A 57,151-nucleotide genomic window follows, 5' to 3' on the forward strand; every position below is an offset into this window, starting at 1 on the left:
CTAGAACGCCGCTTAGACAACGTTGTTTATAAGATGGGCTTTGGCTCAACTCGTGCTGAAGCACGTCAGTTGGTCAGTCACCGTTCAGTTATGATCAAGAAAGCCGGTCGTGACGAGTTTGTACGTGTGAACATTCCTTCTATTCAAGTTCAAGATGGTGATGTCATCGCTATCCACGAAAAAGCCAAAGAGCAACTACGTATTTCGAACGCTATCGAACTAGCTACGCAACGTGGTATCCCTGAATGGTTAGACGTGGATCACAGCAAAAAAGAAGGCACGTTTAAAAATGCTCCAGATCGTATTGATCTGCCAGCAGAAATTAACGAAAGCTTAATTGTTGAGCTGTACTCTAAATAATTGACGTTCATATTATTATTTAACTATATCGAGGTGACATCATGATGCTAAATGCAACTGAGTTTCTAACGCCGAATGCCATTAACGTGGACACGGTTAATGAAACGATTGCGAAAGTCACGCTCGAACCGTTAGAACGCGGCTTTGGGCATACCCTCGGGAATGCTCTTCGTCGTATTTTATTGTCTTCATTACCTGGTGCGGCAGTCATTGAAGCTGAGATTGATGGTGTAAACCATGAGTACTCAACTTTAGAAGGCCTGCAAGAAGATGTGCTTGATCTGCTTCTTAATTTGAAGGGATTGGCCATCACCTTGCATGATCAGAATGAAGTATTTTTGACCTTGGATAAACAAGGTCCAGGTATCATTACTGCAGCAGATATTGAGCTACCTCATAATGTCGAAATTATCAACCCTGAGTTGGTATTGGGTACTTTGAGTGATCGTGGCCATCTTAAGATGCGCCTGCGTGTGGTTATGGGTCGTGGCTATGAGCCAGCCAATCAACGTCGTGAAGATGGCGACACCAAAGCTATTGGTCGTCTAAAGCTGGATGCCAGCTTTAGCCCAGTACTTCGGGTAGCTTATCAAGTTGAAAATGCGCGTGTCGAACAGCGTACGGATCTTGATAAACTGATTGTTGAGCTTGAGACTAACGGCACTATCGATCCAGAAGAAGCAATTCGTAAAGCGGCCACTATCCTGCAACAACAGATTTCTATCTTTGTTGACTTAGAAGCCGAAGAAGCGCCTGAGCCTGTAAAAGAAAAAGAAGAGGTTGACCCTGTGCTTCTACGCCCAGTGGACGATCTTGAACTAACGGTTCGCTCAGCCAACTGTTTAAAAGCTGAAAACATTTACTACATCGGTGATTTGGTACAACGTTCAGAGACTGAACTGCTTAAAACCCCAAATCTTGGTAAGAAATCATTAACAGAAATCAAGGACGTATTAGCGTCTAAAGATTTAGAGCTGGGAATGCGCCTTGATAACTGGCCACCAGCTGACTTACGTGTTGATGATCGTTTCTCTTATCGTAGCCGTTAAACTTTAAGGATATTTGACCATGCGACATCGTAAGAGTGGAGTCAAGCTGGGTCGTACCGGCAGTCATCGCAAAGCTATGTTCCAGAACATGACCAATTCACTATTTGAGCATGAACTGATTAAGACCACAGTACCAAAAGCTAAAGAGCTTCGCCGTGTTGCTGAGCCATTAATCACGCTAGCGAAAGAAGACTCAGTGGCTAACCGCCGTTTAGCCTTCAGCCGTATGCGTAGTAAAGCAATGGTTGGCAAACTGTTCAGTACTTTAGCTCCGCGCTATCAGAACCGTCCAGGCGGTTACATCCGCATCATCAAATGCGGTAACCGCGATGGTGATAATGCGCCGATGGCTTATGTAGAACTAGTTGATCGTGACTAATTTTACCGCTTAATGTATTTGTTCCATAAAAAATCCCCAATTCTGATATTGGGGATTTTTTGTTTCCTATTTAAATCCCCCTCTTGCGAAGCAGTGCTTTTCACCTTTGCGAAAGTGGGACTTGCTCCCTCCCTTTTCTAAAGGGAGGGCTGGGGTGGGATTTGCTTCTTTCCTTCTCTAAAAGGAAGGCTGAGGTAGGATTTATCGTATTTTATTTTGAATTTATACCAATTCGCTAACATCGGCAGCACCCTGACGGATAATCTCCGCACGGCTGCTAGTCATATCGACAATGGTAGTGAGCTTAGTCGTTTTAATACCGGCATTAATCAGGCCATCGACTAGGCTGCCGAGACGCTCTTCAATCTCGAAGGGGTCGTCCATGACGATATCTTCGCCCGGCAGCATTAATGAGCTGGTCAAGATGGGCTCTCCCATGGCTTCTAATAAAGCTTGCGCGATAGGGTTACTCGGTACGCGGATACCAATGGTTTTTTTCTTAGGATGCGCCAGTTTTTTCGGCACGTCTTTGGTCGCGGGTAAAATGAAGGTGATCGGGGCTGGGGTGTGGGCTTTTAATTGTTTAAACTGCATGTTATCTACCGTGGCATAGTTAGCGATTTCGCTTAAGTCGCGGCACAGTAGGGTAAATTGGTGCTTATCATCGAGCTGACGCACTAGTTTGAGTTGTGCTAAGGCATCTTTAGCGCCCAAGCGGCAGCCAAAAGCATAGCTGGTGTCGGTAGGGTAGATGAGTAATTTATCGTTGGCTAGCAGTTGGGCAGCTTGCTCGATAAGACGAGGTTGGGGGTTTTCCGGGTGAATATACAAAACTTGCATAACGGCTCCTTAATAGTGGCTCACTTTACTTATTACTATTTTTAGTCATAACGCTTATTATTGTCCTAGCTTGCTTTTTAACTGGCTGGGTACCTATTTAGCTAGCTTGCTACTGTCCTTATAGGCTTCTAGCATAGCACTCTGCTGCGCCTATAACGTTAGTAGAGTCGTTAATATAGCCACTAATTTTGTACTGAGATAAAAGTGGTTTTACCCACAGACTGTTAGTAAGACAGCGAGTAAACGTTGGGCATCGCGAGGTAGGGTAGCGGATTGATCAATATAGTGTTGGGCTTGTTCGTAGACATCTTGAGCAAAGGTACTTTGACTGGTATCAAAGTCCGCGAATAGATTGTCCTGTGACACCCTAAAGGGCCGCTGACAGGCTAGGGTAAATAAGCACTCTAAGGCTTGCGGTTTAATTTCTACCTGCTCAAAAGCCTGCTGTTGGGCCTCATTGCGGCCATCGGCAGCATACCAGTAACCGTAATCGACTAAGGTGCGCCGCTGCTGCCCTGCGATACACCAATGGCTGATTTCATGCAGCGCACTGGCAAAAAATCCATGGGCGAAGACGATTTGCGCAGGGGTGTTGGTAGTGGCAGGAAAGTATTCAGGCTCATGGTCTCCGCGTACTAACACTGTATTCTGTTGAGCGAAAGTCGTGTTAAAGAGCTCGATAAGCCAATCGGTTAACTGCTGCTCTTTTATAGCATGGTCCTGTAGAGTACCGTTAGATAGCGTAGTCTCTGAATAGACGGTGCTATTACTAGGAGCGTTTACAGCTTGCCACTGTGCAGTCATCTTAGCAATCCAGGTGTCAGCTAAGCGTGAGTGGCGAGTTGCGCCGACAGCTTGTTCAGAAACAGGTTGCTCAGTAGCCGTTTGCTCAGTAGTGGCAAGGACTCGCTCATTAAGCTGCTCACGTAGCGCGTGTCTGATTGGGCTGGTTAGTAAGCGTTCGTAGGCTATGGTAGGGTCGTGCAGGAGGTGGGTAGACATACCGGATAGACATCTCTAAAAGGGTCGAAAACAACGGTTAGGAACTAAGGCGTAGCGTATCACTAGAGCGCGTAAATAAGCCCTCATTAATGAGTACTTATCAATGAGTATCCATCAATCAGTACTCGTAAATAAGCGCTCATACCCCAATAGTAACAAGGTACTGCTAGAGGCCGCATGAATAGTTCGGTAGTATAGCAAAATTACAATTTATTAGTTAAGTGTGCAGATAAGGGGCAAATTATGCCAGAGCAAGATAAAACAGTAGCAGCGACACCGCCAGCAGCCGTCACGGCAAAAGACGGTATTTCTACCCAATTACCCAAGCGCGTCTCGTTAGATAAATGGGCAGATATTGGCTTTAGTTGGGAAGGTCAGATGATGCCCGAGGAGTTCGAGCGTCTACAAACTATGCTCACAGATGAGCATGAGCAAGCGCCTATTAAGATTACCACCACGCTATCTCGCAGCAGTAATGTTTTAGCGCTGTACTTTGAGTTGACCGGTTCAGTTTGGTTGACCTGTCAGCGTTGCCTACAACCTGTGAATGTAGATCTCTCAGGCACGCATAACATCGCTTTGTTAGAAGATGAGGCACAAGCAAATCTATTAGATGAAGAAGATGATCATTTACTGTTAGAAGAAGTGGCTTTTAAAGACGGTCACGATACTTATCTGCCGCTTGAGCGTTTGATTGAAGACGAGATTCTATTGAAGACCCCGTTGTCGCCAAAGCACGATGATTGCGAAATGGAAGTTGAGCAAGTGGGCGAAATTGAAGAGTTTGAGGAAGAGAGCCCTTTTGCCGCTTTAGCCGCCCTTAAAGGCAAGCTGTCCTCTTAAGTTGGCTTGCGATAATAAGCGAATACATTTATTATCGCTCGTGGGTAAACTGGCGGTTAAGATTAGACTTTATTAATTAGATAAACATGCGTATAATGGCGGGTTTATTGCATTCAGGTAAGCGCATTGTCGTGATATTCAGCGCGTGATACCACCTATTTATTTTATTTTTTAGTGATGCGCTGGCGGTAGGAGGTTTGTCCTATTTGCCCAAATTCAGTAGCTTTATCGCCTTGAGCGAAGGACTACATCGCATTACTTATCGTACAGGAGCTATCTCATGGCTGTTCAAAAAAGTCGTAAAAGCCGTTCACGTCGTGACATGCGTCGTTCACATCACCACATGGAAGTTGCTGAATTAAGCATCGACAGCACCACTGGTGAAAAGCATCGTCGTCACCACATGACTAAAGATGGTTTTTATCGTGGTCGTCAGTTGTTTAAAGTTAGCCAAGACGACTAATCTAGCATTTAGCTAGTAGTTATTATTGTTTGTGATAGTCCTAGCATCTATAGGGTGACAATTATGTCATCCATATTAACTATATACAGTTAATCGATTAGATGCCAGGTTATATCAGGGAAGAGGGTATCGATACTTTGTCGGTATCTGCTGTTGGTAAGGTAGTATCAAGTTGTGGTTTTAGATTGGTTTAGGCCAATTTTCATATATTTCGCCCAAAGGTTTTTATAATTTTTCTATAAGCTATTTCTATAAATAGTAGAGTTTTATAACTGCCTTTATCTTAGCGAGTTTATTATGACGATCCTCGTATCGGCCCGGTTGGTAGCTAGCTTGCCCTGAGACCTTCCCATAGAGCCAAGTTATTGAGTTATCACTTTATAGGATACTCAATAGCTTGGCTTTTTTATTAGCTCAGCCCTGAACAAATAGATAGGGTAAAAATAGATAGATGCTATAAATAGCAGTATAATAGTACACTTGTAGGCTCACTTTATAGCGATAAGCGGCGTTTATTCATAGGGCTGTCATAAGTGCGGTCGACAGATAGGGATATCTAATATTTGACCACGATTGTCCTGTGGTGATACCCTCATTAGTCTTCTAGCACTCGCAATTATCTCAATAACTACTGTTTTACCTATCCAGTGCTGACCTTAACTCTAAAGACTTGCCCCTATGTAATTTCTAGAGGGTAGTAGTTCAATGACCAATCTTTAATTACAGATATTTAGTATTTATTCTATTGCGCGATAGGTCACTTGATCTATGGCGCAGTTATTCATCTAATTAAGCGTATTAAGAGAGACAGGATTATGGCGTCTGCAGCAGATATGACCTCGCATCCCCGCACGGCAGTTATTTTCCCAGGCCAAGGCTCCCAAGTATTAGGGATGCTCCAAGAGTTGGCGGAGCAATATCCAGAGATTTTGGAGACCTTTACTGAGGCCAGTAAGACTATCGATGTGGATCTGTGGGAGGTATGCCAAGACGAAGAGCGCCTGGCGATGACTCAATATACCCAACCCGCCTTATTGACCGCTAGTATTGCTATTTGGCGAATCCTCCAACCAAAAATTGCTACGCCTTGCTACCTTGCGGGACACTCGCTAGGGGAATATAGTGCGTTATGTGCAGCGGGTGTGATACAGTTTACAGATGCAGTTCCGCTCGTCTATCAGCGCGGTCAATTGATGCAAGCTGCGGTCGAAGGCATCCCGACGGCTATGGCGGCAGTACTAGGGTTAGAAGACCAGTGTGTGGTGACCTTATGTGAGCAGGCCAATGAAATCGTCGAGGGCGCTGTGGTGAATGCGGCTAACTTTAACAGCCCAGGCCAAGTGGTGATCTCTGGTAACCAGTCTGGGGTTGAAAAGGTTATTGATAATGTCCAAAGTACGGGCAAAAAAGCCATTCCACTAAAGGTTAGCGTGCCTTCGCATTGCGATTTAATGCAGCCAGCCAGCAACGAGTTGGCGAAGTCATTGGATAAAATCAGCTTTTCCATGCCCACCATTCCTGTGATTCAAAACCGTCATGCTCGCGTTGAGCAGACGAGTGCCGATATTAAAACGGCATTAACAGAGCAATTGTGTGAGCCTGTATTGTGGTCAAAGACCATGAAAGTCATGTCAGACAAGCAAATTACCCGCTTGATTGAGTGTGGTAGCGGCAACGTTTTGAGTAATTTGGCCAAGCGTCAAGCGACGCCTATTCCTAGCTACCCAACGGATAAGCCGGTACGCTTAGATAAATTATTAGAGGAACTGCTATGAGTCGTAATATTACCTTAGTCACTGGCGCTAGCCGTGGTATCGGTAAAGCCATTGCTAAACGCTTTGCGAAAGAAGGTCATTTCGTTATCGGTACCGCGACGACTGAAAAGGGCGCGACGGCTATTGATGAATACTTACATGATACCGGCGGGATTGGCCGAGTATTAGATGTGCGTGACCAAGAGCAAATCGACAAATTATTTGAAGAAATAGAAAGTGTCTACGGCGCCGTACAAGTCCTGGTAAATAATGCCGGTATGACGCAAGATGGTCTGCTTATGCGGATGAAAGATGAAGATTGGGATAGTGTTATTCAGACTAACCTAACCGCAATTTATCGTATGAGTAAGCGTGCTGTTCGCGGTATGATGAAGGCGCGTCGCGGTCGTATTATTAATATTACCTCGGTCGTAGCACAAATGGGCAATGCGGGTCAGTCAAACTATGCGGCCAGTAAAGCGGGCGTGGAAGGCTTTAGTCGTACGCTAGCGCGTGAAATTGGCTCGCGTCAGGTCACTATTAACTGTGTGGCGCCTGGTCTTATCGAAACAGATATGACGGATGAGCTGGACGAACGCCTACTAAACTCTATGCTAGACGCTGTACCTATCGGACGTTTGGGCCAGCCTGAAGATGTGGCGGCTGCCGTAACCTTTTTGGCCAGTGATGAAGCCAGCTATATTACAGGAGCCGTTATTCCTGTTAACGGTGGCATGTATATGTAAAGTTATATATAATTCCTGCGTGCACAAGTGTAAACTATATAATTTAGTGCTATAATTTCCACATAGAAACACAGAATATTAGACGTTATATTTCATAAACTTGAGATTATTTACCAGCTAGCGTTTTTTATTTCTCCCTACATTTTTATTTATCCGAAGTTTTATTACCATAAATTGGAGTGGTCCCTATGAGCAATGATATCGAACTAAGAGTAAAAACTGCCGTTGCTGAGCAGCTAGGCGTAAATGTTGAAGACATCAAGAACGAAGCGTCTTTCATGGAAGATTTAGGAGCAGATTCACTAGATCTAGTGGAACTTGTTATGTCTTTTGAGAGCGATTTTGGTATCACTATCCCTGATGAAGACTCAGCGGAATTGACTACTGTACAGAAAGCAGTTGATTACGTACAAAAGCACGTATAATTGCTATTTAGTCTAGCTGGCTAAGTTAAATCGTCAGCTCTTGTACTAAATGAAAGCCGCCATCATTTGATAGGCGGTTTTTTTTGCTCTATAAAAACTGATTATAGTTACGCGCAGTAGCGTTATCATTACAGGGCTGCCCTTAAAAGAGCTTTTGACTACGAAAATAGGGAAATGGCTACGAAAATAGGAAACTGTGCAAAAACAAGTAACAATATTCAACATTGCACGGGTATTCAAAGCAAACAACTTTGCTATACTAAATCGCAGTTAGGTTGATGACCTAAGTAGTGGAGCTAATCAAAGGAAGCAAAAATTAGGTCACTGTTTAAGTCGCTGCAAGTCAGTTACGAGTGAGGGTATTCTGTATAAAAGAAGACGTCGCTAATAATTGATAACTAAGACATAACGCACTTCAGTAGCTCATTGCTTGCTGCTGTTTACTTCCAAAAATCAAAAATAATGTTAACTTCAGGAGAAATTCATGGGAATTTTTAGTTTTGCAAAAGATATCGGTGATAAAATTTTTAACCGTGACGATGACAAGCATCAAGCCAACGTAGAAACCAAAGCTGATGCCGCCACACCAGCAGCAACGACTGAGCCTTCAGCTCAATCAGTAGCGAACCTATTATTACGTCGTATTCAGCAACAAAACCTGAATATCACTGACCTTAAAGTAAAATATAACGGCAGCTCAGATACTGCTGAAATCAGTGGTAAAGCGAAGACTCAAGCGGATCGTGAAAAAGCCATTATCGCTATTGGTAATGTACAAAACGTCGCTAAAGTTATCGATAACATCTCAATTGAAGAAGATGCTCCAGAATCTACTATGTACACAGTTAAATCTGGCGATTCATTGTCTAAAATTGCTAAAGAAGTATATGGTGATTCAGGCGATTACAACAAAATCTTTGAAGCTAATAAGCCTATGCTATCTGATCCAAACAAAATCTATCCTGGCCAAGTTTTACGTATTCCTAAGCCATAAGACTGATTTTTCTGCTAGCTCTTTTAAGGCAACTTATTCAAATTAAGTTAGTTTGTTAAAGAGACTGCTCAGTGAAATCAATTAGCATGATAAAAAAGACCTCTTACTTTAAGAGGTCTTTTTTTGTGCCTGTTGTTTAACAGCTAGCAGATAAATCTAATAGATTACCCATTAATGATTACGCTAGCTTAGCTTGCTGCTCCGCTATCGCCCAATCGATATGCTCATCTAGCATCTCACCGTGCTGGCCTCGGCGTGCGTTTAAAGCAGTGATAACTAGGGTGTTAGGGGTAGCATTGCCCAAACCAATCGCGATATTACGTAAGAAATTAAGATAGCCACTACGTCTTAGTGGGCTACCTTGAGTAGCCTCTAAGAAGCTCGACTCCTCCCACTGCCAAAGCTCCATTAAAGTAATCTGATCGAGGCGATGGCGCGGTTGGAAATCGTCAATTTTGCTCAGATTGGCATAACGGTTCCAGGGACAAATCAGCTGGCAATCATCACAACCGAACACACGATTACCAATGGCGCGGCGGTACTTTATATCGATGCTGCCTTTGTGCTCAATGGTCAGATAAGAGATACAGGCGGCCGCATTGAGCTCATGCGGGGCGATGATGGCTTGAGTAGGGCAGATGTCAATACAAGCGCTACAACTGCCACAGTGTGGCGAAACAGGTTCATCTTCGGGTAATAATAGACTGATAAACAGCTCGCCCAATACAAAAAAAGAACCCGCTTGTTTATTGAGCAATAACGTGTGCTTGCCTGTCCAACCAAGACCGGCGGCATCCGCGATAGGGCGCTCAAAGATAGGCGCTGAATCGCTAAATGGGCGGAAAACAAAGGGATTATGGGCTTCGATATTGAGATGTTGCCACTGTGGCAGCATCTCCTCGATACGTTGAGCCAAGGTTTTAAGCCGCCCGCGCATGGTTTTATGATAATCCCGACCCCGTGCATAACGAGCAATAATAGCGTGATTGGGTCGGTCATTGTCCTCCACACGACGGGGTTGTGGTGCGGCGGTTAAGTAATCCATCCTCACGCTGATAATCGTCTTTGCACCCTCAACCAATTGGGCCGGATTCGCCCGCAAATCATGGTTATTGTGCATAAACTCGAGCTGACCTTCATAGCCTTTGGCCAACCACGCTTTAAGCTGTTCGATTTGTTTCTTGAATAGCGGATGGTGCACAGAGAGAAAGCCGCAATCCCCAAAGCCCAGCTCTATGGCCGTGCTATGAATCCAAGCTTTAACCGACGCCGCATCGGGAAACGGCTCAGTAGTTTGGGCAGTTAAGGTAGACGTGGCGGTATCGGATTGGCTGACCTGCGGGTAGGTGTCTTTTGACAATGGAAAAGCCTTGATTATAAAGTGAGATAGCGTTATTTAAATAATAGGTAATAGCGGATTTACCTAAGATACGATTACTATGATAGAAGCTATATATTGCAGAATTATACGAGTCGAGCTCAGTTGAGCGGGATACTATATGATAGACGATAAGCCATAAAAGATAAATGATTGCCCTGAGTTAAGGCTCTAGCGCTTTTTATTAATCTCATTGTTTTGTTCTGCTACTCTCTTAATAACGATACTACCCGTTGGGGATACCTCTTATGAAAAATTCTAATAATCCATGCGGTACTGTTATATCAGCAAACTCTGCTTTTTTTCGCGCACGTCCCAAGCCTTTGTATAGCAGCGAGCAAGTCTATGCCATTGAGCAAGCTTGGTTTACCGCAGGCTATAACAGTTTTGCTTTAATGCAGCAGGCGGCTTGGCAAATGGCACAGTATTTAATCCATCATATTCAGGCGCAATCAGGGCAGTGCTCACAAGGTTTAGCAGCAACCAGTACTCCTATTAGTGCCGTAGTGTGGGTTGGTGCCGGTAACAACGGTGGGGACGGTTGGCTGATTACGCATTATTTGTTGAATGCTGGCTGGCAGGTGACCGTTGTTGATGTGGGCCAAATAGATAGGACTGCAGACAACGATGCGGCTCATGCCAAAACTATGGCAACTAAGAATTTAGCAGGAGAAGATAGCTTCACAGTAATTCCCTTTAGCGAGATAACTACCGATAAGGCTAACTGGCTACTGTCACAAGCGCAGTATCATATCGATGCGTTATTTGGTATTGGTCTGGACCGTGCGCCAACGGGGGACTATGCGCAAGCTATCCACCGGTTTAATAAACTAACTCAGTCTGCTGCTATTACTGCCGTGGCTGTCGATATTCCTAGTGGCGTAGTTGCATCCACTGGTCAGGTCTTTGACGATTGCGCCATTAAAGCGGACCCGACCTTATGTTTGGTCGCGTCTAAAGTCGGACTAACTATTCGCGATGGCATCGACCACAGCGGCGAGGTAATAGATTTGCCATTAATTCCTTATCTTGATAGCCCTAAACCTTGCGCTTGGCAATTGCATTCGGCATTAAGGATGACGCCACGCCAGCAAAACAGCCATAAAGGCAGCTATGGTCATGTGATGATAATCGGTGGCAATCAAAGTGCGGGCGCGCAAGGCATGGGTGGTGCAGCTATTATGTCGTCAGGTAGTGCGTTAGCGAGTGGCGCGGGCAAAGTCACCACGGCTTGCCATACCGCTTTTCACGGGGCCTTACTGACCACTTATCCTAATGCGATGACGGTAGATTTACAGCAGACTGAGACGGTAGATAAGCTGCTTGCTGGAGTGGATGTGGTCGCCATAGGCATGGGCTTTGGCCGTGAGGATGAGGCGCTAGCTTTATTTAAGCATTATTTGCAGACCACTGTAACTGAGCAAAAGCCGCTAGTCATCGACGCTGATGGCCTCTATCACTTAGCGACTTTGCGCCAAGAGCAAGATAACCTTATCGAGCAACTAAAAGCTCATACCACTAAGTATCAAGTATGCTTTACTCCGCATAGTGGCGAAGCGGCCCGTCTGCTCGATAAAGATGTCGGCGTTATTGAAGCCGACCGACTGGCAGCGATTCATGAGTGTGCTGATATCTTTGGTGGCGATTGGCTGCTTAAAGGACCAGGCTCGCTAGTGCTGATAGAGGATATCTGCTATGTCTGTTCGACTGGTAATCCTGGGATGGCCAGTGCCGGGATGGGCGATGTATTGTCCGGACTACTGGCAGGTCTTATGGCGCAGACGGACTTAGCTGCTGAGCAACGCAGTCTCTATCAAGCGGTATTGATACATGGGATGGCAGGGGACTTGCGCGCGCATGGCAAGCTCAAAACTAGCGATATCGTCTTTAATAAATTAGCAGTAGGGGAACGCGGGTTACAAGCCCATGAGTTACTCGAGGCGATGGGTTACGTGATGAATGAGCTAAACGGTTAAAGGGTTGCAACTTTAAATCCCCATCATCTCTGAAAGGCCAACAGATAAAAAAAGACCCCGTAGCGTCTAGGCTTTACGGGGTCTTTTTGCTATGAATCGAAGCTATTTAACGCATTCAATCATATAGTCTTAGGTTGGTTGACCACTACAGTACTGCGTGAGCGCTTGTTGTAAGCGCTCGCGTTTGAGTTCAATTTCACGGTTTTCGAGATATTTGCGATTGCCATTGGCATCCATCTCATAGATACGGCCACCAACATTCAGGTTGGTCATATTATTACGCAGCGTTTGGCAGCGCTGGGCATTGGCTTGATCTTCTTGTTGTTTCAGACGGGCTTCTAACTGCTCGACACGTTGCTCCTCAGCGGTCTTTGGCGCTTGCTGCTGGTTGGCATCGGTCTTGCCTGCCATTTGGCCTGCGTTGACTTGACGACCATCGCTACGAAATTCGATCACTTCCACCTTCTTGGCGTTTTTTGGTGGGTGTTGAGAGTACTTGACTTCACCAAAATCGCCAATTGTTTTATAGACTTCGATAGCTTGACTGCTGCTGATACTGAGGCCAAGTAAGCAAGCAACACTGGTGCTAGCGAGTAGGGTAGTGACAGATCTTAATAGAGAAGTCTTGGTCATTATTTCAATCCTAAAATTACAAGGGTCAGTGAGGCCAGCTGAGGGACTATTTATAAGTATGTCGCTAAAGCTTATAAACAATTAATAAGGAGATAGCGGTATTGGACACAATAAACAAAGTTTACCACTAATTACAGAAAAAAACGCCAATTAACGATAACTCATGGTAGTACACTTTAAATACACCGTAGCTGCAGGGTTTTAGGGTACTGGCAACTCACTTATACAAGCATTATAGGTCAATATAGCGTGAAAAATTCAACAAGGTAGCGCTAATTTTCCTAGGATTATTTTGTAGTTAATAACTAATAGTTGCCTGAGGGTACGCTAATTTTTTCTTGACAATACAAGGCAAACGTCCGACTATACAAGAGTTGATTGGTCAGTGTAGTCGGCTTATCGTTGCCGGCGTCACTTGAGATTTGAGCATAGAGTAAATTACCGTTTACTAGTGATGTCTCAATCTCTTTGTGGTAATAAGTGCTCGCATTTATTATCTCGGACTTATCGGTCTACAATGACTAAAGCAGTATTCATGAGCTGTGTTCATGGAATATTGCAACTATATGATTATAGCCAACCAACACGGTACGACCGCTTAATGCTAAGTAACTTTTAATGTTAAGTCAGTTGCGCATAATTTATGCCGACTTAAGCCATTAGGATTATTAGTTTTTGGAATGGTTTGCTGAAGATAATGCTCAGGGCAAGCGATACCCCAAAATATAGAGTTAGCTGTTTTATCAAAAAATAGCTAATAGAAAACCAGCTAAGTAGTCGTATATAGGCCAGCGATACCTTGTATCTAGCCTCGTGTTAACTCGTTATAAGTATCATTAAGGTAAGACAAGCTAAGACTTAATTGTATTAAAGCTTAGTGGGTTAAATTAATGATATGCCATGGCCCGCTCTGGTTACCCCAGTAAGGCTCTCCGTATAGTAGGTTCGCTTATTTGTCACTATTGTCTTTAGCGCAATTGTCAGTAAGTTCTCCTTAATGATACTGGTCGCCGTTCCGGCTATCCGCTTACGTATCATGTCATGTACACTCATACTTCCTCGACTAATCAATGGATTGCCACTGCGCCAGCCATGTGAATTGTGCTGTCAGCAATAAAGTGGCTGCGTGGCCCGCTAGCGCGTAATTTTGCATAACCCTAAAGCACCCCTGCTTTTTACGACCTAAAAAGGTGATGACAGTGACGCAGACAACTCAAGCTCCGAACATGACCGGACATACTCAGACGGCGAATGCCGCCAAAAATTTTGATAAAAAGCAACAGCAGATAGCAGAAGGCAAAGAGCCTGTGATGCTATCAGGCGCTGAGATGCTAGTACAATCGCTCACCGATGAAGGCGTCGAATATATTTTCGGTTATCCTGGTGGGGCGGTTTTGCATATTTATGATGCGCTGTTTCAACAAGAGACTATTGAGCATATCTTAGTCCGTCACGAGCAAGCCGCAGGTCATATGGCCGATGCTTACTCTCGTGTCACCGGTAAGACTGGTGTGGTGTTAGCGACTTCAGGCCCAGGGGCTACTAACACGGTTACCGCTATCGCTACCGCCTTTATGGACTCTGTGCCTATGGTGGTGATTGCCGGTCAGGTGCCTAGTAGCCTCATTGGTGAAGATGCTTTCCAAGAAACGGATATGGTTGGGGTCTCGCGTCCTATCGTCAAGCATAGCTTCCAAGTGCGTCACGCTAGCGAAATCCCAATGATCGTGAAAAAAGCGTTCTTCATTGCTCAGTCGGGTCGTCCAGGCCCCGTCGTTATCGATGTGCCTAAAGACATGACCGCACCGAATGAAAAGTTTGCTTACGAGTATCCTGAAGAAGTGTTTGTACGCTCGTACCAGCCTTCCGTAAAAGGGCATGGCGGTCAAATTAAGAAAGCCTTAGAGACTTTATTAGCGGCGAAACGCCCGGTTATTTACTCGGGTGGCGGTGTCATTTGGAGCAATGCGTCTCCTGAGTTGATTAAGCTGGCGCATCGTTTAAACCTACCGGTAACCAATACCCTAATGGGCTTGGGCGCTTTCCCAGGCTCTGACCGTCAGTTCTTGGGTATGCTAGGCATGCATGGCACTTATGAAGCCAATACCAGTATGCATCATGCCGATGTGATTTTAGCGATTGGCGCGCGTTTTGATGACCGTGTTACCAATAACGTGAAAAAATTCTGCCCAGACGCAACGATTATTCATATTGATATTGATCCGACGTCTATTTCTAAGACCGTGTTCTCGCATATCCCTATCGTTGGCGATGTGAAGTCAGTACTCACCGATATGCTAGAGATGTTGGGCGATGACAAAGAGTTAGACCAACATGCATTGCTAGACTGGTGGGCGCAGATTAACGAATGGCGCAAGCGTCATGGTCTACGCTATAACACCAGCACGGACAATGGCATCAAACCACAAAATGTCGTCCAGACCTTGTGCAAAATTACCGATGGTAAAGCGATTATCACCAGTGACGTGGGTCAGCATCAGATGTTTGCTGCCCTGTACTATACCTATGATGAGCCGCGCCAATGGTTGAACTCTGGCGGCTTAGGTACGATGGGCGTGGGCTTACCGTATGCAATGGCGGCGAAATTAGCTTGTCCTGAGCGTGATGTCGTTTGTATTACCGGCGAAGGCTCTATTCAGATGAATATCCAAGAGCTATCCACTTGCTTGCAGTACAACTTGCCTGTGAAAATATTGAACCTAAACAATGCACAGTTGGGTATGGTCAAGCAGTGGCAGGATATGTTGTATGAAGGCCGTCATGCCCAGTCCTACATGGAGTCACTCCCTGATTTCGTAAAATTAGCCGAGAGCTATGGTCACGTAGGCATCCAGATTACCGATCCTGCCAAGATGGAAGAGCAATTGGCGCAAGCGATGGCCATTAAAGACAAGCTAGTATTCATTGACGTCCTGATCGATCGCGATGAGCACGTCTACCCGATGCAGATCGCAGGTCAGACTATGCGCGACATGTGGTTATCAAAAGGAGATCGCACCTAATGCAAAGGCATCTAATTTCAGTATTAATAGAAAACGAAGCAGGCTCATTATCGCGCTTGGTCGGACTGTTCTCGCAACGGGGCTATAACATTGAGACGCTCAACGTCGCCCCGACAGAAGACGCTACTATGTCACGCCTGACGTTGACGACAATTACTTCTCCTGAGAAAATCGAGCAGGTCACCAAACAGCTGCATAAGCTAATAGAGGTGGTCAAAGTCATCAACTTAACCGATAATGTTCACGTCGAGCGTGAGCTGATGTTGCTGAAAGTCCGTGCGACCGGCAACGTGCGTGAAGAAGTGAAGCGTAGTGCAGACATATTCCGGGCGCAAATCGTGGATGTCACTGCGAATCTGTATACCATTCAGATCGTTGGCGATACCGAAAAGCTAGATGGCTTTATCGACGTAATCGGCCAAGAGCGTATTTTAGAAGTCGTACGCTCGGGTGTGATTGGTATTGCTCGTGGCGAAAAAACCTTGAGTGTATAAACTGAATTTTCCAACCCTGTTAATTTAAAAACTTTTTTTAATTAAACTCTTAATAACCCTCTCTTAATAATGAGACAACAAGGAAGCTTTTATGAACGTTTATTATGACAAAGACTGTGACTTATCTATCATCCAAGGTAAAAAAGTAGCCATCATCGGTTACGGCTCACAAGGACATGCTCATGCCCTTAACTTACAAGAGTCAGGTGTGGATGTCACAGTTGGTCTGCGTAGCACTTCAGGCTCTTGGAAAAAAGCTGAAAATGCTGGCTTGAAAGTAGCCGAAGTGGCTGATGCGGTAAAAGCGGCTGACGTGGTCATGATCTTGACGCCAGATGAGTTCCAAAAAGACTTATATGCTAACGAAATTGAGCCTAACATCAAAGAGGGCGGTACTTTAGCCTTTGCACATGGTTTTGCTATTCATTACAACCAAGTGGTACCACGTGGCGATTTAGACGTCATCATGGTTGCGCCAAAAGCACCAGGCCATACCGTACGTTCTGAATTCACCAAAGGCGGCGGTATCCCTGATCTAATCGCTATCTATCAAGACGCTTCAGGTCAAGCCAAACAAGTGGCTTTATCTTATGCAGCAGGCGTGGGCGGCGGTCGCTCAGGTATCATTGAAACGACTTTCAAAGACGAAACTGAAACCGATCTATTCGGTGAGCAAGCGGTCCTTTGTGGTGGCGCAGTAGAATTGGTTAAGATGGGCTTTGAGACCCTAACTGAAGCGGGCTATGCTCCAGAAATGGCTTACTTTGAGTGCTTGCATGAATTGAAACTTATCGTTGACCTCATGTATGAAGGCGGTATCGCTGACATGAACTACTCGATCAGTAACAACGCTGAATACGGCGAATACGTTACCGGTCCTGAAGTTATCAACGAACAGTCACGCGAAGCCATGCGTAATGCCCTAAAACGCATCCAGTCTGGCGAATACGCTAAGATGTTCATCGCTGAAGGTATGAGCAACTATCCTTCAATGACGGCACGTCGTCGTAACAACGCTGAGCACGAAATTGAGAAAACTGGCGGCAAACTGCGCGCTATGATGCCTTGGATCGGTGGCAACAAAATCATCGATAAAGAAAAGAACTAAGAGTAGCTTTAATAATAAGAGTGGCTTTAATAGTAAAAGTAACTTTAATCAATAGTCGCTAATGAGTAACGGCTATTAATTATTAAAAAACCCTGCGAGCATATCGTGGGGTTTTTTTATGGACACAAGGTTTTTTATTGCCTATACAGCATACTCAGTAGGCAGTTATATATAGCGGTATTCCTACTATTCTTCCTTGAAAATAGCGCTCTAGCGCCCAAGATAGACTGCTAGCCGCGTCATTCTCCCTTATATTATAGGCGGGAACCATAACGTCTTTTGCAGCTTTTATTAATTGTCGCCAATTCACTATCGCTAACTAATTGTAGGTATTCCCCTGTGTCTTTTTTTACGCTTCCTCCCTTTCTTGAGTGGTTAACGCCAGAAGTCGCTTATGTCTCGCTCAGTGCGCTTATTGCCTTATTGATTTGGTTAGAGGGGCAGATGTTAAAGAAGTCAGCGGGCAAGCTGCCTGAGTCGAAGCTGTTTCATGTCAGCTCATTGCTAGATACTTTTTGGTTCTTTATCTCGGTCCTTGCCTTCTATTACTTCGATTTAAATCCGTTGGCACTAGCGGTGCCTGCTGCTTACGGGATTTACACCGTATTTGGCTGGGTATATGGTACACGCTTATTGAAGCGACAAGGGATGCCAGACTCACCAAAAGAGCTAGTAATTCCTAATAAATATATTGCTTACAGTCAGTCCTTTGCCTTAATTTTCTTTGGGTTATGTGTCTTTGTTTTAGTTACCACGTCATTGCCTGTGTTGCCGTTAGCGGCTTAAAGAAGAGCAGGATAGGGTGGGGATAAGTTGACCAAATGGTCATAAAGTATTGCAGCTATAGCCTTTGCGGATATTTGCTAACTAGCGATATTTACAAAACGATAGTAATTAATACATGACAAAGCTGCCAAAGCTGTTATACTTCGACATAGAAATTTAGTAAAGTCTATGAACTTAATTCTATTAAGATGACCTGCTAAGTTCTTTAACCCCAAAAATTAGTATTTGTAGGATAAGTTATGTCAGATCGCGTTCAAGGTACAGTTAAGTGGTTCAACGAAGCTAAAGGTTTCGGTTTCATCGCACAAGACGATGGCGGCCAAGATGTATTCGCTCATTACAGCGCTATTCAAGGTAGTGGTTTCAAAACCCTAGCTGAAGGCCAAAAAGTTACATTCGTACTAGGTCAAGGCCAAAAAGGTCCACAAGCCGAACAAATCGAATCAGCAGAGTAATTGCTCCGCTACATAGTCTAGCAAGTATTAAGTTAATCTCTCTACTAAGAGCAGCTTTAATCTAATAGCATTAGCCTATCTAGCACGCTTTACATGCACAGTATAATTATAATAATAAAAAGCAACCTAACTTTAGGTTGCTTTTTTAGTTTCTGGGATTTGTTTTTATCAACCTGGGTGTCAATAAGACAGCTGCAGCCATAGATAGTAATGCCAACATGAGTTTTTATAATGGCTGCTATTAATATAGCCATTTGTACTTAGGACTATCGCTACCCTTAAAATATAGTTTTTCAAATCTGTATAATCCTATCCCTAAGGGTTACTTTGTGATAGCTATCTCAATTTAAGGAGCATTTTATGGATTGGAGTACTTGGTTAAGCATTGATTGGCAGCATCTATTAGGTATATTTATTACGGCTGTAGGCGTTTACGCAGGCTTATTGCTCTATACGCGTCTAATGGGGTTACGCAGCTTCTCTAAGCTGTCGAGTCATGATTTTGCTATGACGGTTGCGGTAGGTAGTATCGTTGCCTCAACCGTATTGACTAAATCGACCTCATTGGGTCAAGGTCTAGCTGCAATGGCGGTCCTGTTTATTATCCAAGGTCTTATCTCATGGTTGCGTCGTAAGGTAAAACCTTTTAAAGCCATGATTGATAATCAGGCTATTATCTTAATGGCCAATGGGGAGTATTTTTGGGACAATTTGGCGGAAGCTAATTTGACTAAAAGTGATGTGCAAGAAGTGCTACGTAAAAATGGGATTAAATCCAAATCTGAAGTTTTTGCCGTTATTATGGAAACAACCGGCGATATGAGTGTAATCAAAACCAGCGAAGTCATCCCAGATATGTCTCTGTTTGATGATATTAGAGACAGTGAGTTACTTATCCAAGACAATACCTTTAAACACTAAAACACAGCCCGTCTTTATTTATTGTTATGCTGTTAATAGCTGAGTGCACAGAAAATTTAATTTAAAAACTTAAGTTAGTTTAACTTTCTAGGCTTGGCATGCCAGTGAGATGCAGGTCATTAAGCCAACTATCCGTTATGGGCTAAAAAGGCTTTGGTTTATAGTTTATATGCCCGCCTATTTTTTAGACTATTTTGAGGAAATAACGGCTTTAAATGCTTATTATCTCTATATATAAGGCACATACGACCCGCAATTGCTCAGCTTTATACGCTATAATCATTGAGTTATAAAACTGTGACGCATTGTTCACGGCAGTATCTTGACCTAGGGACATTGCTCACGCAAGATATATAAGTTTTGTGCACATCTAATGAATACATGACCGGACGGCCGATAATTAGGCCAGTAAATCTCATGTCTCTTTATTGGGATAGGCTAGCATTAGTGTTAGGGCGCTATCCTAACTTAGTTGTTCAATCAGCCTTTATTTTTATTTATCCATAACAGTAATAAACGAGGAATGTATGAAAGCATTAGTCGCTGTAAAGCGTGTGATCGATTATAACGTTAAAGTTCGTGTTAAAGCCGATAACTCAGGTGTTGATCTGAGCAATACTAAAATGTCGATTAACCCATTCTGCGAAATCGCTGTTGAAGAAGCGGTTCGTTTAAAAGAAGCGGGCGTTATCGATGAAATCATTGTGGCTTCAATCGGTCCTAAAGAAGCCCAAGAGCAGATTCGTGCCGCTCTAGCTTTAGGTGCTGATCGTGGTGTATTGGTACAAACTGATGCCAAACCTCATCCTCTAGAAGTCGCTAAAATCCTAAAAGGTATCGCTGAGCAAGAAGGCACAGAAGTTATCCTACTAGGTAAGCAAGCTATCGATGACGATAATAACCAGACTGGCCAGATGTTGGCGGCGTTGATGGGTATCGGCCAAGGTACTTTTGCTTCACAAGTGACTGTTGCTGACGGTAAAGTCAATGTTAAGCGTGAGATTGACGGTGGTTTGCAAACGGTTGCATTAACGCTACCTGCGGTAATCACTACCGACTTACGTTTGAATGAGCCACGTTACGCTAAACTGCCTAACATCATGAAAGCTAAGAAGAAACCATTAGACGAAAAAACACCTGCAGATTTCGGTGTCGACATGGCTTCTAAGCAAGAAATCATTAAGGTAGTTCCACCAGCTGAGCGTTCAGCGGGTATCAAAGTGGCTTCAGTAGACGAGCTTATCGATAAGCTAAGAAACGAAGCTAAAGTTATCTCTTAAGAGCTTGACTGCACTTTGTAATAAATATTTTTACTTACTTTAGAGAGAGCGTAGTGCTTGCCAGCTTATCGGCGCTATCTACAGGCATATTTACCCTGTGCATAGGTGGGCTCTCGCTCTAGAATGACAAAATATTAAGGATTATCATAATGGCAATTTTAGTATATGCAGAACATGACAATGCCAGTCTAAAAAAGGCAACTTTGAACACGATCGCTGCTGCTCAAGAAATCGGTGGTGATATTCACGTACTAGTGGCAGGTTTAAACTGTCAAGCGGCGGCTGACGAAGCGGCTAAAGCGGCTGGCGTAAGCAAAGTATTGTTAGAAGACGACGCAGCTTACGAATATCAATTGGCTGAAAACTTAGCGCTATTGGTCACTGACTTAGCGGGCGATTATAGCCATATCCTAGCGCCAGCGACCACGAATGGTAAGAACTTCTTACCTCGCGTTGCGGCTTTACTAGACGTGAGCATGATCTCTGAAATCTCTAAAGTTATCGATGCAAACACTTTTGAGCGTCCTATCTATGCAGGTAACGCTACCGCTACTGTTAAGACTAGCGAAGATAAAGTTCTAGTGACCGTTCGTACTACAGCATTTGATGCGGTAGCTGCGGAAGGTGGTTCTGCTACTGTTGAGACCCTAAGCAACGTGCAAGATTCTGGTAAATCAAGCTTCGTTAGCGAAGAGCTAGCGTCATCTGATCGTCCAGAGCTAACGTCTGCTGATATCGTAGTATCAGGTGGTCGTGCCCTAGCTAACGGTGAAAACTTCACTAAATACATTGAGCCACTAGCTGACAAATTGGGTGCTGCTGTTGGCGCATCACGTGCCGCTGTCGATGCAGGCTATGTACCAAACGATATGCAGGTTGGTCAAACGGGTAAAATCGTTGCCCCACAGCTGTACATCGCTGCCGGTATCTCAGGCGCTATCCAGCATTTAGCCGGTATGAAAGATTCTAAAGTCATCGTTGCTATCAACAATGACCCAGAAGCACCAATCGCTAGCGTTGCTGATTACTTCTTGGAAGGCGATCTATATGACATTCTTCCTGAATTAACTAGCAAGCTGTAATAGCCTAGTAAGCGCTTAGAGAGTAATAGTATTTCTCTAGTATGAAGCGTTTTTACTAAGTAAATAAAAGCCTCTAGCCTTTTGGTTGGGGGCTTTTTTTATGGGTGATTTTTCTTAAACTAGCATCAGTAGTTTGTAATCAATAAATTATCTTTTAACAAATAAAAAAGGACAATAGCAAATTATTGCTACCGTCCTTTTTTAGTTGCAAAAATGAAGTCACCGCTGTTTAGCTATGCCTCATTCATATATCAGTCATTAACTTAGGCATAGTTGCGTTGACGCAAAGTCTCATATAAGCATAATGAGCCTGCAATAGCGACGTTCAAGCTCTCTTGACCATTAGGTTGGGGTAGGGCAACAGGGATAGCGGATTGCATGATTTCATCGCAAACGCCTTGACCTTCATGACCCATCACCCAAGCCACTGGACGGTTTAAGTTTTGTTGATAAATAATGTTGTCGGTGTGCGAGCTGGTCGCTAATACAGGCACTTTTAGATAGGCAAGCACTTCGTTAGCAGGAATGCCTTCATAGATAGTCAGACCAAACTGAGCGCCCATGCCAGCACGCATGGTTTTAGGGGACCAAGCTTGCGCTGTACCGGTTGTACAGATGATAGTTTTAATGCCTACCGCAGCGGCAGTACGTAGTAAAGTGCCCACGTTGCCATTGTCCTGCACATCATTCAAGATTAAGCAGTCGGTAAGAATGGGTGACTTTAGCGAGTATAAGTCGGTCTCAGGGATATTAATAATCGCCATAACATCTAAGCCGGTACCTAGCGTTTTAATAGAGTCATACAGGCTATCGCTCAATACCATCAATCGGTTATCGATTTTATGATCACTGACCAATACCAATAACGACTGGATATCAGGGTGGGTCAACGCTGAGTAAGAGATTAAGATTTGTACCGGTACCACATCGTTTTGAATCATTGATTCTAAGAGATGTACGCCTTCTAAGACAGTTTGACCTGCCTTTTTGCGCTGGCGTGATTGGCTGATGAGCCCTTTGGCCAATTTCACCGTAGGGTTTTTATCAGAGGTAATGACAGGGCTATTAGAGAATTTATCTGCTGGAATTGAGGCCATGTTGAGTATCCGTAAACGTTGGAGGTAGAGGCGTTGTAATAACAAGCAATCGTCATAAAAAGTCAGTAAGTTAAAGCGGTAATTTTAAAATTTAGTAATTACACGATACGCTTAACCTAGTTAGTACTCATTAAGACTGGTTATGATCATTATGAATGGTCTGCACGCGTAATACTTCATTTTCGCTACCTAAAACGACGGGCACGCGTTGGTGAATGTCATTAGGCTCGATGCTCATGATACGATTTACCGCATCGGTAGAAGCGCCGCCCGCTTGTTCAATGAGGAAGCTCATAGGATTGGCTTCGTACATCAAACGCAGTTTACCGGCTTTATTGGCATACTTCGTATCGAATGGATACATAAAGATACCGCCACGGCATAAGATACGGTGAACATCACCGACCATAGCAGCGACCCAGCGGGTATTAAAGTCACGACCACGTACGCCCGCATCGCCTGCCACCAATTCATCAATATATTGCTGCATAGGGGCTAGCCAATAACGGTGGTTTGAGCTATTGATAGCATACTCGCTAGTGTCTTTATCAATGCGAATATTTTCAGTCACTAACACATACTCGCCGCTATCTGGGTCTAGGCTAAACATGGTCACGCCGTTACCTACTGTCAGTGCCAGCATGGTTGAGGCGCCGTATAGTAAGTAACCTGCAGCCAATTGAGCATCGCCATTTTGCAAAAAGTCACTGTCAGCAGCGACTTGGCCCACATTGTTATAAGGTAGGATAGAGAAGATAGTGCCTACTGCCATATTGATATCAATGTTGGAAGAGCCATCTAACGGGTCGAACAAGACCAATAAGCTGCCTTCATTATTGGCTGGAGTCGCATGGTCGAGCTCTTCGCTGGCCACGCCTGCGCAGTGGCTATTACCCGTTAATGCATCAAGTAACATGTCATTGGCGATGACGTCGAGTTTCTTTTGTGCTTCGCCTTGGATATTTTCATTACCCGCTTCGCCTAGGATATCGGCTAAGGCACCGCGACGTAGTAGGGCGGTGATATCGCGACCGACTTCAGCGATAGTGGCAATGACACTACTGACTTCAGAGGGGGTATCAGCTTGCTGTAAATAGTCAGATAGGGTGGTCATAAGTGACTCCGTAAAAGGTGAATGGTAGTAAGAGAGTAGAATGAGCTGATGGTAAGATATAGGTTAATAAGCCGCAGTTATCATTAGCTAGCGTTGCTTTAGGTAGCTAAGCTAAGGTTTCACTTTTTGCTCTAGGCAAAATCAGCTACACTAGCTGGTGTTGATAGTGCTTGGCAGTCATAGTGGAAGGTAATCATAATTAAGCGTGACTATAGCAAAAATGCGCTAGCCTGTCTTAAGCGCCCATTCAAAAAAGCGATAAAAACACGTAGAATCACGCCTGTTGCCAAGATTTAGCCAACATTAGGCCATGCTGAACGCAGAGTTTAGCACCTGCGTGTGCCTCCTATTTTTGCTATGGCATTTGACTCAGGTATTTATTTTAGCAGCAGTTATTCTTTAAAGGCTATGCAGGGGTATAATGGCCCTCACAATTGAGCTTATTTCCCCTGATTTTATAACCAACTATGCTTTATAAGAAGAGCCTATTGCTCTACTGTAATGAGCGTTAAAGTAGCTTTTTAAACCTCGTATTAAAGTTAAGCCCCGTATTCAAGATATTCACCCTACCACTATATTCACTTCATTAATATAAGAAGGCTGACTATGCCAAGCTCCGCAAACAGCGCGAACCGCTATGACCCAGACTCTATTCATCAACGTCTTAATACCTCGCTTAGCCGCCCTCAGTTAAACGAAGATGGGCATTTGCGGCACTTTTTGGGCGTGGAAGGGCTGAATAAAGCCCAGCTGCAGACGATTATTGCTAAAGCTGAGTCGTTTTTTGATGAGCAAGGTCAGCTGATTAACAGCCCTGAGTTAGAGGGTTGTACGGTAATGAACCTGTTCTTTGAGCCTTCTACCCGCACGCGTACGACTTTTGAAGTGGCAGAAAAACGCTTAGGGGCGAATGTCTTAAATATTGATATTGCCCGCTCTAGTACTAAGAAAGGCGAGAGCTTGCGTGATACCTTGTGGAATCTACAGGCGATGACTGCCGACATCTTTGTCGTACGTCATTCAGCCTCTGGTGCTGCTCATTTTATGGCGACAGAAGTGACGCCTGATATTGCCATTATTAATGGTGGTGATGGCTGGCATGCCCATCCAACGCAAGGCATGCTCGATATGCTGACAATTCACCGTGAGGCACCGCGTCCTTTCGAAGAATTATCTGTAGCTATTATTGGCGATATTAAGCACTCACGGGTAGCCCGCTCAGATATTAGTGCGCTGAAGACGCTAGGGGTAAAAGACATTCGCGTCATCGCACCAAAAACTTTACTGCCGAAGGGTATTGAGCGTTATGGCGTGACTGTCTATGAAAACCTCGATGAAGGGGTGCGAGATTGTGATGTCATCATGGGGCTGCGCATCCAAAACGAACGTATCGGCTCACCTTTATTGGCCAACTCTAGCGAATATTATAAGCACTATGGCATTACCTCAGAGCGTTTGGCTTTGGCGAAACCAGATGCGTTAGTGATGCACCCAGGGCCGATGAACCGTGGGGTGGAGATTGCCTCAAGTGTGGCGGATGGGCCACAGTCGGTCATCTTGAAACAGGTAAATAATGGTATTGCTATTCGCATGGCGGTCTTGTCATTGGCTATGCAGGGTCAACGTGAATTCCGCAACCAATAATTACTTTTGAGTTCATTATGACATTCAGGGGTTGGTTAAATACATTTCATAGTGGTTTGTTGAAGAATAGACAAATAGATTATTTTCAAAATATGGTTTTGGAAGTTCCTGAGTCTATTAGACAAATTGGAGAAGTTTGTAATTTCGGTATTTCTTCCAGAACTTCAGAAAACACTAAGCTACCTAAGATTATAAAGGAGTTTAACTGTTACTTAGGTTCAGAGGGACAGTCTCTTATAGAAGCTTTTGTCAAATCACCTTATACCGCTACTGTGGAAAAGCTAAGTATTGGTGACTCATCGGATAGTACCAGGCGTTACGGTATGATTGATTATCGAAAAATAGTCGAAATTTTATCCAATGCTGAATATCCAAATCTTAAGACATTAGAGCTAGGTGTCTGGGAGCTGCTATGTAATGCTCATTGTTTATATGGCAGATTAGGTGACATTACTGTGATTTTAGAAAATATGCCCAACTTAGAGGAGTTGAATTTATATGGTTCTTTCGAGCTCAACTATCCTATTAAACTAAAAAATTTACAGCAGTTGCATATTATACTAGATGACGATATGACAGGAATAAATGGTGGCTACATCACTCAAGAGACATTGGATAATTTGTTGAATTCATACTTTCCAGTATTAAATATTGTATCGCTAAATTTAGAGATAGAAGAACCGCAAATTTACCCTTTTGAGGGTTATGAAGATACTCATTCTAATAATATGGATTATTCATTCACTGATCTATTTTTATCAGGTCAGACTTGGCCTAACCTGCAAAACCTATTCTTATCAGGTGGCTATTTAGAAGGCGAAATTGATAAATTAAAGCTTTGCCCGTTCGTCAAGAGAAATGATACTGAGATTAAGGTCGATCATTATTCTAGATGATAATGCTCATGCTTATGATATATCTGATAACTGACACCTATTATTCTTCAGGAGATGAAGGTAGTAGTGACAGCATAGCTGTCGTAGCAGCAATACGATTTGAGGACATTAAAGTCCATAAGATTTTGAGCTAGCATGTTACTCAAGTTAATGGAGTAACCCCTTATCAATCGGGACAGTTTTATAAAAGAGAACTGCCCTGTATCTTAGCGTTGCTTGAACAGATTAATCAGCCTTATGACTGTATCATTATTGATGGTTATGTTTATTTGGATGGATTAGAGCAGGCAGGACTAGGTAAATATCTATATGATAATTTGGCGGATAAAAAGCCAGTTCTAGGTATTGCTAAGCAAGGTTTTAAGGGAGTTACTGAAAGCCATACTGTGTTTCGGGTTAGCAGCAAGCACCCTTTGTATGTCACAAGCATTGGTATTGATGTAACAAAAGCTAAAGCACTTGTTAGTCAGCTTTCGGGTAATCACAGATTGCCAGATATAGTAAAGCAGGTAGATAGGTTAAGCCGAGCAAATTAGTATAAGTCATATTATTTACTCAAATTTTATTAGTCATTTGAACAATACAGGCACCCTATGCAAAACTTACTCCCAAATAACTTCACGACGCCAGCTAACCTACCTGATAAGCCCAATCACTGGCTAATGCCGCCCCTAGTAGATTTATGCGCGCGCCTACGTGAGCCTGGCAGTCAGCAACACGGCACGCTAAAGTCAGAAGGTCGTGCAGCGCGTAAAAACGGTTTCTTACATGTGGTACTGCCACCCGATACCAATCCCGTGCTAGAAAACGGTTCGCTGTTAAAAGGCTTGCGTGAGCGAGCTCTGCAAGACGGTGGTATCTATTTGCATATATTAGGGGCATTAACGGCAGGACTAGAAGGCGAGCGCCCGGCTAATGTCGCGGGTCTACAGCAAGGCGGTTGTATTGCCGTAACCAATGCGGGCAAGCCTTTTGCTAACTCATTAGTTATGCTGCGCACGCTTGAATATGCGGCGACTTTTGGCTTAAAAGTCTTCTTTTATCCGAATGAGCCTAGCTTAGCGGCAGGTGGGGTAGCCCATGAAGGTTATATCGCTTCATTCCATGGTCTACAAGGGATTCCTTGGATTGCAGAAACAGTCGCCTTATCTAAACAACTGCTGATGGTAGAAGAGACCGGTATATCCGCCCATTTTAGCCAATTGTCTTGTAAGTCTTCGGTAGAGCTGATGCGTTGGGCAAAAAGTAAAGGGTTGCCGGTCACTTGCGACGTGGCGATGCACCAGTTGCACCTAACGGATGATAATATCGAAGGCTTTAATGCGTTGGCTTATGTGTTGCCGCCCCTGCGCAGTAATACCGATCAGCAAGCGTTACGCAATGGCCTAGCAGATGGGACTATCGATGCTATCTGTAGTCACCATGAGCCTTTGAATGTGACGGCTAAAAAAGCCCCATTTGCTGAGACCACACCTGGTATCTCCAACTTTGATACCTTTATGGCACTGGCTTGTCGCTTAGTGGCAGAAGACGTATTAACGCCAGAGATGCTGGTCGAAAAGATTTGTACCAACCCAGCGAAGATAGCTGGTATCAGTGCTGCCTATGAAAAAATTGGCGGCGCGATTATCGTAGACCCTGCGTATGAGTGGCAAGTAAGCGCAGAGACTATGTATTCTCAAGGGAAGAATACGCCTTTTATCGGCCAACAGCTCAATGGCCGAGTTGTGGAGACACTTTTTGACTGAGAGACCGTCCGAGCACGTTGAGTCATCGAAGCAACGTGCTGCGCCGAAAACCTCACCGCTACTAGCGCCCAGCGATGAGACTTTAAATTCGAGCCCCCTAGCTAATAATACTGCTCTTAACCACCCGAGTACTCTTGAGCCGCCGCTAACCGATAGTGCTCTAACTCCTGCCAGCCGCTCTATACAAGCCGTCGCCATCTACGAGATTTTTAAGGGGGTAGGGGCGCTCATTGCGGCCTGGTTACTGTGGCTCAAGCATCGGGATTTAAACACTTGGCTGAGCAATGCCACGGCTTTATGGCGCAAAGAATTTGGGCAACTGCTGATTGCGCAAGTTGATAGCCTAGTGGCCTCCGCGTTGAAAGCTAGCGTACATTGGCAGCTGTTCGTGGGCATTATCCTGGGGTATGCGAGTCTGCGCTTTATCGAGGCCTATGGTCTGTGGAAAGATAAGACTTGGGCCTATTGGTATAGCGTGGTCGGCTACGGCATTTTTATTCCGCTTGAGCTTTATTATTTAATTGTAAATCCGTTAGATTGGTTTAATGTCTTTATCTTTGTCTTAAATATTGTCATCGTCATTATTGTTTACCGCAATATGAAACGTAAAGGCTTGATTTAGCTTTATAAGAGCTGCTCCATTTTTATAATGTTATCGAAAATAAAAAAGCGCCAACCTAATCAGGACAGCGCTTTTTTTATGGGAAATAATTATTCTAATAATGCTTTTAGCAGGCACAGCTTATGAAATGTTGTATGTAAAAATCAATCTCATTTAATTAGACAAAGTTTTAGTTCGGCTAGGCCCCACTAATTTAGCCACTTTACCAATGGTCAGACCTTGCACTAAGATAGAGAAAATCACGATAGCATAGGTCAATGCCAATAGGACATCACGCTCAGACCCACTCGGCAATTGCAGCACTAAAGCGACTGAGATGCCCCCACGCAGGCCACCCCAAGTGAGGACTTTCCACGCCCCCTTGGGCAGCTCCAATTGTTGGCTAAAGGTCTTGGTGGTCAAGCCAACCACGATAAGGCGGGCGACTAAAGCAATAATAATGGCCAGACCGGCAGCAATGAATAAATTCACCGAAAAAGCAATGATGACGACTTCTAAACCTATTAATACAAACAAAATAGCGTTTAAAATCTCATCAATTAGTTCCCAAAATAAATCCACATAATGGCGGGTCTCATCGCTCATAGCGTAAGCGCGGCCTTGGTTGCCCAGCATCAGTCCCATCATCACCATGGCGAGTGGTCCCGATAAATGATAGTGGCTGGCGAGTGCATAGCCGCCTAATACGCCGGCCAAAGTTAACAACACCTCTTCTTGATAGCTGTTGATACTTTTAAGCAGATAGTAGAGGATAGCGCCTAAAATAATACCGAATAAGATGCCACCACCGGCTTCAACCAATAAACTGTGGCCGATATGCCCGGCTGTGGGGATGTCACCGCTAGCTAAGATACCCAACAGAATGACAAAGATAACTACGCCGATACCATCGTTAAATAAGGACTCTCCTGCAATCACGGTCTCTAAGCTTTTTGGCGCGCCGGCAGAGGCTAAGATGCCCATCACCGCGATAGGGTCGGTAGGAGAAATCAAAGCACCGAATAACAGACACCAAATAAAGGACAGCTCAAATCCCAATAGCGGCAAGAATAAGTAAACCGCACCAGCAATTAATACCGCAGAAAGGATAGTACCTAGGCAGGCCAAAATACCGATGGGCAATTTATAACGGCGTAAATCGCCAATATTGACGTGCAGCGCGCCGGCGAATAGCAGCATGGACAACATACCGTCGAGCAAAACTTCGGTGAAGTCGAGTTGGGCGAGTAGACCGACCTCATAATCGATTAGCTGATCAAAGCCTAATAATCCCAAAAATATCGCCACGATAGAGACGACTAAAGAAATAGCCATGACGCCAATAGTGGTCGGCAGTCCAATGAAACGATGGTTGATATAAGAGAGTAAGGCGGTGATAGTCAAAAATATGGCACCGACTTCTAGGACGGTCAGACTGGCAGTAGATGACATGCAAATGGTCTCTGTAGGTCAATGATTAAGGAATGACAGGCGTAAAGTAGACCGGTGCAAACGCAAGGAATTTATATAGATTAGGCATGGATTAGGAAGATACTAGCAAAAAACCCCAGAAAATATCAGCAATAATCTATAAATCAGAGTCATAAAAACCTTGCTGTACCGCATGAAGGTGCAGGAGAAGCGATAAATAAGTTTTATTAACAAAGGACTAGAGCTAAGAGTGCTGAATGAGTTATCAGCAAAAGAATTTTGCAATAGAAAATAAAAGGGCGACCTATACCCAGATAGACCGCCCACAATTCATTACCCTACAGGATGGAAAAAATAGCCCTTAACTGATGCACTCTAAGGAACCGATACGCTCTAAAGCATTATGACCTTTCAGGATTGTCCGCCTCAGTAATAATATTGCCACTACCACCAGCGGGCGCGGCTATAGCTCTACTGCGGTTGCCAGTCTGGGCTTTACCACGGGCTGAATTATTATCCTCTGAGCCATCAGGAATCACGATTTCACGGTCATAATTGTCGGTGACGAGATCCGCATCACGCTCAAAAGCTTCTGCATCGGCCATCTTATCTAGTTTACCATGGGGCTGTTTCTGACCCGCAAAAGTGTTTTTTGAGTTGGACTTTTTGCGAGGCTCACTATGGGCAAAGATAGTGGCTAAAGATAAATCCAGCTCCTGCTTGGCGTAGGCTTCGGTGTTGGTGAAATGCTCAACCAGTAACCCTAACCACGGCTGCATATCGTTTTCATCCATCTCATCGAGTTCGTCTTTAATCGGTAAGGGATAAGGCAGTGTGCGGTAAAAGTCCCATAAGCTCATCTGATTTAAATCGCGCTTGAGGACGTAGTCGTTTTCTTCGGTAATAGTGATTAAATCGCTATCTTGTAAGTAGTTTAAATAGGTATACCATTTCGGCAACTCTTTACGGCCTAACACATCGCGCAGTTGTTGTTCGCTGACCGACTCGCCACGCTGATGATGGCTATAGACCACGTTGAGCATATCGAGCAGACTAAGCAAGGGATGACGCGGATACACTTCTTTGGTCTCAAAGATAGTCAAGGTATAGCTAATCTCAACCCCAAGTAAGATAAGGTTCCACGACAGATAAATCCAAAGTAGGAAGATTGGTAGCGCGGCAAAGGCTCCGTAGATGGCCTCATAACTGGTAAAGTTCGCCATCACTACGCCAAACGTATGCTTTAGTAATTCAAAAACGATAGTGACGAATACCCCAGCAATAGCGGCATTTTTGACGGGTACGCGAGCTTTAGGAATAAACCAATACATGCCAATGAAGCCGGCCATAGTCACAATGATAGAGACCACTTGCACCCAAAATGACCAGTCAATCCCGTAACCGGCGACTTGCTGATTTAAAAAACTTAAGCTCTGTACGGCACTAGAGGCAATAAAAGCAGTCCCTAAAACTAAGGGGCCTAAAGTCACGATAGTCCAATAGCGTAAGATACTCTTAAAGCCGCCCGAGCGATCTTCTACCCGCCAGATTTGGTTAAAGGCTTTTTCAATCGTGGTCAGGGTCATAATGGTGGTGAAGAATAGCGCGATAATACCGACAGCGGTCAAGTTGGTCGACTTTTCAGCAAAGTCATTAATATACTGGCTAACTTGTACGCTAGACTGCGGCAATAGGTTGCTATAAATAACACTATAAATTTGCGCCCGTACGGTCTCTAATGCCGGTACCGAAGATAAAATCATCAATAGGACGGTCAATATAGGGACGATTGACAACATGGTAGTGTAGGTCAACGAGGCCGCTTTTTGTTGGCAATCATCTTCAGTGAAGTGCCTCAACAGAAAGCGAATAAACTGAAACCAAGGCTTGTTAAAAAAAGGCAGTTTTTGGAGTAAATTATTCATGGCTCAAAATATTCAATTCAATAAAAAGTGAGCGTAGTTTAGCAAAATTATGTCTGCTGTACTCCGCCAATATAGTTACAATTATCTAGATTAGACTTTGCAAGCGAGCCTCGCCCTCGGGCATAATGGCGCAGTAGTTTGCTAGCGAGTTTATAAGCCCACTCTAGAGAGTATGAGCTGGCTTTTTATTAGCCTAAATTATTAACTTTAAAGACTTTCTGGCCACTAACTTAACCATTGCTATAATCACTAATATAACCACAGCTGCATAAATATACCATATGATTTTAGGATGACCGCTTATGACGACTTCACCGACTGCCGCACAGCCTTACGTACTTGTCCTTTACTACTCTAGCCATGGTACGACTAAGTCGCTCGCCTATGCCATCGCGCAAGGGATAGAAGATGGCGGTATGACCGCGCGCATCCGTACCGTACCTGCCGTCGCTGCTGAAACCCAAGTCGCCAAACCGGCTATCCCAGAAGAGGGCGATTTGTATTGCACCATGGAGGATTTAAAAGAGTGCTCAGGTCTAGCATTAGGCAGCCCTACGCATTTTGGTAATATGGGGGCGCCTATGAAGTACTTTTGGGACAATAGTGTCACCGTTTGGCTGGCAGGCAATCTGCAGAATAAGCCGGCCTGTGTCTTTACCGCAACTGGCTCTATGCATGGCGGCCAAGAGACTACGCTAGTGACGATGATGCTGCCGCTATTGCACCATGGAATGATGATTTTAGGTATTCCTTATTCTGAGCCAGGGCTAAACCGTACCAACCGTGGTGGCACGCCTTATGGTGCCTCGCATGTCAGTGGCGCGTCTCACGACCAACCTGTGACCGCTGATGAGCGTGGGTTAGCGATTGCCCAAGGTCGCCGTTTGGCGATTGCTGCTAAAGCGTTAGTAGATACTAACTGGAAATAACTAGCGACTAGCATAGCGCTAGTGGTGAGTAGTAATAAATAGTAGACAGTAAAAATTATTAAGCAGCACGTCGGCTGTACGCTCTTAGCAATAATCATTAGGAAGTTATCGTCATGAAAGATGCGAGCACTACGCCGCCAACTAGCCCGGTTAAAGCAGAAGCCAAAGAGCAGGGTAAAGTCAGTAAACCCATAGCGCCCATTCAAAAAAGACTGCGAGCGGTATGGGCAACTTGGCTCGGCTATCGACTCATAGCACTGCCTATCTTAATTGCGCTATTGAGCCCGCAGCATCCTGATATGCTCGGCGGCATTGCTTGGCAAGCGTTATGGCTTATCCCTGCGTTTATTATGACTCCGGCCATCTTTAAGGGCACGTCGCCTTACGTGTTACTTATTGGCAGTATGCTCACGCTAGTCTATCTGGGTGCGAGCGGAGTAGTTATCTTTGCGCGAGCTTATGCCGTCGATTTATCGGTACTATGGATATATGGCATAGATTTCGTGCTGTTATTCTTAATCAATACTTGGTTGTTTATCTTGACCAAGCGCTTGCCTTCAATGAACAAGGTCGGCGAATAGTCTGCTTATTGTTTGACGCCTGCTTATAAAGTCACAACCTAAAAAGCCCCACTATCTATTAGCGGGGCTTTTTGTCATTTTAGGACAGAGTATATGATTAAGTATTTTTCTTATGCAATATGGAGGCCCTCTATCTAATATAGAGGGTTTTTCCCCTCCTTTATTTTTCCCCCCTCCTTTATTAGCTACGTGAGCATAGCTCTTGTCTTGCATCAGGGCAAAGCAGTGCTTTGCTATTTCCTGATTCAGGGTTAAGGAGGGTTTTCCCCCTCCTTTATTAAAGGAGGGTTGGGGAGGATTTAAGCTTAGCGAATTTTAGTTAATTCTAAGTCCATTTTTTTACCATCGTTAACTTGGCTTACTTTTACTGGTAGGTAATCTAGGCTTGGTGCTAACCAAAAGCTAGTCGAGCGGCTATTATCATCATGTACACGGTCGACGCGTACTGTGTCAAAAGTACCGGCTGGCACAGTAATCTTAGCAGAGCCTGACTTCTTAAACGGAGTCTTTTCTACTTTGTCTTTCTTGGCCATATAGTAGTTGCCAGAGAATTTACCATTGAGTAAATCTTGACGAATTTGCACCTCTAGGCTCAAGTCATCAAAGGCTTGCTGCGGCATCGATAGTGTTTGCGATTTGCCTTTATAGTTGCTCACGACCTGTTTTTTGCTCGGGTTAAAGCTGAGCTTATGGGTGCGGCCGATGCCAAAGACTTTATAAGTGGTATTAGCATTGCTAGGGATTACACTAGTACCGGATAAGCTAAAGCTACTGCTTTGTGAGGCGGAGGCCACACCAGCAACACGGGCGCTCATATTGTATTTCCAAGCGTTACCCGAGTTGGTCAGCGTGCGAGTAGCCGTGCCTTTATATTTATCTTCGATAGTAAAACTATAGTCAGCCGTACTGGGTTGAATGTTTTTCGCACTGGCAAGCGTAGGGGCGGTCATAGTCATAGCTCCAATCACGGCGGCAGCAGCCGTCCTGCGCAATAAAGTATTTTTAAAAATAGTCGACATGGTTCATCCTTCTAAAAAATATTAGGGGTGTTATAAACAGATAACCTCTTAATGGTCATATTCTGTTACATTTTCAAGGGCTGAGATATTAGTGTCTTGTAGGGGGTTATTGCTGACCTTACCGCGGGGTAACGCCCTGTGAGCAACGTAAAATAATCCCCATAACAGCAAGATATAGCGACATTTTCATCCTTATCATGGCTATACAGGACTGCAGCTAAGCCTTTTAATTTAGGGCAGATAGCAGCAAAGCCAATCCTGCCGTAGTTTTGAGTTGGTGAAAGCGAGAAGAAAGAGAAAAATTAGCGACTATTTTATAAAAATTCACACGGTTGACCTTGAACCGAACCGCTATTGCCCCCATTTTTGATGGCAAGCCTAAGCTGAGATATCCGCTACTTTTATTCTAAAAATATTAGCGCATACTTTGGTTAGGCCACTTAATCTAACTAAAACTTAATTTGGAGTCATATTGATGAATATTCGTCCTTTACATGACCGTATTGTCGTCCGCCGCTTGGAAGAAGAGCAAAAAACTGCCGGTGGTATCTTATTGCCAGGATCGGCGCAAGAAAAACCTTCACAAGGCGAAGTCCTAGCTGTTGGTAATGGCCAAATCCGTGAAAACGGTGATGTCCGCGCTTTAGACGTCAACGTTGGCGACAAAGTCCTTTTCGGTCAGTACGCAGGTCAAACGGTCAAAGTTGACGGTGAAGAGCTACTTATCATGAAAGAGTCTGACGTATTGGGCGTTTTAGAAGGTTAATACTGGGCAGCCTTTAATGGTAGTCCGTAACCTGATAAAAATTTATATCCCTATTTAAGTCAATTTGACAGAATCATTCATAATAATTGGAGTTTATTCTCATGGCAAAAGATGTAAAATTTGGCGCACACGCCCGTAAACAAATGATGGATGGCGTAAACATCCTAGCTGACGCAGTAAAAGTAACTTTAGGTCCTAAAGGCCGTAACGTAGTAATCGATAAGTCTTTTGGTGCCCCAACTATCACTAAAGATGGTGTCTCGGTCGCTAAAGAAATCGAACTAGAAGACAAGTTTGAAAACATGGGCGCGCAATTGGTCCGTGAAGTCGCTAGCAAGACCAACGATGTGGCTGGTGATGGTACGACTACCGCTACTGTATTGGCTCAGTCTATCCTACAAGAAGGCATGAAGTCGGTCGCAGCTGGTATGAACCCAATGGATCTTAAGCGCGGTATTGATAAAGCCGTTCGCGCTGCTGTTGAGCAAATCCATCAGCTATCTACTCCTGCTGATGACGAAAAAGCTATCGCTCAAGTCGGTTCAATCTCTGCCAACTCAGACACCAAAATTGGTGAGTTGATTTCGCAAGCTATGCAGAAAGTAGGCAAACAAGGCGTTATCACTGTTGAAGAAGGCTCTAGCTTTGAAGACACGCTAGAAGTCGTCGAAGGTATGCAGTTTGACCGTGGTTACATCAGCCCATACTTTGCTAACAAGCAAGACAGCCTAACTGCTGAATTTGAAAACCCATTCATCTTGCTAGTTGACAAAAAAATCAGCAACATCCGCGAAATCGTGCCATTACTTGAGCAAGTTATGCAACAAAGCAAGCCGTTGCTAATCATCGCTGAAGACGTAGAAAACGAAGCGTTGGCGACTCTAGTAGTGAACAACATGCGTGGCGGCCTAAAAACTTGTGCGGTTAAAGCCCCAGGTTTCGGCGATCGTCGCAAAGCTATGCTACAAGACATCGCTACACTAACTGGCGGTACGGTTATCTCTGAAGAAGTCGGCATGAGCTTAGAGACGGCTACTATCGAACAGCTAGGTACTGCGAAGAAAATCACAGTCGGTAAAGAAAACACTGTTATCGTTGATGGCGCTGGTCAAAAAGCAGACATCGAAGCTCGCGTTGAGTCTATCCGTCGTCAAGCAGAAGAGTCTACTTCTGACTATGACAAAGAAAAGCTACAAGAGCGTATCGCTAAACTAGCTGGCGGCGTTGCCGTTATCAAAGTTGGCGCAGCGACTGAAACTGAAATGAAAGAGAAGAAAGACCGTGTTGACGATGCGCTACATGCCACTCGTGCTGCGGTTGAAGAAGGCGTAGTCCCTGGTGGTGGTGTTGCTCTAGTCCGTGCGATGGGCGCTTTAAGCGAACTTCGTGGCGACAATGACGACCAAAATGCTGGTATCAACATCCTTCGCCGTGCGATGGAAGCCCCATTACGTCAAATCGTGACCAACTCTGGCGAAGAAGCTTCAGTAGTGGTTAACGAAGTGAAAAATGGTTCAGGCAACTACGGTTATAACGCGGCTACTGGCGAGTACGGCGACATGATCGAGATGGGCATCCTTGACCCAGCTAAAGTGGCTCGTTCTGCACTAGAGCACGCTGCTTCTGTAGCTGGCCTAATGCTAACGACTGAAGCTATGATCACTGACAAGCCAGAGAAAGATGACCCAATGGCTGGCATGGGCGGTGGTATGGGCGGCATGGGTGGTATGGGCGGCATGATGTAATCAGCCCCTTTACCCTCAATGCCCAATACTATAGCTTTTAAAGTATAGTGTTTAGCAATAGAAAACCCCGGTAGGCTTTGGCTTATCGGGGTTTTTTTATGTTTGAAAAAATATATTTAAGCTAGTAGCTGCGGGTCAGGTGTAGTGCTACTGATCCGCCTCAGCACGCTTAAACACCCAAGTCTTATCATCAGATACCTCGGCACTATAGCGATAACCCGCTAAATCAAAGTCCTTTAACTGCTCAGCCTTAGTCAGCTTATTATCTGCTGCATACTTGACCATTAAACCACGAGCTTTTTTAGCATAAAAGCTAATGACCTTATAGGTGCCATTCTTCTCATCTTCAAATCTAGGCGTGATGATATCCGCATCTAAAGCCTTTTTCTTTACCGCCTTAAAGTACTCGTTTGACGCCAAATTAATCAGGACTTTATCGCCATCTTTACTAGCAATGTCCGCCATGCGCGCATTGATTACTTTAGTAATGTGCTCGCCCCAGAATTCATACAGGTTATCACCTTGCTCATTTTTGAGTTTGGTACCCATCTCTAAACGATACGGTTGAATCAAATCTAACGGCTTTAGCACGCCATATAAGCCGGATAATATGCCCAAGTGCTCATTGACGTAAATGACCGTGTCTTTGTCCATGCCATACATATCTAGACCAGTATAGACATCCCCATCAAACAGATAGCCCGCAGGTTTGGCATTGTCGTCGCTAAATGGCTGCTCTTCACTCCAAGACCAGTCTTGATTACGCTGAGTATTCAGTTGTGCCAAATCATCAGAGATGCTCATCAGCTCTTGTAAGTCGATAGGCTCTTTGGCTTTGAGGGTCTGCATCAAACTTTGTGAGTGGGCAATCAATTCAGGTTGGCTATAGTAGTTGCCGACATTGACGGGGACGGCGTCTGATTCATTAAGGCTCTTGGCAGGCGAGAGGACGAAATACATAGGGTATCCTTGAATAATTATTTGAGTAATAGAGAGGGTTATTAAGAAGAATGAGTTATTACTGTTGTAGGGAGTAGTCTGTATAAAAATCAATTTAGAGTAGACCTCAAGTATAACCAAGTGAGCAACGGGCTGCATCTCGGAAAAACTCAAGGTAAGTTTTTAAGATTTCAAAGCCCCTATTAGCATTGAGAGCCATTACTAGCAGCATTGCAAGCCACTACTAGTATTGCTAGCCAGAAAAAATGTCTATAAGCCAATGTAAATTAAAGAATTTCACTGTTTTAGCCCTATTTTTTAGCGGTTATAAAATAATAAAAAATACAGTAATATCATTAAGTTGTAACTATTTTGTGTACAACTGTATTGTTTCTATAACTTAGCAGTCATTTATTATCAATGATAATTGCAAAACACTGTTACTATAATAAATAACAATGATGGTGTCAGCATAACCATTTATTAAATTGATAACCTTTAGTTTGCCCTATTGTGACCAAAGGTTTTTTTAATGTATAAAAGTCAAGAACGCAAGGAGCCTGTATGAAAATCGGCGTCATTAATGTTACAGAAGCCCATGAAAAACGAGTAGCCCTAACCCCAGACGCTGTCAAAAAACTGCGTAAACTTGGCTTTGAGGTCATTGTAGAGTCAGGTGCAGGACGCGAAGCCTACTATACCGATAGCGCTTATCAAGAGGCAGGGGCTGCTATCGCCGCTACTGACTCGGATGTGCTAACACAGGCCGATATTATTACCGTCGTTCACGACCTCAGTCCTGAGCAAATCAGTCAATTGACAGCAGGCAAGATGGTAGTCGGTATGTTAGACCCGTATCGCAACACTAATCTGGATGCTTATGCTCAGCAGGGCGTGACTGCCTATGCCATGGAAATGCTGCCGCGTACCTTATCGCGCGCCCAAAACATGGACGTGTTGTCGTCGCAAGCCAACCTTGCCGGCTATAAAGCAGTCCTGATGGCCGCCAACGAGTATGCCAGACCTTTCCCAATGTTCATGACCTCAGCTGGTACCGTTAAGCCCGCTAAAGTGGTGATTTTAGGGGTAGGGGTAGCGGGGCTACAGGCCATTGCTACCGCCAAGCGTCTCGGTGCTGTGGTAGAAGCCAGTGATCTACGTCCTTCTGTCCGTGAGCAAGTCGAATCACTCGGCGGTAAATGGTTAGATGTGCCGATGAGCGAAGAAGAGAAAGAAAAAGCCAAATCTACCGGTGGTTATGCTTGGACACCTTCTGAGCAATATATGAAGGATCAAGCGGCGGTCGTGGATAAAGCGGTCTCTAATGCGGACATCATCATTACTACCGCGCAGATTCCAGGTCGCAATGCACCGCGCCTTATCCATAAAGCGACCATCGATAAGATGAAAGCCGGTTCTATACTCCTCGATATGGCCGCCAGTACTGGGGGTAACGTCGAAGGGACGGTATCTGGTGACACCGTAATGACGGATAACGGCGTACGTATCATTGGTGCGGCCAATATTCCAGCGCTGTTGGCGGCGCAGTCCTCAGACTTATATGCCAATAACCTCGTCAACTTTATTACCACTTTAGTAGACAAAGACAACGAGAAAGCAGGCGGTGCACCGAATTTAGCAGTCAATATGGATGACGAGATTCAGGGCGCACTAGCAGTTACTCACGCCAGTCAGGTAAGACTACAGAAACGTTAGCAGCCCGAGCCATTGCTCAGGAGCTCGCTTGCCGTATTTTAGGGATATTACGAGGCTATCTACCATAATAGCTACCGAATTTAGGAGAACAAGATGATTGCCACTGTCTTAGCAGTCGCCACTGGTGGCGCAGTCGCTACCGCCACCCCATTTGTCGCTATCTTTACGATTTTCGTACTAGCGATTTTTGTGGGATATTATGTGGTTTGGGGCGTGACCCCCGCGTTACATACGCCACTTATGGCGGTGACCAATGCACTATCGAGTATCGTTATCGTCGGCGCGATGCTGCAGACCGTTAATATTGGCGGTGAGACGATTACTGCGACCAGCCTATTGGGTGCGTTTGCCGTGTTTTTGGCCAGTATTAACATTTTTGGTGGCTTTGCCGTAACGGAGCGTATGCTAGCGATGTTTAAACCGAAAGAGAAAAAAGTAAAAGTTGTGACTACAGACGTTGGGGGTGACGCATGAACGGAGTCTCTGAATTGTCAGGTATGAATTGGATCGCTGCACACGCCGATTGGTTCTACTTAGTAGGCGCGGTATTATTCGTCCTAACCCTACGTGGCTTATCTAGTCCCAAGACCGCTATCCGCGGCAACCGTTTTGGTATGGTCGCGATGGCTATTGCCGTAATTACTACCTTCTTCTTAGCGGAAGGACCCGTATTATGGCTCATCATCGGCGCGATGGTTTTAGGGGCTGTTGTGGGGATGTGGAAAGCAAGAACGGTCGCGATGACGCAGATGCCCGAAACGGTCGCTTTAATGCACTCTTTCGTTGGTCTAGCTGCAGTTGCGATTGCTTTAGCTACCGTATTGCATGTCGAGCAAGAGCATTCTACTATCGCTCGTATTGAACTGTTTATCGGTTGCTTTATTGGTGCGATTACTTTCTCGGCCTCAGTATTTGCCTTTGGTAAATTGGCGGCGAAAAAGTGGGCGAAGACCATCAATGGCGGTTGGGTTAAACCAGTTCAAATTATCCTATTCTTAGCGATGTTAGGGTTTGGTGGCGTCTATTTCGTCACGGATTCCTTGCCAGCGTTCTACGCTATGGCTGCCTTAGCGGTCGTCTTCGGTTGGTATTGGATTGCGCCAATCGGTGGTGGCGATATGCCGGTGGTTGTTTCACTATTGAACTCGTTCTCGGGTTGGGCGGCAGCAGGTATTGGTTTTACCCTTGGTAACTCTATGCTAATCATCGCTGGTTCATTAGTTGGTTCTTCTGGTGCCATTCTTTCTTACATCATGTGTAAGGCGATGAACCGATCGCTACTCAACGTCTTGTTTGGTGGTATGGGTACTGCTGCAGTAGCCGCTGGTGACGATGATGGCGCACCCAAGACTTATAAGTCAGGCTCAGCAGAAGATGCGGGCTTCCTTATGGCCAATGCTAGCGACGTGATTATCGTACCGGGTTATGGTATGGCTCAGGGCCGCGCGCAGAATGCCGTGAAAGAGCTGTATGAGACGCTGAAAGAAGAAGGCGTCAACGTACGCTTTGCTATTCACCCGGTTGCGGGTCGTATGCCCGGCCATATGAACGTACTATTGGCTGAAGCAGACGTACCATACGACGATATCTTAGAGATGGATGAGATTAACTCAGACTTCGCTAGCACGGATGTGGTGTTAGTTATCGGTGCCAATGACGTAGTCAACCCATCGGCTAAAGATGATACCAGCTCGCCAATTTACGGTATGCCTATCCTCGATGTGTCAAAAGCGCAAACGGTCATGGTTATCAAGCGCTCAATGAGCACAGGGTATGCTGGTCTAGACAACCCATTGTTCTATATGGATAAGACTATGATGATCTTTGGTGATGCTAAGAAAATGGTTGAAGAGATGGTACGTACCGTTAATGGTACCGGTCATTAATCCTTAGAAATAGTTTAGTGTTATGTTCTTCATTAAAGGCGGCCTCGGTCGTCTTTTTTATGGCATGGAAAAACTGCTTTTTTTTAGGATAACTAGCGGGTTCTTGATGATAATAAAGGATTAGCTTACGTAGAAAGTAAAAACCTTTAGAATAGCCGTCCTTATATAGTCAATTTCAAATAAATCCTAATCATTATGGATCGTGCAACTGGTAAAAATTTTTATGGCTGGTCGTATGCCAAGAGCTTTGACTTTATTAAAATCAGGGCTACAAAAAAATTCTCCCAGTCGCACTATATTGGTTTTAAATCGAGCTAGCATATAGTCCCAATTTTACTTTATAACTGCTTATAACCATGGTTGCACTTAGGTTTGTCCATGACTCGTACTCTTTAATTGATAACTTTGCTTTGAGATATTTTATGAACATGTTAATTCGTTTCTTTATTATGATGGCGTTATTAAAGGCGCAGTTAAAACAGCAAGCCAACACAGCTACTCTGACAGAAGAGCAGTTATTCAAACCAGTTACGCGCAGCTATCGCATCCTGCCCCACGATATGGGCTTTCGCAATCATCTGCCCAACTACCGTTATCTGTCTTTTATTGAGCTCAATGTCACCAAATGGCTAATACAACTGACAACGCAAAAACAGCGTAAAGACTTAATGTGGATTCTCTCGATGCAGGAGATGGTCTATCTAAAGGAAATTAAGTTTTTAGATAAGATAACGCTAACCAGTACCTTAGAAGGGTGGGATGAAAAGTATGTCTATTTTCAACATCAATTCTTTGTAAAAAATACCTTGATGGCTATTGGTATGAGCAAATTTGTGTTGGTGGATAAAGCCGGTAAGCAAACGCCAGAGATATTGGATATGCAGGGCTCACATATGACACCTGTTATTGAAAGTTGGAATGGCCATCAGACCGCTATCAAAGCCCAATAGCTATTTCTAAATGCTATACGAGGTTCATTGCTCAGTTAATAGTTTGGCAGTAAGCCGTGGACAATTAAAGCCGCCCCTATATAACTCAGGCTAGTAGCTTAAGTAGATGACGCTAACTATCTCAATTGGCGAAAGTTTGTTACGATAGGCGTCATTAGCAGTCTCGCTATAGCGTGAGTGAGTCTAAACCTAAAAACTTATAACCTTGAAGGATTTATTATGACCCCGCAAAAGTTAAAATGGACGGACAGCTTAGATATCGCCATTGAGCTGGCTGAAAAGTTCCCAGAGACGGATCCACAATATGTGCGTTTTACTGATTTGCACCGTTGGGTGACCGAGCTAGAGGGTTTTGATGATGATCCAAATAAGTCTAACGAAGGTATTTTAGAGTCTATTCAAATGAATTGGATTGATGAGGCAGACTAAGCTACTACGGCTTATCCCGTTATAGCAATTACCATACTTAGTAATTTCATGCCCTTAGCTTTATCTTATTAGTTAATTTAAAAAATATCGTGAATTATTCTAATAGGTGCGATACTCTATAAAGTCTGTATCGCATCCTTGAGAATAATATGACTAAAGCAACCAACACCGATAATAATACCGAAACAGCTGCCCCAAAATTAGCCATAAAAACCCAAACTCGAATATTGGCGCAAGCGACCCGTTGCCAAGGGATTTCTGTGCGCACTACTAACCATAATGAGTTAAATCCAGACAGCGCTAAATTGCCTAGGCTGTGGGAAAAGGTGTATCACAATTACTTTAAGCAACTAAAGAAGGGCAGTGCACTTTATGGGATTTATCATAATTATGAAAGCGATGCGTTAGGGGCCTTTGATGTGACGGCCGGCTGGCGAGAAATAGTCTATCAGGGGGATAAAAAAGCACTGGCTTCTTTAGAGTCAGTCACTATCCCTACGGGCAGATACTTAGTGTTTACTAAACAGGGTGAGATGCCTACGGCCGTTATCAATGCTTGGCAGGCGATTTGGACGTATTTTAATAATTTAGAGTGTCGGTACGAGCGCTGTTATCAGGTGGATTTTGAGCATTACGTCAGCGAGACCCAAGTGGATGTTTATATTGGGGTGAAGTGATGCTTTTTTAATCCTGAATTTATTCAAAAGGATTGAGTACAGCTAGACCTGTAATGTTAAAGTCCTTAATATTACGAGTAACTAAGGTCAACTTATGCTCTAGAGCAGTAGCCGCAATCCAAGCATCGTTTTCTGGGGCTGGATTCGGAATGTGTATTTGGGCACAAATATTAGCCGTGCCAATATTTAAAGGATGTATCTTTCTATCAAAGGTTGGTTTGACGATATTGTTTAACCAACTACGTAACATTTGTCCTTGACGCCTATCTTTGCGTTCAATACGTAATACGCCACGTTCCAACTCCATCATAACAACAATGCTAGTAAATAACTGGTCATTATCAATATTTGCTGACCACAGCAATAGCTTTTTATTGGCTTTACCTGCACTGACTAGACGAAGTTCGCTAATAATATTAGTATCTAATAAATACATTAATCAAAGTCCACAGGGGGACGTGGTAATTTACTACGTAGCGGAATCTCTAATTCAATATCTGCTACCTCTGGACTTCCGGAAGCAAAGCAGTCTAAAAGAGTTTTATTCTGCGAAGAGGGGTTTGTCAGATTTTGATATTCTTCATAACTTAGCATGACTTTTACAATTTTCCCTTGCTCAGTGATAAAGACAGGTCCAGTCTGAGCTAGGTTAGCTAGGGTGTTTTGGCTAAATTCCTGTTTGCTTATTAACATGAGTATCCCCTTTATTCAGTGGATGACATCTTATGTTAGCACTATTGAATTGGGAATAGTGAATGGTTAGGGTAAAATTCAGAAAGGATAGGCGAATCAGATAAGAAGCTGAGCGCCATCAGCAGACCGCGCTCAGTAGTAACCAGCAGAGTTTATTTAGCTTAAGCGTTAGTAGACGCTAACAATATCCCTTCCAGCATCTTCTCATAAATCTGCGCAAGCTTGCCAATATCATCAATCTCTACTTTTTCATCGACCTGATGAATCGTGGCATTGCGCACGCCCAGCTCAACCACTTGTGCGCCTGTCGGAGCGATAAAGCGGCCGTCAGAGGTGCCGCCTGAAGTAGATAGCGTGGTATCGACACCGGTCACGGCTTTAATGGCGTGCTGGCAAGCCGAGACCAGTTTGTCTTCGGGCGTTAAGAAAGGGTTGCCAGACAGTTTCCAGTCAATCTCATAGCTCGCTTCACTGTCTGCAAAATGCTTATCCAAGATAGCGTGAGTCTTCTCTTTAAGCTCTTCTGCAGTAGTCTCAGTAGAGAAGCGGAAGTTAAATACCACTTCTACCGTCTCAGGGATGACGTTATTCGCCCCCGTACCGCCATTGATATTAGAGATTTGCATGGAGGTCGCGGGGAAGTAGTCATTACCGCTATCCCACTCAGCCGCGCCAAACTCAGTCAAAGCCGGCAGCAACGCGTGGATAGGATTGGTCGCTAAATGCGGGTAGGCCACGTGACCTTGTTTGCCCGTCACCGTCATTACTCCACCGAGGGAACCACGACGACCATTTTTAATGATATCGCCTAAGGTATTAGTACTCGAAGGCTCACCAACCAAGCAATAAGTGATTTTTTCATTGCGCGCCTCTAGGGTTTCGATAACTTTGACTGTGCCATTCACGGATGGGCCTTCTTCGTCAGAAGTAATCAACAGAGCTATTGATCCCTGATGGTCGGGGTGCTTAGCGACAAAGTTTTCGGTAGCGACGGTAAAAGCAGCGATGGCAGTTTTCATGTCTGCAGCCCCGCGGCCCCATAGGAAACCATCTTTTACAATAGGCTCAAATGGGGGATAGGTCCAATTGGCCACATTGCCAGTAGGCACCACATCGGTATGACCGGCAAAGCACACGACAGGCTCGGCTGAGCCACGACGCGCCCATAAGTTTTTCACTTCGGCATCACGACCGGTCGCTGCTTTATCGCCAAAATAAATAAATTCACAGTTAAAGCCCGCGGCTTGCAAGCGTTCCGCCAACACATCTTGGCACCCTGAATCATCGGGAGTAACCGAATCACGGCGCATCAATTCGATGCTTAACTCTAGGGTAGCTTGTTGGTGATTGTCTGTGATTGTTGATGTGCTCATCATTACCTCAAAGGTTTAAAAGTAGTAGGGACTCCTCTCCAAATTTGAGGAGAAGAGTAGGCGGGGGGAATGGTCCCGCCTAAGAAAAATAGCCCGTGCTCCCGCCTGATATAGGGGCTACAAAGCTATCGAACCAAAGCCACAGCATCATCGCGGCGTAACCAAGTGGCAATGGAGTAACGCTGCCGATGGGCAATTTCCACTTGATGGCGCAAGTCACTATCGAAGACGACTAAGCGATTGGCTTTGGGCAAAATATGCTGCTCATTACCGGCGTTATCTATGACGGCTAAAGCGCCGCCATCGGCCTCTGTCCAAGCATCATTTAAATAGAAAACCGCAGAGATTACCCGCTCATTGCGACCGTTGGGATTGTCGGTATGCCATTGATAGCCAAACCCTGGGGGATAGCAAGCATAATGCGCTTCGCTATGGCGGATACCAGCATATAAAGTACGGTTGAAATACTGCGCTAATTCATTAATTTGCTGCAGATAGTAATCACCCGCAATAAAGTGCTTGGTAATCCAGCGAATACGGTCACCGCGGATATCTTTGGCCAATAAACCCTCGGCCACCATAGCGTCGCGATAATAGATAAAGCCACTCTCGGTTTGTAGCGCTAACACCGCACTTGGCGAAAAAACTTCATCGAGTACCACATAGCCTTCGGTCACTAAACGATCTAAGGTGGCCTCATTAAAAAGTTGCTCCCAAGCGACCGAAAAATCAGCGGCTGATAATTCATCGCGCTGGACAGCTGGCGTGAGTGGGTGCTCTTCAATAAAAGCATCGGGGTCTAAATCGACCTGTAATAGCGGGTCGAAAAAGTCGGGAGGGTTATTATTTATAGCCTCAGTAGCTATAGTTGGCTCATCCGCTGAGGGCGGAAGTAGAGAATTATCAGTAGCGACCGCTTGAGGGAATATGTCTAGGGTCGGCTTTAAATTACTGATTATCTGTGACATTTTTGCTGTACCTCTGAATATATAGTGCGATTTATAGAAGTTTTAGCGGGTTTCACAAATAGTAACAGCGATAGTAGCAATGCTCGCAAAGGTCTAGTATTTCATAACTAGGCCACAAGAATGAAGAGAAAGAGGGTAAGTATTATTCATAATTGAACAATAATTTATCAACAACTTGGTAAGCACGACGGTTAAAGCTGCTTATTTTTTACGTGCTTATGCTACCATATAAGCACTTTTTAATAACGATACATTTAATCCCATGAATTACAAACACGCCTATCACGCTGGCAATTTTGCCGACGTTGTCAAACACATCTTACTTATCCAACTGCTGAATCAGCTGAGCCAAAAAGGCAAGCCGTTTTATGCACTCGACGCTTATGGTGGCCGTGGTCTTTACTCGCTAACCAGTGAAGAGGCACGCAAGACTCAAGAAGCCAAAGGTGGCGTCAAGGCAGTAATGGCTGCTGACGTTAGTGCGGCTCCTGAAGCCGTCAAGCAATACGTTGATGAGCTCAAGGTCGCCCGCAGTACCTATGACAAAAACGTCTATCCAGGCTCGCCTTGGTGGATCGCCCATCATGTCGAGATGCATGCTGATGCAGGTATCCGTGCCGAGGCCTTTGAAGCCAAAGCCACGGAATACGATGCGCTAAATTACCAGCTGTATCAGTTGCCTATCGGTATTCATCACCGCAATGCTTTTGAAGGTATTCGCGGTGTTATTCCGCCTGTAGAGCGTCGCGGTTTGGTACTGTTAGACCCTCCTTTTGAGCAAGAGCACAAAGACTTTAGCGTCCTCGTTGATCTGCTAGCCGCCAGCTATGACAAATGGCCACAAGGGGTGTATGCGCTTTGGTATCCGCTAAAGAATATCGATGCCGTTGAACTGTTCCATAAAAAAATGAAACGTACCGGCATTAAGCGTCAGCTCGTTTGCGAATTGAATATTTATCCTAATGATGTCGCGGTTGGCCTAAACGGCACTGGTATGCTGATTATCAATCCGCCTTGGCAGTTTGATAGCAAAGCTCGCGAGATTCTACGCTTCATTCAGCCGTTATTAAAGTCGGCAGATGCCCCAGAGATGACCCCTGACAGCGCTACGAATGTTCGTTGGTTAGTAGGAGAGTAAGTATGTCACCTGTGTCGCCGAAACCGACTGCCCCCACGGAGCAGTCTGCCAGTACAGATACTCTAGCCAATGAAATGGCGAATCTGCAAAGTACGCCGCCTTATATTGATTCGAGCTTGGATGAGAGCGAAATCAATCGTATGCTAGCGGATTTAGATGATTACGACGGGTTGACCTTTGAAGTCATCGAAGCGGAAGTCTCTGATGGCACGCCGGTAGTCAGCCGCGGGGTTTATCTCGTCCCTAACCTGATTACCACGATGTCGTTACTGTCTGGTTTTTTCTCTATTTTGGCGAGTACACAGGGTCATTTTTACAAAGCATCATTGGCCATCTTTTTGTCCGCGATATTGGATGGGGCAGATGGGCGCGTAGCCCGGATGCTTAATGCACAAAGTCCCTTCGGTGAGCAGTATGACTCGCTAGCCGATATGCTGGCTTTCGGCGTTGCCCCCGCGATATTGATTTATAGCTTTGCTCTTATGCCTTTAGGCCGAGTGGGCATCGCTTGCGCGTTTATCTTTACGGCCTGTGCAGCCTTCCGTTTAGCCCGCTTTAACGTGCAGATTGGCGTCGTCGATAAAAAATACTTCGTCGGCTTAGCCAGTCCGCTAGCGGCTATCTTAGTCACTAGTGCTGTGATGGTGGCGGTCGATCACAATCAATGGATAGGCCAGTATGACTTATACATCACTATGCTGTGTGCAGTGTGGGTAGTGGTGTCTGGCTTACTGATGGTCAGCAATATCAAATACTATAGCTTTAAAGAATTTGATAAAAAGAAAGTGCCTTTCGTAGCCCTTATCGCTGGTGTCCTCGTCATGGGTATCGTCTTATATGATATCCCTGTAGGCATCCTAGCGATTGGTATCATCTATGCGCTTTCGGGCATCGTCTCCACCTTAAAGTCTAAAGTTAAAAACTAGGCTGTTAGTCGTTTAGTCTCTCTCTGCCCTCTCTCTACGAGCGCCTCTATTCTATTAAGGATAGGGGCGTTTTTTATGGGCGCAATTCAGGGAATCAAACACTATTTATAACCCTATTTATATAGGGGTTTTAGCGTTAGGTCTAACATGCAAATGGGTAATCATAAACAATAAACTAGAAAATTAATTATAGCTATTGCGTTAATCATACACTGGCATCATGGATTTAATTAGGAGATAACCCCTAAATACATTCTATAAAGTATAGCTATTTATAAAAAGGTAACCATAATTACCATTAAATTTTTATTTATCTCAACTAATAAAATACTTATAAATAATCTAATGAATAAATTGTATATTTTATTCCTATTTTTATATTGTGGATATAAATAAAGTATTAGGTCAGCTTTATCAAATAAAAGTCAGACTTAATTATAAATATAGTCATTTCTAAATATATTAAAAACATAAATATTATATTTATTATATTAAATCAAATATTTAAAGGCATATCTCCGCAGGCTCATTAATAGGCTAGCAACGGTAATCTCTAAGGTAGTCCCTAAAAATGTGCTTATACCCTAGTGCTTAAGACAGGGCTAGTCCAAAGATAGCTAATTGGTAAAACGACCTCTTTCATCTTTAGTAGTAACGTATTTTTATAAAGGAATTTAGTTGAGGAAATATTATTTTTTATTTCTGTTTTATTTCTGCTATTAATTTTTAAATAACATAGGCGTATAGTGTGTCTGTTTAAAAAGCATTTTGTATTTATTGTGTCTTGTTATCAGTGGCGTTAACTGTCTGAATTAGTTATTCCCTCAATGCAAGATGCTATGAATGAAAACATGCTGTATTAGATTAGCCGCCAATAATCATTAATAAGTTCTTTGCTAGTTAACTAGCAGCTATTAATAGTGTTGCCAATGTTCAAACCCCCACTTTAATAGCGCTATGGTTATTGAGCTGGTGTATCGAAGATGACATCCCTTTATTGCCACCCTCTGGCACCTTGACTTCCTCTTTATTTAGAGTTGAGTGATAGGAATGTACCATGACAGGCAGAGCGCTCATGTGACCGACAGGCTGACCTCAGTGTTAGTCGATAAGTCACTGTCCATGACCCCCGCTCAAAGCTGTCTCTGCAGTGACCTCCGTGCCAACTCGCAGTGCTCTCTCTCCTTTACTGGATTTGGTAAAGGCCAATGAGTCATCGGCGATTTTCCACTATGGCTGGAACAATAGATAGGAGGGGCTAGTATTTAGCGACTCCTATCTCGACGACTTCACGAGAGTCGTGGTATGCCAGGACGGCAACATGACGACCTAACTTGGCAGATATTAGCTGCACAAGTGACTAAGACTAACCGAATAGAAGGTTAATAAGGCATGACGTTTCTCAAATTACCTACTTGGCTAAAGGCCAGCCTGACGGTATTGATGAGCAGCTTGCTACTGACGGCCTGCGAAAAAGGGGTATTGCATCCTCAAGGCGCCGTCGGTATGCAAAACAAAGAGCTGATCATTGTTACCACCGGATTGATGCTGATTGTGGTCATTCCCGTCATCATCATGGCGGTCTGGTTTACTTATCGCTATCGCGAAGATCGCCCCGATGCTGATAAAGACTTTGATCCTGAATGGTCGCACAACACCCTGATTGAGATTGGGATGTGGACTATTCCTATCATCATTATCGCTATCTTAGCGGTCATTACGTGGCGCTCGACCCATGCGCTTGATCCCTATAAGCCGCTAGATCTTGCGGGTGACAAGCCCCCGTTAGAGATCGACGTGGTGGCGCAGAACTGGAAATGGTTGTTTATTTACCCGGAGCAAGATATTGCTGTGGTCAATGAAATCTATATTCCGGTCGATCGTGAGGTGAAATTCAATATCACCTCCGATACCGTCATGAACTCTTTCTTTATCCCCCGTCTTGGCAGTCAGATTTATGCTATGGCGAGCATGGTGACCCAGCTGCATTTGGTCGCTAATGAAGAGGGCGTTTATAACGGACTCTCGTCTAACTATAGTGGCCCTGGCTTCTCAGACATGAAATTTTTGGCTCACGCAGTCGATGATAAGTCATTTGACAATTGGGTGGCAAAAGTCAAATCAGGGGACCATAAAGTCCTAGACGTACCGACTTATCAAGAGCTCTCTAAGCCTTCAGAGAACCATCCGATTACCTACTTCAAAGCAACTCAGCCTGGCATCTTTGATCATATTGTTCATCAATATGAGGCTAAAACCGCAGGGCAAAATCAATTTGTCCCAGCCGATTCAGTCAATCAACGTGACGATGAAGCGGCTGTGCCTAAACAGCTAGAGTCTGATGCAAAACAGGATAGCGAAACGGAAATTAATCCGGCAGCGCCATCGAATGATAACGATGCGCAAGAAGATGACGCTCACGAATAAAAGAGGCAATTATGGAAGCAATATTTGGTAAATTGTCGCTTGAAGCGATTCCATACCATGAGCCCATTATTATGGGCGCTGCTGGGTTTATGGCATTGGTCGGCCTGGCAGCTCTATTTTTTATCACCAAAAACAAATGGTGGGGCACGCTCTGGCATGATTGGCTGACCTCAGTCGATCATAAAAAAATCGGTATTATGTATATCGTCGTGGCTATCGTCATGCTCCTGCGTGGGTTCAGTGACGCCATTATGATGCGTACCCACCAGATGATGGCCAACGCGCCAGGCGAAGGGTATTTACCGCCGCATCACTACGACCAAATCTTTACTGCGCACGGCGTGATTATGATTTTCTTCGTCGCCATGCCGCTAGTGGTAGGGTTAATGAATGCCGTAGTGCCGTTGCAAATTGGCGCGCGCGATGTGGCTTTCCCTTTCCTAAACTCCCTATCATTTTGGTTGTTCGTGACCGGCGCATTACTGGTCAACGTCTCCCTAGTGATCGGTGACTTTGCGGCGACAGGTTGGTTGGCTTATCCACCACTATCAGAGTTGGCATACAGTCCAACAGCGGGGGTCGATTACTATATTTGGGCCTTACAGCTCTCGGGACTGGGGACGCTGCTGACCGGGGTGAATTTCTTGGTGACCATCTTAAAGATGCGCGCCCCTGGCATGAAGCTCATGCACATGCCGATTTTCACTTGGTCAGCCCTTTGTACGAACATCTTGATCGTTGCTGCTTTCCCAGTATTGACCGCTACGCTCATCATGTTGACGCTTGATCGCTATCTTGGCATGCATTTCTTTACCAATGATGCCGGCGGTAACGTCATGATGTACATCAACTTGATTTGGATTTGGGGTCACCCAGAAGTCTATATCTTGGTATTGCCAGCGTTTGGTATTTTCTCAGAAGTTATCTCTACTTTCTCACAGAAGAAACTGTTCGGCTACGTCAGTATGGTCTATGCCCTAATGGTCATTGCATTCTTAAGCTTCGTCGTGTGGTTGCATCACTTCTTCACCATGGGGTCAGGCGCCAACGTGAATGCCTTCTTTGGTATCACCACGATGATTATTGCGATTCCTACGGGGGTCAAAGTATTCAACTGGCTGTTCACCATGTACCGCGGCAAGATTGTTTTTGGATCGCCTATCTTATGGACCGTCGGCTTTATCATCACCTTCACTGTTGGTGGTATGACTGGGGTCATGCTAGCGGTACCGGGCATCGACTTTGTTCTCCATAACAGTCTGTTCTTAATTGCGCATTTCCATAACACTATTATTGGTGGTGCGGTATTCGGTTACTTTGCTGGTATTACTTTTTGGTGGCCAAAAATGTTTGGCTATCGTTTGGACGAGAAGTGGGGCAAACGGGCCTTTTGGGGTTGGTTTATCGGCTTCTTCACTGCCTTTACCCCGCTATACGTGCTCGGTTTCTTCGGTATGACCCGTCGTACCAACCATTATGCTAATGACGTTTGGCAGTTCTGGCTCATCGTCGCGGCTATCGGTGCCTTTATCATCTTATTCGGTATTGTCAGCCAGCTAATCATGTTCTACGTGAGCTATCGTGATCGTGAGCGTTTGGCAGATGTTAGTGGTGATCCTTGGAATGGCCGTACTTTAGAGTGGAGCACACCATCACCTGCACCGTTCTATAACTTTGCGCAGATGCCGGTGATTAATGACTTAGATGCTTTAGCTCATTTGAAAGAAAGCGGCTGGACCTCAGAGAAAGCACCAAACTACTATAGCCCCATTCATATGCCTAAGAATACTGACTCTGGATTCCTAATCGGGGTTATTAGCTTTGCCTTTGGCTTTGGCTTTATCTGGCACATGTGGTGGTTGGTCGTCTTATCGTTCTTAGCGATGATTTTCTGCATGCTTCGCGAAGCCAATAAACGCGATATCGATTACATCGTCCCTGTACATGAAATCGAAGCAATCGAAAACGCTTACTACGAACGTCTTCGTACGGCCCGCGCAGGAGATGGATTATGAGTGGTACCGAAACTATGCATAAGCATAAAGTAAATAGTAACTTGCCTGATGACAATGGCGAACAGCTGTTGCCATCAGATGATTACAACAAAGGCAATATCGACTACTTTAATCACAGTGATCCGGACCATGCGGATCATGTGGATGGCTCATCAAATAAAGTACTGGGTTTCTTTGTTTACTTAATGACCGATTTGGTGTTATTCGCTACTTTCTTTGCCGCTTATTCGGTATTGAGTGTTGGTGTAGCCGACGGCCCAGGGCCCAAAGACATCTTTGATCTTAAGTTTGTCTTGATTGAGACCTTCTTACTATTGATTAGTAGTATTACCTTTGGCTTTGCCATGCTAGGTGCATTTGACAAAAACCTGCCTAAGCTACGCATGTGGTTGATTATCACTGCCTTATTCGGCATGGGCTTTGTGGGGATGGAGATTTACGAGTTCCATCACCTGATCGTTGAGGGCTTTGGACCAGACCGCAGTGCTTTCTTATCGTCATTCTTTAGTCTAGTCGGCCTACACGGTATGCACGTTACCGCGGGTATTCTATGGCTATTCTTCTTGCTCTATCAGATTAGTAAATTCGGTCTGTCTGAGCGGATGATGACTCGTTTAAGATGCCTAAGCTTATTCTGGCATTTCTTAGATATCGTCTGGATTTGCGTCTTTTCACTCGTTTATCTCACAGGGGTGTCGCTATGACAGATAAAGACTTACATCACGCCGAGCATGCAGCGGCCCATGGTGACGTGAGCCATGGTCAAAGCAGCCACGGCAGTCGTAACAGCTATATTGTTGGTTTTATCCTATCCGCTATCCTGACCGTTATCCCTTTCTGGCTCATTATGAGTCAGACCATGACGGGCTTTTCAGCAGTTTGGGTGATAGCCGGTTTTGCGGCCGCACAGGTTGCAGTACAGGTTTACTTCTTCTTGCATGTGGACTTTAGCCCTGAACAGCGCAATACGCTCTACAGTTTTTTGTTCACGTTATTCGTGGTCGCTATTGTCATGGTAGGCTCATTATGGATTATGCATAATGCCAACGAAAACATGATGCCAGGTATGAATATGGGCGGTGATTCCGATAAGAACATGCCTATGAAAATGCCGATGAATCCAGATGGCACGCCGCGGTTAGACCGTGAGCTTGAAGGGTTTGAGGATCAGCTAAACTTGCCACCTATGGATCAGTCCATGGATCACAGCTCGATGAACCATGACTCTATGAATGAAGAGTCTATGGATCATGCCGCTATGCCAAGTGAGCAAGCGACTACTGAGGCAGATAATGCTGCAGTAGCAGGTAGTCAGTAATAACGACCGAAATAGAGTAAAAGTTGGGCAATAGCTGCCTATTCTATTTGCGCTGCTAGTTGGCGCAATCTATTGTAAATGCTTAAAGGTTGATGTGTCGTCACTTTGGCGATTCATCACAACGGTCCGCGTCCAGTTAGGAGAGCACCATAACTGACTGGGCAGCGCACTGTACTCACTAGAGGCCTTAGGGTTTATGACGATATTAAGTGATGGACAATCATGAATAAACTCGCACAATTAAAACTCGATGTGGCCAAGCAACCCCTTGTTCAGGTGATTAAGCCTGGTATCGTCTTTGGCAATGCCATCACGGTTTTGGGCGGTTATTTTTTAGCCGCTAAAGGTCATCCCGATTGGCTGGTATTATTCCAAGTGTTGATTGGGACGATGGCGGTCATTGCTTCGGGCTGCGTGATTAATAACATCATCGATCGCGATATCGACTCAAAGATGCAGCGTACTTGTGATAGGGTTTTGGTCACCGGCCAGCTGTCGATTGTAAATGCCTTTTTATATGCTGCTGCTTTATTGGCTGTCGGGGTATTATGCCTTGCTGCCACGACTCCGTTGGCATTGTATTCGGCACTATTTGGTTATGCCGTCTACGTTGGGCTATACAGTCTCTATTTTAAACGCCAGTCGGTTTGGGGCACGTTTATCGGTAGTTTTTCAGGGGCCATTCCGCCTGTGATTGGCTACGCGGCGCTTACCCCTTCGATTGATGCAGTGTATTGGGTGCTATTCGCCATGTTTGCGATTTGGCAGATGCCACACGCTTATGCGATTGCGGTGTTCCGAGAAAAAGACTATAGCGCTGCCAAGATTCCGGTCTTGCCTGTGAAGTATTCTTTTCGCACCACCCAATGGCACATTACCATTAGCATTGCGCTATTTGTCATCGTGGGCAGTCTACTAACGGCACTAAAAGCCACCGGTTATGCTTATCTTGCCGTACATTTAGCGTTATCAGGTTACTGGTTATGGATTTCTATGAAGCCTATCAAGGTGGATAGTGAACAAGACCAAATAGCTCAGCAAGTGAAATGGGCCTATAAAGTCTTTGGTCTCTCTATCGTCATCATGATGGCCTTGTGCTTTATGATGGGCGTGAACTATATATAGTGGTTTTATCGGCACAATACTCCTAAAGGTATTATCGCCTATTTAATAAAAAAGCTACTGTCTTAGGATGGTAGCTTTTTTTTATGGGTGCTGGATAACCAGAATTCTGGAGATGATCCTGCTCTTGCTTGTATCTCCTCCGCTTTGTTCGATGCCGTGGGTTACGCTTCGCTAACCGCACGCTACGGGCATTGATGGACAATCAGAGGGGGGTAGGCTGCGGCTTTAGCCCAGCTAATCAAGAACCAAGATTTAGTAAATGTCGTAGCGTAGGTGGTAACCCACGGAAAGAAATATACCTACTTAAGAAGTCATTGCTTTATATAAGTAAGCACAGTTAAGGAAATGTGCACCCTCCTTTCTTAAAGGAGGGCAGGGGAGGATTTAGAGGATGGTTGAATTAAAAAGCTAGCTATATAAAGAACGCCCCCTTCCTTTTCCAAAGGAAGGGCAGGGGATGGATTTTCTATAGATATTAGGCATAAGGCGGAAGCAAAACTCACAGCAGCTATCATATAAATAGCTCATTTGAAATAAACTCTAAAAAGGGGGTTGACGCTCAAACTAGAATGCGTATAATACGCAGCCTGCCAAGAGGGAAAGGCAAGTTAACGATTATCTAAATTGATGATTGGAGAGCTTGATAGATAAGGGCTTAGAAGTTGAGAGACTTTTAAAAACTTAGAAATTACTTCTTGACACAGGCTATAAAGCGTCTATAATACGCACCTCATTGGGACGAGCTAAACAGTTGATTACGTATTAACTATCTAGCTAACCAGATGAAACAAATATAGAATAAAGCTTGACAGTAATCAAATTGATGATATACTTGACGGCTCGCTAAGTAAGACTAACAATTAGTTTATCTTATTAGTGATATAACTTAACTTGGACGACAAGCTAAGTCAACTATTTAAAAGCTAAATCAAAGAACAACTTGTGTGGATTTTTGCTGATTCAGAATGCTAAAAAATAAAGTTGGTTGAGTTCCTTTTCGGAACAAAGCTAACTATAAAAATTATCATTCTTTATAAGCAAAGAAACTCTAAGTTAATTCATTATATGAAACATACGGAAAGCA

The 57,151-nt window shown here is 44.5% G+C and carries 54 protein-coding genes (1 of these 54 running past the window's edge); 40 read left to right on the forward strand and 14 right to left on the reverse strand.

Translation table 11 applies throughout. The features are described from left to right. The 3 genes in view from rpsD to rplQ are tightly spaced (at most 41 nt apart) and all read left to right on the forward strand, a layout consistent with a single transcriptional unit that may run on beyond the window. Positions 1–360, forward strand: partial view of a 30S ribosomal protein S4 gene (gene rpsD, locus ACZ2XM_RS11630; RefSeq protein WP_201497742.1) — the 3' portion only. It extends 282 nt beyond the left edge of the window; only the last 360 of its 642 coding nucleotides appear in the window; its start codon lies beyond the left edge, outside the window; it ends in the stop codon at positions 358–360. A gap of 41 nt (positions 361–401) precedes the next feature. Next, positions 402–1,409, forward strand: coding sequence for a DNA-directed RNA polymerase subunit alpha (locus tag ACZ2XM_RS11635; RefSeq protein ID WP_201497741.1), 1,008 nt, complete (start codon positions 402–404; stop codon positions 1,407–1,409). 19 nt (positions 1,410–1,428) lie between these two features. Further along, positions 1,429–1,788 carry a 50S ribosomal protein L17 gene (gene rplQ / locus ACZ2XM_RS11640; protein WP_490589262.1) on the forward strand — a complete coding sequence of 120 codons (360 nt, stop codon included), beginning with the start codon at positions 1,429–1,431 and terminating at the stop codon, positions 1,786–1,788. Between the two features lie 222 nt (positions 1,789–2,010). Here rplQ and ACZ2XM_RS11645 read toward each other — a convergent pair whose 3' ends face one another. Together ACZ2XM_RS11645 and ACZ2XM_RS11650 are read right to left on the reverse strand one after the other, a co-directional pair. Continuing rightward, complete coding sequence (locus tag ACZ2XM_RS11645) at positions 2,011–2,628, reverse strand: L-threonylcarbamoyladenylate synthase (RefSeq protein WP_490589261.1); 618 nt, start codon at positions 2,626–2,628, stop codon at positions 2,011–2,013. A 210-nt stretch (positions 2,629–2,838) separates the two neighbouring features. Continuing rightward, positions 2,839–3,630 carry an elongation factor P hydroxylase gene (locus tag ACZ2XM_RS11650; RefSeq protein WP_490589260.1) on the reverse strand — a complete coding sequence of 264 codons (792 nt, stop codon included), beginning with the start codon at positions 3,628–3,630 and terminating at the stop codon, positions 2,839–2,841. 243 nt (positions 3,631–3,873) lie between these two features. On the opposite strand from ACZ2XM_RS11650, the gene ACZ2XM_RS11655 reads away from it, so the two are divergent. The 6 genes from ACZ2XM_RS11655 to lysM all read left to right on the forward strand — a co-directional run bounded on the left by ACZ2XM_RS11655 (position 3,874) and on the right by lysM (position 8,855). Then, a complete protein-coding gene (locus tag ACZ2XM_RS11655) occupies positions 3,874–4,473 on the forward strand; it encodes a YceD family protein (protein ID WP_490589259.1) in 600 nt (199 codons plus the stop codon). Between the two features lie 280 nt (positions 4,474–4,753). Beyond that, positions 4,754–4,936, forward strand: coding sequence for a 50S ribosomal protein L32 (gene rpmF, locus ACZ2XM_RS11660; RefSeq protein ID WP_201497737.1), 183 nt, complete (start codon positions 4,754–4,756; stop codon positions 4,934–4,936). An 815-nt stretch (positions 4,937–5,751) separates the two neighbouring features. After that, entirely contained in the window at positions 5,752–6,711 is a 960-nt protein-coding gene (fabD, locus tag ACZ2XM_RS11665; RefSeq protein ID WP_490589258.1) for an ACP S-malonyltransferase, read from the forward strand. Then, on the forward strand, positions 6,708–7,436 hold the full coding sequence (gene fabG, locus ACZ2XM_RS11670) for a 3-oxoacyl-ACP reductase FabG (RefSeq protein WP_490589257.1): 729 nt from the start codon (positions 6,708–6,710) through the stop codon (positions 7,434–7,436). The genes fabD and fabG overlap by 4 nt, the downstream gene beginning before the upstream one ends. 188 nt (positions 7,437–7,624) lie before the next feature. After that, positions 7,625–7,861, forward strand: a complete 237-nt coding sequence (gene acpP, locus ACZ2XM_RS11675) for an acyl carrier protein (protein ID WP_490589256.1) — start codon at positions 7,625–7,627, stop codon at positions 7,859–7,861. A 484-nt stretch (positions 7,862–8,345) separates the two neighbouring features. Beyond that, a complete protein-coding gene (gene lysM / locus ACZ2XM_RS11680; protein WP_490589255.1) occupies positions 8,346–8,855 on the forward strand; it encodes a peptidoglycan-binding protein LysM in 510 nt (169 codons plus the stop codon). A gap of 178 nt (positions 8,856–9,033) precedes the next feature. Here lysM and queG read toward each other — a convergent pair whose 3' ends face one another. After that, positions 9,034–10,215, reverse strand: a complete 1,182-nt coding sequence (gene queG, locus ACZ2XM_RS11685; protein ID WP_490589254.1) for a tRNA epoxyqueuosine(34) reductase QueG — start codon at positions 10,213–10,215, stop codon at positions 9,034–9,036. 266 nt (positions 10,216–10,481) lie between these two features. On the opposite strand from queG, the gene ACZ2XM_RS11690 reads away from it, so the two are divergent. After that, positions 10,482–12,209, forward strand: coding sequence for an NAD(P)H-hydrate dehydratase (locus ACZ2XM_RS11690; RefSeq protein WP_490589253.1), 1,728 nt, complete (start codon positions 10,482–10,484; stop codon positions 12,207–12,209). A gap of 129 nt (positions 12,210–12,338) precedes the next feature. Here ACZ2XM_RS11690 and ACZ2XM_RS11695 read toward each other — a convergent pair whose 3' ends face one another. Next, the gene (locus tag ACZ2XM_RS11695) at positions 12,339–12,842 is read right to left on the reverse strand and encodes a DUF4124 domain-containing protein (RefSeq protein ID WP_490589252.1); all 504 of its coding nucleotides are present in this window, start codon (positions 12,840–12,842) and stop codon (positions 12,339–12,341) included. A gap of 1,310 nt (positions 12,843–14,152) precedes the next feature. Between ACZ2XM_RS11695 and ACZ2XM_RS11700 the strand changes: the two genes are divergently transcribed. The 8 genes from ACZ2XM_RS11700 (at position 14,153) to ACZ2XM_RS11735 (ending at position 21,991) form a co-directional block, all read left to right on the forward strand. Further along, positions 14,153–15,865 carry an acetolactate synthase 3 large subunit gene (locus tag ACZ2XM_RS11700; protein ID WP_490589344.1) on the forward strand — a complete coding sequence of 571 codons (1,713 nt, stop codon included), beginning with the start codon at positions 14,153–14,155 and terminating at the stop codon, positions 15,863–15,865. Next, positions 15,865–16,359 (forward strand): acetolactate synthase small subunit, encoded by a 495-nt coding sequence (ilvN, locus tag ACZ2XM_RS11705; RefSeq protein WP_490589251.1) that lies wholly within the window; start codon positions 15,865–15,867, stop codon positions 16,357–16,359. The genes ACZ2XM_RS11700 and ilvN overlap by 1 nt, the downstream gene beginning before the upstream one ends. Before the next feature lie 91 nt (positions 16,360–16,450). Then, positions 16,451–17,467, forward strand: coding sequence for a ketol-acid reductoisomerase (gene ilvC, locus ACZ2XM_RS11710; RefSeq protein ID WP_490589250.1), 1,017 nt, complete (start codon positions 16,451–16,453; stop codon positions 17,465–17,467). Positions 17,468–17,806: 339 nt separating this feature from the next. After that, positions 17,807–18,253 (forward strand): hypothetical protein, encoded by a 447-nt coding sequence (locus ACZ2XM_RS11715; RefSeq protein ID WP_490589249.1) that lies wholly within the window; start codon positions 17,807–17,809, stop codon positions 18,251–18,253. A 239-nt stretch (positions 18,254–18,492) separates the two neighbouring features. Further along, positions 18,493–18,708 carry a cold-shock protein gene (locus ACZ2XM_RS11720; protein ID WP_201497726.1) on the forward strand — a complete coding sequence of 72 codons (216 nt, stop codon included), beginning with the start codon at positions 18,493–18,495 and terminating at the stop codon, positions 18,706–18,708. Between the two features lie 360 nt (positions 18,709–19,068). Then, complete coding sequence (locus ACZ2XM_RS11725; protein WP_490589248.1) at positions 19,069–19,629, forward strand: DUF421 domain-containing protein; 561 nt, start codon at positions 19,069–19,071, stop codon at positions 19,627–19,629. A gap of 527 nt (positions 19,630–20,156) precedes the next feature. After that, positions 20,157–20,909 carry an electron transfer flavoprotein subunit beta/FixA family protein gene (locus ACZ2XM_RS11730; protein ID WP_201497724.1) on the forward strand — a complete coding sequence of 251 codons (753 nt, stop codon included), beginning with the start codon at positions 20,157–20,159 and terminating at the stop codon, positions 20,907–20,909. Between the two features lie 149 nt (positions 20,910–21,058). After that, positions 21,059–21,991: an electron transfer flavoprotein subunit alpha/FixB family protein gene (locus ACZ2XM_RS11735; protein ID WP_490589247.1), complete on the forward strand. Its 933-nt coding sequence runs from the start codon at positions 21,059–21,061 to the stop codon at positions 21,989–21,991. 263 nt (positions 21,992–22,254) lie between these two features. Here ACZ2XM_RS11735 and ACZ2XM_RS11740 read toward each other — a convergent pair whose 3' ends face one another. Then, positions 22,255–23,088: a TrmH family RNA methyltransferase gene (locus tag ACZ2XM_RS11740; protein WP_490589246.1), complete on the reverse strand. Its 834-nt coding sequence runs from the start codon at positions 23,086–23,088 to the stop codon at positions 22,255–22,257. Between the two features lie 130 nt (positions 23,089–23,218). After that, positions 23,219–24,202 (reverse strand): class 1 fructose-bisphosphatase, encoded by a 984-nt coding sequence (locus ACZ2XM_RS11745; RefSeq protein ID WP_490589245.1) that lies wholly within the window; start codon positions 24,200–24,202, stop codon positions 23,219–23,221. Positions 24,203–24,808: 606 nt separating this feature from the next. On the opposite strand from ACZ2XM_RS11745, the gene ACZ2XM_RS11750 reads away from it, so the two are divergent. The 5 genes from ACZ2XM_RS11750 (at position 24,809) to ACZ2XM_RS11770 (ending at position 29,112) form a co-directional block, all read left to right on the forward strand. After that, positions 24,809–25,846, forward strand: a complete 1,038-nt coding sequence (locus tag ACZ2XM_RS11750; RefSeq protein ID WP_490589244.1) for an aspartate carbamoyltransferase catalytic subunit — start codon at positions 24,809–24,811, stop codon at positions 25,844–25,846. 17 nt (positions 25,847–25,863) lie between these two features. Further along, on the forward strand, positions 25,864–26,742 hold the full coding sequence (locus tag ACZ2XM_RS11755; RefSeq protein WP_490589243.1) for a hypothetical protein: 879 nt from the start codon (positions 25,864–25,866) through the stop codon (positions 26,740–26,742). 212 nt (positions 26,743–26,954) lie between these two features. Further along, positions 26,955–27,278: a hypothetical protein gene (locus ACZ2XM_RS11760; RefSeq protein ID WP_490589242.1), complete on the forward strand. Its 324-nt coding sequence runs from the start codon at positions 26,955–26,957 to the stop codon at positions 27,276–27,278. Between the two features lie 57 nt (positions 27,279–27,335). Further along, positions 27,336–28,490 carry a dihydroorotase gene (locus ACZ2XM_RS11765; RefSeq protein WP_490589241.1) on the forward strand — a complete coding sequence of 385 codons (1,155 nt, stop codon included), beginning with the start codon at positions 27,336–27,338 and terminating at the stop codon, positions 28,488–28,490. Then, on the forward strand, positions 28,483–29,112 hold the full coding sequence (locus ACZ2XM_RS11770; RefSeq protein ID WP_490589240.1) for a DUF2127 domain-containing protein: 630 nt from the start codon (positions 28,483–28,485) through the stop codon (positions 29,110–29,112). The genes ACZ2XM_RS11765 and ACZ2XM_RS11770 overlap by 8 nt, the downstream gene beginning before the upstream one ends. A gap of 153 nt (positions 29,113–29,265) precedes the next feature. Here ACZ2XM_RS11770 and ACZ2XM_RS11775 read toward each other — a convergent pair whose 3' ends face one another. Together ACZ2XM_RS11775 and ACZ2XM_RS11780 are read right to left on the reverse strand one after the other, a co-directional pair. Beyond that, positions 29,266–30,543 carry a cation:proton antiporter gene (locus ACZ2XM_RS11775; protein WP_490589239.1) on the reverse strand — a complete coding sequence of 426 codons (1,278 nt, stop codon included), beginning with the start codon at positions 30,541–30,543 and terminating at the stop codon, positions 29,266–29,268. Between the two features lie 380 nt (positions 30,544–30,923). Continuing rightward, the gene (locus tag ACZ2XM_RS11780) at positions 30,924–32,447 is read right to left on the reverse strand and encodes a YihY family inner membrane protein (RefSeq protein WP_490589238.1); all 1,524 of its coding nucleotides are present in this window, start codon (positions 32,445–32,447) and stop codon (positions 30,924–30,926) included. A gap of 302 nt (positions 32,448–32,749) precedes the next feature. On the opposite strand from ACZ2XM_RS11780, the gene wrbA reads away from it, so the two are divergent. After that, positions 32,750–33,376 (forward strand): NAD(P)H:quinone oxidoreductase, encoded by a 627-nt coding sequence (gene wrbA, locus ACZ2XM_RS11785; RefSeq protein ID WP_490589237.1) that lies wholly within the window; start codon positions 32,750–32,752, stop codon positions 33,374–33,376. A gap of 113 nt (positions 33,377–33,489) precedes the next feature. Beyond that, entirely contained in the window at positions 33,490–33,957 is a 468-nt protein-coding gene (locus ACZ2XM_RS11790) for a hypothetical protein (RefSeq protein WP_490589236.1), read from the forward strand. A 305-nt stretch (positions 33,958–34,262) separates the two neighbouring features. Here the strand turns inward: ACZ2XM_RS11790 and ACZ2XM_RS11795 are convergent, their stop codons facing one another. Continuing rightward, positions 34,263–34,976, reverse strand: coding sequence for a DUF3108 domain-containing protein (locus ACZ2XM_RS11795; RefSeq protein ID WP_490589235.1), 714 nt, complete (start codon positions 34,974–34,976; stop codon positions 34,263–34,265). A 472-nt stretch (positions 34,977–35,448) separates the two neighbouring features. On the opposite strand from ACZ2XM_RS11795, the gene ACZ2XM_RS11800 reads away from it, so the two are divergent. Together ACZ2XM_RS11800 and groL are read left to right on the forward strand one after the other, a co-directional pair. After that, the gene (locus ACZ2XM_RS11800; RefSeq protein ID WP_201497713.1) at positions 35,449–35,742 is read left to right on the forward strand and encodes a co-chaperone GroES; all 294 of its coding nucleotides are present in this window, start codon (positions 35,449–35,451) and stop codon (positions 35,740–35,742) included. Between the two features lie 101 nt (positions 35,743–35,843). Next, positions 35,844–37,487: a chaperonin GroEL gene (gene groL, locus ACZ2XM_RS11805; RefSeq protein WP_490589234.1), complete on the forward strand. Its 1,644-nt coding sequence runs from the start codon at positions 35,844–35,846 to the stop codon at positions 37,485–37,487. 147 nt (positions 37,488–37,634) lie between these two features. On the opposite strand, the gene yaaA is transcribed toward groL, so the two are convergent. Further along, positions 37,635–38,447: a peroxide stress protein YaaA gene (yaaA, locus tag ACZ2XM_RS11810; RefSeq protein WP_490589233.1), complete on the reverse strand. Its 813-nt coding sequence runs from the start codon at positions 38,445–38,447 to the stop codon at positions 37,635–37,637. A 543-nt stretch (positions 38,448–38,990) separates the two neighbouring features. Here yaaA and ACZ2XM_RS11815 point away from each other — a divergent pair. From ACZ2XM_RS11815 to ACZ2XM_RS11840, 6 genes are all read left to right on the forward strand, one after another. Then, a complete protein-coding gene (locus tag ACZ2XM_RS11815) occupies positions 38,991–40,142 on the forward strand; it encodes a Re/Si-specific NAD(P)(+) transhydrogenase subunit alpha (protein ID WP_490589232.1) in 1,152 nt (383 codons plus the stop codon). Between the two features lie 93 nt (positions 40,143–40,235). Next, entirely contained in the window at positions 40,236–40,616 is a 381-nt protein-coding gene (locus ACZ2XM_RS11820; protein ID WP_490589231.1) for a proton-translocating transhydrogenase family protein, read from the forward strand. 23 nt (positions 40,617–40,639) lie between these two features. Next, positions 40,640–42,028 (forward strand): NAD(P)(+) transhydrogenase (Re/Si-specific) subunit beta, encoded by a 1,389-nt coding sequence (locus ACZ2XM_RS11825; protein WP_490589343.1) that lies wholly within the window; start codon positions 40,640–40,642, stop codon positions 42,026–42,028. Positions 42,029–42,450: 422 nt separating this feature from the next. Next, positions 42,451–42,978, forward strand: coding sequence for an acyl-CoA thioesterase (locus ACZ2XM_RS11830; RefSeq protein ID WP_490589230.1), 528 nt, complete (start codon positions 42,451–42,453; stop codon positions 42,976–42,978). A 219-nt stretch (positions 42,979–43,197) separates the two neighbouring features. Next, on the forward strand, positions 43,198–43,407 hold the full coding sequence (gene iscX, locus ACZ2XM_RS11835; protein ID WP_490589229.1) for a Fe-S cluster assembly protein IscX: 210 nt from the start codon (positions 43,198–43,200) through the stop codon (positions 43,405–43,407). A gap of 149 nt (positions 43,408–43,556) precedes the next feature. Next, entirely contained in the window at positions 43,557–44,084 is a 528-nt protein-coding gene (locus tag ACZ2XM_RS11840) for a GyrI-like domain-containing protein (RefSeq protein WP_490589228.1), read from the forward strand. A gap of 19 nt (positions 44,085–44,103) precedes the next feature. Here the strand turns inward: ACZ2XM_RS11840 and ACZ2XM_RS11845 are convergent, their stop codons facing one another. The 4 genes from ACZ2XM_RS11845 to ACZ2XM_RS11860 form a co-directional block, all read right to left on the reverse strand. Continuing rightward, positions 44,104–44,520 (reverse strand): type II toxin-antitoxin system VapC family toxin, encoded by a 417-nt coding sequence (locus ACZ2XM_RS11845; RefSeq protein WP_490589227.1) that lies wholly within the window; start codon positions 44,518–44,520, stop codon positions 44,104–44,106. Then, entirely contained in the window at positions 44,520–44,777 is a 258-nt protein-coding gene (locus tag ACZ2XM_RS11850) for a hypothetical protein (RefSeq protein WP_490589226.1), read from the reverse strand. Before ACZ2XM_RS11850 ends, ACZ2XM_RS11845 begins: the two co-directional genes overlap by 1 nt. 161 nt (positions 44,778–44,938) lie before the next feature. After that, a complete protein-coding gene (gene dapE, locus ACZ2XM_RS11855; RefSeq protein WP_490589225.1) occupies positions 44,939–46,150 on the reverse strand; it encodes a succinyl-diaminopimelate desuccinylase in 1,212 nt (403 codons plus the stop codon). Between the two features lie 125 nt (positions 46,151–46,275). Continuing rightward, positions 46,276–47,118, reverse strand: coding sequence for a 2OG-Fe(II) oxygenase (locus ACZ2XM_RS11860; protein ID WP_490589224.1), 843 nt, complete (start codon positions 47,116–47,118; stop codon positions 46,276–46,278). A 262-nt stretch (positions 47,119–47,380) separates the two neighbouring features. Here ACZ2XM_RS11860 and ACZ2XM_RS11865 point away from each other — a divergent pair, with 262 nt between their 5' ends. The 7 genes from ACZ2XM_RS11865 (at position 47,381) to cyoE (ending at position 56,067) form a co-directional block, all read left to right on the forward strand. Then, entirely contained in the window at positions 47,381–48,256 is an 876-nt protein-coding gene (locus ACZ2XM_RS11865; protein WP_490589223.1) for a 23S rRNA (adenine(2030)-N(6))-methyltransferase RlmJ, read from the forward strand. 140 nt (positions 48,257–48,396) lie between these two features. Then, positions 48,397–49,182 carry a CDP-diacylglycerol--serine O-phosphatidyltransferase gene (gene pssA, locus ACZ2XM_RS11870; protein WP_490589342.1) on the forward strand — a complete coding sequence of 262 codons (786 nt, stop codon included), beginning with the start codon at positions 48,397–48,399 and terminating at the stop codon, positions 49,180–49,182. Positions 49,183–50,574: 1,392 nt separating this feature from the next. Next, a complete protein-coding gene (cyoA, locus tag ACZ2XM_RS11875; protein ID WP_490589222.1) occupies positions 50,575–51,609 on the forward strand; it encodes a ubiquinol oxidase subunit II in 1,035 nt (344 codons plus the stop codon). Between the two features lie 11 nt (positions 51,610–51,620). Next, entirely contained in the window at positions 51,621–53,624 is a 2,004-nt protein-coding gene (gene cyoB, locus ACZ2XM_RS11880; protein ID WP_490589221.1) for a cytochrome o ubiquinol oxidase subunit I, read from the forward strand. Then, on the forward strand, positions 53,621–54,328 hold the full coding sequence (gene cyoC / locus ACZ2XM_RS11885) for a cytochrome o ubiquinol oxidase subunit III (RefSeq protein WP_490589220.1): 708 nt from the start codon (positions 53,621–53,623) through the stop codon (positions 54,326–54,328). The genes cyoB and cyoC overlap by 4 nt, the downstream gene beginning before the upstream one ends. Continuing rightward, positions 54,325–54,942 carry a cytochrome o ubiquinol oxidase subunit IV gene (gene cyoD / locus ACZ2XM_RS11890; RefSeq protein WP_490589219.1) on the forward strand — a complete coding sequence of 206 codons (618 nt, stop codon included), beginning with the start codon at positions 54,325–54,327 and terminating at the stop codon, positions 54,940–54,942. Before cyoC ends, cyoD begins: the two co-directional genes overlap by 4 nt. Before the next feature lie 222 nt (positions 54,943–55,164). Beyond that, positions 55,165–56,067, forward strand: a complete 903-nt coding sequence (cyoE, locus tag ACZ2XM_RS11895) for a heme o synthase (RefSeq protein WP_490589218.1) — start codon at positions 55,165–55,167, stop codon at positions 56,065–56,067. Positions 56,068–57,151 lie beyond the last annotated feature (1,084 nt).

The sequence above is a fragment of the Psychrobacter sp. CoH-33_TS_01 genome (assembly GCF_058189395.1).

Coding starts and splice junctions, on each gene's coding strand:
- ACZ2XM_RS11635 (WP_201497741.1), top strand. CDS start 402: ATGATGCTAAATGCAACTGAGTTTCTAACGCCGAATGCCATTAACGTG.
- rplQ (WP_490589262.1), top strand. CDS start 1,429: ATGCGACATCGTAAGAGTGGAGTCAAGCTGGGTCGTACCGGCAGTCAT.
- ACZ2XM_RS11645 (WP_490589261.1), bottom strand. CDS start 2,628: ATGCAAGTTTTGTATATTCACCCGGAAAACCCCCAACCTCGTCTTATC.
- ACZ2XM_RS11650 (WP_490589260.1), bottom strand. CDS start 3,630: ATGTCTACCCACCTCCTGCACGACCCTACCATAGCCTACGAACGCTTA.
- ACZ2XM_RS11655 (WP_490589259.1), top strand. CDS start 3,874: ATGCCAGAGCAAGATAAAACAGTAGCAGCGACACCGCCAGCAGCCGTC.
- rpmF (WP_201497737.1), top strand. CDS start 4,754: ATGGCTGTTCAAAAAAGTCGTAAAAGCCGTTCACGTCGTGACATGCGT.
- fabD (WP_490589258.1), top strand. CDS start 5,752: ATGGCGTCTGCAGCAGATATGACCTCGCATCCCCGCACGGCAGTTATT.
- fabG (WP_490589257.1), top strand. CDS start 6,708: ATGAGTCGTAATATTACCTTAGTCACTGGCGCTAGCCGTGGTATCGGT.
- acpP (WP_490589256.1), top strand. CDS start 7,625: ATGAGCAATGATATCGAACTAAGAGTAAAAACTGCCGTTGCTGAGCAG.
- lysM (WP_490589255.1), top strand. CDS start 8,346: ATGGGAATTTTTAGTTTTGCAAAAGATATCGGTGATAAAATTTTTAAC.
- ACZ2XM_RS11690 (WP_490589253.1), top strand. CDS start 10,482: ATGAAAAATTCTAATAATCCATGCGGTACTGTTATATCAGCAAACTCT.
- ACZ2XM_RS11695 (WP_490589252.1), bottom strand. CDS start 12,842: ATGACCAAGACTTCTCTATTAAGATCTGTCACTACCCTACTCGCTAGC.
- ACZ2XM_RS11700 (WP_490589344.1), top strand. CDS start 14,153: ATGCTATCAGGCGCTGAGATGCTAGTACAATCGCTCACCGATGAAGGC.
- ilvN (WP_490589251.1), top strand. CDS start 15,865: ATGCAAAGGCATCTAATTTCAGTATTAATAGAAAACGAAGCAGGCTCA.
- ilvC (WP_490589250.1), top strand. CDS start 16,451: ATGAACGTTTATTATGACAAAGACTGTGACTTATCTATCATCCAAGGT.
- ACZ2XM_RS11720 (WP_201497726.1), top strand. CDS start 18,493: ATGTCAGATCGCGTTCAAGGTACAGTTAAGTGGTTCAACGAAGCTAAA.
- ACZ2XM_RS11725 (WP_490589248.1), top strand. CDS start 19,069: ATGGATTGGAGTACTTGGTTAAGCATTGATTGGCAGCATCTATTAGGT.
- ACZ2XM_RS11730 (WP_201497724.1), top strand. CDS start 20,157: ATGAAAGCATTAGTCGCTGTAAAGCGTGTGATCGATTATAACGTTAAA.
- ACZ2XM_RS11735 (WP_490589247.1), top strand. CDS start 21,059: ATGGCAATTTTAGTATATGCAGAACATGACAATGCCAGTCTAAAAAAG.
- ACZ2XM_RS11740 (WP_490589246.1), bottom strand. CDS start 23,088: ATGGCCTCAATTCCAGCAGATAAATTCTCTAATAGCCCTGTCATTACC.
- ACZ2XM_RS11745 (WP_490589245.1), bottom strand. CDS start 24,202: ATGACCACCCTATCTGACTATTTACAGCAAGCTGATACCCCCTCTGAA.
- ACZ2XM_RS11750 (WP_490589244.1), top strand. CDS start 24,809: ATGCCAAGCTCCGCAAACAGCGCGAACCGCTATGACCCAGACTCTATT.
- ACZ2XM_RS11755 (WP_490589243.1), top strand. CDS start 25,864: ATGACATTCAGGGGTTGGTTAAATACATTTCATAGTGGTTTGTTGAAG.
- ACZ2XM_RS11765 (WP_490589241.1), top strand. CDS start 27,336: ATGCAAAACTTACTCCCAAATAACTTCACGACGCCAGCTAACCTACCT.
- ACZ2XM_RS11775 (WP_490589239.1), bottom strand. CDS start 30,543: ATGTCATCTACTGCCAGTCTGACCGTCCTAGAAGTCGGTGCCATATTT.
- ACZ2XM_RS11780 (WP_490589238.1), bottom strand. CDS start 32,447: ATGAATAATTTACTCCAAAAACTGCCTTTTTTTAACAAGCCTTGGTTT.
- wrbA (WP_490589237.1), top strand. CDS start 32,750: ATGACGACTTCACCGACTGCCGCACAGCCTTACGTACTTGTCCTTTAC.
- ACZ2XM_RS11790 (WP_490589236.1), top strand. CDS start 33,490: ATGAAAGATGCGAGCACTACGCCGCCAACTAGCCCGGTTAAAGCAGAA.
- ACZ2XM_RS11795 (WP_490589235.1), bottom strand. CDS start 34,976: ATGTCGACTATTTTTAAAAATACTTTATTGCGCAGGACGGCTGCTGCC.
- groL (WP_490589234.1), top strand. CDS start 35,844: ATGGCAAAAGATGTAAAATTTGGCGCACACGCCCGTAAACAAATGATG.
- yaaA (WP_490589233.1), bottom strand. CDS start 38,447: ATGTATTTCGTCCTCTCGCCTGCCAAGAGCCTTAATGAATCAGACGCC.
- ACZ2XM_RS11815 (WP_490589232.1), top strand. CDS start 38,991: ATGAAAATCGGCGTCATTAATGTTACAGAAGCCCATGAAAAACGAGTA.
- ACZ2XM_RS11820 (WP_490589231.1), top strand. CDS start 40,236: ATGATTGCCACTGTCTTAGCAGTCGCCACTGGTGGCGCAGTCGCTACC.
- ACZ2XM_RS11825 (WP_490589343.1), top strand. CDS start 40,640: ATGAATTGGATCGCTGCACACGCCGATTGGTTCTACTTAGTAGGCGCG.
- ACZ2XM_RS11830 (WP_490589230.1), top strand. CDS start 42,451: ATGAACATGTTAATTCGTTTCTTTATTATGATGGCGTTATTAAAGGCG.
- iscX (WP_490589229.1), top strand. CDS start 43,198: ATGACCCCGCAAAAGTTAAAATGGACGGACAGCTTAGATATCGCCATT.
- ACZ2XM_RS11840 (WP_490589228.1), top strand. CDS start 43,557: ATGACTAAAGCAACCAACACCGATAATAATACCGAAACAGCTGCCCCA.
- ACZ2XM_RS11845 (WP_490589227.1), bottom strand. CDS start 44,520: ATGTATTTATTAGATACTAATATTATTAGCGAACTTCGTCTAGTCAGT.
- ACZ2XM_RS11850 (WP_490589226.1), bottom strand. CDS start 44,777: ATGTTAATAAGCAAACAGGAATTTAGCCAAAACACCCTAGCTAACCTA.
- dapE (WP_490589225.1), bottom strand. CDS start 46,150: ATGAGCACATCAACAATCACAGACAATCACCAACAAGCTACCCTAGAG.
- ACZ2XM_RS11860 (WP_490589224.1), bottom strand. CDS start 47,118: ATGTCACAGATAATCAGTAATTTAAAGCCGACCCTAGACATATTCCCT.
- ACZ2XM_RS11865 (WP_490589223.1), top strand. CDS start 47,381: ATGAATTACAAACACGCCTATCACGCTGGCAATTTTGCCGACGTTGTC.
- pssA (WP_490589342.1), top strand. CDS start 48,397: ATGCTAGCGGATTTAGATGATTACGACGGGTTGACCTTTGAAGTCATC.
- cyoA (WP_490589222.1), top strand. CDS start 50,575: ATGACGTTTCTCAAATTACCTACTTGGCTAAAGGCCAGCCTGACGGTA.
- cyoB (WP_490589221.1), top strand. CDS start 51,621: ATGGAAGCAATATTTGGTAAATTGTCGCTTGAAGCGATTCCATACCAT.
- cyoC (WP_490589220.1), top strand. CDS start 53,621: ATGAGTGGTACCGAAACTATGCATAAGCATAAAGTAAATAGTAACTTG.
- cyoD (WP_490589219.1), top strand. CDS start 54,325: ATGACAGATAAAGACTTACATCACGCCGAGCATGCAGCGGCCCATGGT.
- cyoE (WP_490589218.1), top strand. CDS start 55,165: ATGAATAAACTCGCACAATTAAAACTCGATGTGGCCAAGCAACCCCTT.